Annotated in this window: 48 protein-coding genes, 1 tRNA gene, 1 rRNA gene and 1 pseudogene (1 of these 51 cut by a window edge); 20 read left to right on the top strand and 31 right to left on the bottom strand. The window is 58.0% G+C overall.

Going from position 1 to position 57,343, the window contains the following annotated elements:
- Both QPL96_RS12220 and QPL96_RS12215 read left to right on the top strand, forming a co-directional pair.
- A protein-coding gene (locus tag QPL96_RS12220; RefSeq protein ID WP_303287648.1) for a bifunctional (p)ppGpp synthetase/guanosine-3',5'-bis(diphosphate) 3'-pyrophosphohydrolase crosses the window boundary here: on the top strand, nt 1–1,142 show its 3' portion. 1,000 nt of this gene lie to the left of the window's left edge; 1,142 of the gene's 2,142 nt are visible here — the last part of the coding sequence; its start codon lies beyond the left edge, outside the window; it ends in the stop codon at nt 1,140–1,142.
- A 78-nt stretch (nt 1,143–1,220) separates the two neighbouring features.
- Nucleotides 1,221–1,607 carry a RidA family protein gene (locus QPL96_RS12215; protein ID WP_303287647.1) on the top strand — a complete coding sequence of 129 codons (387 nt, stop codon included), beginning with the start codon at nt 1,221–1,223 and terminating at the stop codon, nt 1,605–1,607.
- Nucleotides 1,608–1,672: 65 nt separating this feature from the next.
- Here the strand turns inward: QPL96_RS12215 and QPL96_RS12210 are convergent, their stop codons facing one another.
- Nucleotides 1,673–2,539 (bottom strand): NAD-dependent epimerase/dehydratase family protein, encoded by an 867-nt coding sequence (locus tag QPL96_RS12210; protein ID WP_303287646.1) that lies wholly within the window; start codon nt 2,537–2,539, stop codon nt 1,673–1,675.
- Nucleotides 2,540–2,615: 76 nt separating this feature from the next.
- On the opposite strand from QPL96_RS12210, the gene QPL96_RS12205 reads away from it, so the two are divergent.
- The 3 genes from QPL96_RS12205 to QPL96_RS12195 all read left to right on the top strand — a co-directional run bounded on the left by QPL96_RS12205 (nt 2,616) and on the right by QPL96_RS12195 (nt 7,175).
- Nucleotides 2,616–3,575 carry a hydrogen peroxide-inducible genes activator gene (locus QPL96_RS12205; protein ID WP_303287645.1) on the top strand — a complete coding sequence of 320 codons (960 nt, stop codon included), beginning with the start codon at nt 2,616–2,618 and terminating at the stop codon, nt 3,573–3,575.
- 8 nt (nt 3,576–3,583) lie between these two features.
- Nucleotides 3,584–5,659: an ATP-dependent DNA helicase RecG gene (gene recG, locus QPL96_RS12200; RefSeq protein ID WP_303287644.1), complete on the top strand. Its 2,076-nt coding sequence runs from the start codon at nt 3,584–3,586 to the stop codon at nt 5,657–5,659.
- 151 nt (nt 5,660–5,810) lie between these two features.
- The gene (locus QPL96_RS12195) at nt 5,811–7,175 is read left to right on the top strand and encodes an aminoacyl-tRNA deacylase and HDOD domain-containing protein (protein WP_303287643.1); all 1,365 of its coding nucleotides are present in this window, start codon (nt 5,811–5,813) and stop codon (nt 7,173–7,175) included.
- A 114-nt stretch (nt 7,176–7,289) separates the two neighbouring features.
- Here the strand turns inward: QPL96_RS12195 and QPL96_RS12190 are convergent, their stop codons facing one another.
- The 9 genes from QPL96_RS12190 to rpsU all read right to left on the bottom strand — a co-directional run bounded on the left by QPL96_RS12190 (nt 7,290) and on the right by rpsU (nt 20,071).
- Nucleotides 7,290–7,760, bottom strand: a complete 471-nt coding sequence (locus QPL96_RS12190; protein WP_303287642.1) for a DUF2489 domain-containing protein — start codon at nt 7,758–7,760, stop codon at nt 7,290–7,292.
- A 202-nt stretch (nt 7,761–7,962) separates the two neighbouring features.
- On the bottom strand, nt 7,963–11,193 hold the full coding sequence (locus tag QPL96_RS12185; RefSeq protein ID WP_303287641.1) for an Ig-like domain-containing protein: 3,231 nt from the start codon (nt 11,191–11,193) through the stop codon (nt 7,963–7,965).
- A 12-nt stretch (nt 11,194–11,205) separates the two neighbouring features.
- Nucleotides 11,206–12,543: an alkane uptake protein AupA gene (gene aupA / locus QPL96_RS12180; protein ID WP_303287640.1), complete on the bottom strand. Its 1,338-nt coding sequence runs from the start codon at nt 12,541–12,543 to the stop codon at nt 11,206–11,208.
- Between the two features lie 303 nt (nt 12,544–12,846).
- A complete protein-coding gene (locus QPL96_RS12175; RefSeq protein ID WP_303287639.1) occupies nt 12,847–13,716 on the bottom strand; it encodes a PEP-CTERM sorting domain-containing protein in 870 nt (289 codons plus the stop codon).
- A gap of 336 nt (nt 13,717–14,052) precedes the next feature.
- Complete coding sequence (locus QPL96_RS12170) at nt 14,053–15,240, bottom strand: Fic family protein (RefSeq protein WP_303287638.1); 1,188 nt, start codon at nt 15,238–15,240, stop codon at nt 14,053–14,055.
- Nucleotides 15,241–15,837: 597 nt separating this feature from the next.
- Nucleotides 15,838–15,914 (bottom strand) — tRNA-Ile (locus QPL96_RS12165).
- A 97-nt stretch (nt 15,915–16,011) separates the two neighbouring features.
- On the bottom strand, nt 16,012–17,859 hold the full coding sequence (gene rpoD, locus QPL96_RS12160; protein WP_303287637.1) for an RNA polymerase sigma factor RpoD: 1,848 nt from the start codon (nt 17,857–17,859) through the stop codon (nt 16,012–16,014).
- A gap of 119 nt (nt 17,860–17,978) precedes the next feature.
- Nucleotides 17,979–19,706, bottom strand: a complete 1,728-nt coding sequence (gene dnaG / locus QPL96_RS12155; RefSeq protein ID WP_303287636.1) for a DNA primase — start codon at nt 19,704–19,706, stop codon at nt 17,979–17,981.
- 149 nt (nt 19,707–19,855) lie between these two features.
- A complete protein-coding gene (rpsU, locus tag QPL96_RS12150) occupies nt 19,856–20,071 on the bottom strand; it encodes a 30S ribosomal protein S21 (protein ID WP_007153483.1) in 216 nt (71 codons plus the stop codon).
- Nucleotides 20,072–20,323: 252 nt separating this feature from the next.
- On the opposite strand from rpsU, the gene tsaD reads away from it, so the two are divergent.
- Nucleotides 20,324–21,379: a tRNA (adenosine(37)-N6)-threonylcarbamoyltransferase complex transferase subunit TsaD gene (gene tsaD / locus QPL96_RS12145; RefSeq protein WP_303287635.1), complete on the top strand. Its 1,056-nt coding sequence runs from the start codon at nt 20,324–20,326 to the stop codon at nt 21,377–21,379.
- A 27-nt stretch (nt 21,380–21,406) separates the two neighbouring features.
- Here tsaD and plsY read toward each other — a convergent pair.
- Nucleotides 21,407–21,985: pseudogene (plsY, locus tag QPL96_RS12140) on the bottom strand (glycerol-3-phosphate 1-O-acyltransferase PlsY); the annotation flags it as partial.
- A gap of 155 nt (nt 21,986–22,140) precedes the next feature.
- Between plsY and QPL96_RS12135 the strand changes: the two are divergent.
- On the top strand, nt 22,141–22,497 hold the full coding sequence (locus QPL96_RS12135; protein WP_303287634.1) for a dihydroneopterin aldolase: 357 nt from the start codon (nt 22,141–22,143) through the stop codon (nt 22,495–22,497).
- Complete coding sequence (gene folK, locus QPL96_RS12130) at nt 22,497–23,024, top strand: 2-amino-4-hydroxy-6-hydroxymethyldihydropteridine diphosphokinase (RefSeq protein WP_303287633.1); 528 nt, start codon at nt 22,497–22,499, stop codon at nt 23,022–23,024. The genes QPL96_RS12135 and folK (QPL96_RS12130) overlap by 1 nt, the downstream gene beginning before the upstream one ends.
- Here the strand turns inward: folK (QPL96_RS12130) and pgi are convergent.
- From pgi to dksA, 10 genes are all read right to left on the bottom strand, one after another.
- A complete protein-coding gene (pgi, locus tag QPL96_RS12125) occupies nt 23,004–24,668 on the bottom strand; it encodes a glucose-6-phosphate isomerase (protein ID WP_303287632.1) in 1,665 nt (554 codons plus the stop codon). The genes folK (QPL96_RS12130) and pgi overlap by 21 nt on opposite strands.
- 22 nt (nt 24,669–24,690) lie before the next feature.
- Nucleotides 24,691–25,539 carry a pantoate--beta-alanine ligase gene (gene panC / locus QPL96_RS12120; protein WP_303287631.1) on the bottom strand — a complete coding sequence of 283 codons (849 nt, stop codon included), beginning with the start codon at nt 25,537–25,539 and terminating at the stop codon, nt 24,691–24,693.
- Nucleotides 25,536–26,330, bottom strand: a complete 795-nt coding sequence (gene panB, locus QPL96_RS12115) for a 3-methyl-2-oxobutanoate hydroxymethyltransferase (RefSeq protein WP_303287630.1) — start codon at nt 26,328–26,330, stop codon at nt 25,536–25,538. Before panB ends, panC begins: the two co-directional genes overlap by 4 nt.
- Nucleotides 26,331–26,390: 60 nt before the next feature.
- Nucleotides 26,391–26,888 carry a 2-amino-4-hydroxy-6-hydroxymethyldihydropteridine diphosphokinase gene (folK, locus tag QPL96_RS12110; RefSeq protein WP_303287629.1) on the bottom strand — a complete coding sequence of 166 codons (498 nt, stop codon included), beginning with the start codon at nt 26,886–26,888 and terminating at the stop codon, nt 26,391–26,393.
- Nucleotides 26,882–28,213 (bottom strand): polynucleotide adenylyltransferase PcnB, encoded by a 1,332-nt coding sequence (pcnB, locus tag QPL96_RS12105; protein WP_303287735.1) that lies wholly within the window; start codon nt 28,211–28,213, stop codon nt 26,882–26,884. Before pcnB ends, folK (QPL96_RS12110) begins: the two co-directional genes overlap by 7 nt.
- A gap of 735 nt (nt 28,214–28,948) precedes the next feature.
- Nucleotides 28,949–30,352 (bottom strand): sigma-54 dependent transcriptional regulator, encoded by a 1,404-nt coding sequence (locus QPL96_RS12100; RefSeq protein ID WP_303287628.1) that lies wholly within the window; start codon nt 30,350–30,352, stop codon nt 28,949–28,951.
- A gap of 7 nt (nt 30,353–30,359) precedes the next feature.
- A complete protein-coding gene (locus QPL96_RS12095; RefSeq protein ID WP_303287627.1) occupies nt 30,360–33,326 on the bottom strand; it encodes an ATP-binding protein in 2,967 nt (988 codons plus the stop codon).
- On the bottom strand, nt 33,316–33,492 hold the full coding sequence (locus QPL96_RS12090; RefSeq protein ID WP_007153470.1) for a hypothetical protein: 177 nt from the start codon (nt 33,490–33,492) through the stop codon (nt 33,316–33,318). Before QPL96_RS12090 ends, QPL96_RS12095 begins: the two co-directional genes overlap by 11 nt.
- Before the next feature lie 50 nt (nt 33,493–33,542).
- The gene (gene gluQRS / locus QPL96_RS12085) at nt 33,543–34,415 is read right to left on the bottom strand and encodes a tRNA glutamyl-Q(34) synthetase GluQRS (protein ID WP_303287626.1); all 873 of its coding nucleotides are present in this window, start codon (nt 34,413–34,415) and stop codon (nt 33,543–33,545) included.
- A gap of 66 nt (nt 34,416–34,481) precedes the next feature.
- Entirely contained in the window at nt 34,482–34,922 is a 441-nt protein-coding gene (gene dksA / locus QPL96_RS12080) for an RNA polymerase-binding protein DksA (protein ID WP_303287625.1), read from the bottom strand.
- Between the two features lie 179 nt (nt 34,923–35,101).
- On the opposite strand from dksA, the gene sfsA reads away from it, so the two are divergent.
- On the top strand, nt 35,102–35,833 hold the full coding sequence (gene sfsA, locus QPL96_RS12075; RefSeq protein ID WP_303287624.1) for a DNA/RNA nuclease SfsA: 732 nt from the start codon (nt 35,102–35,104) through the stop codon (nt 35,831–35,833).
- A 66-nt stretch (nt 35,834–35,899) separates the two neighbouring features.
- Here sfsA and QPL96_RS12070 read toward each other — a convergent pair whose 3' ends face one another.
- Both QPL96_RS12070 and QPL96_RS12065 read right to left on the bottom strand, forming a co-directional pair.
- The gene (locus tag QPL96_RS12070; RefSeq protein ID WP_303287623.1) at nt 35,900–36,316 is read right to left on the bottom strand and encodes a pentapeptide repeat-containing protein; all 417 of its coding nucleotides are present in this window, start codon (nt 36,314–36,316) and stop codon (nt 35,900–35,902) included.
- 36 nt (nt 36,317–36,352) lie between these two features.
- Nucleotides 36,353–37,942: a bifunctional aminoglycoside phosphotransferase/ATP-binding protein gene (locus QPL96_RS12065; RefSeq protein WP_303287622.1), complete on the bottom strand. Its 1,590-nt coding sequence runs from the start codon at nt 37,940–37,942 to the stop codon at nt 36,353–36,355.
- A gap of 211 nt (nt 37,943–38,153) precedes the next feature.
- Between QPL96_RS12065 and mrcB the strand changes: the two genes are divergently transcribed.
- The 5 genes from mrcB to QPL96_RS12040 all read left to right on the top strand — a co-directional run bounded on the left by mrcB (nt 38,154) and on the right by QPL96_RS12040 (nt 43,781).
- Nucleotides 38,154–40,394 carry a penicillin-binding protein 1B gene (gene mrcB, locus QPL96_RS12060; RefSeq protein WP_303287621.1) on the top strand — a complete coding sequence of 747 codons (2,241 nt, stop codon included), beginning with the start codon at nt 38,154–38,156 and terminating at the stop codon, nt 40,392–40,394.
- Entirely contained in the window at nt 40,391–40,966 is a 576-nt protein-coding gene (locus QPL96_RS12055) for a tetratricopeptide repeat protein (RefSeq protein WP_303287620.1), read from the top strand. Before mrcB ends, QPL96_RS12055 begins: the two co-directional genes overlap by 4 nt.
- Before the next feature lie 364 nt (nt 40,967–41,330).
- The gene (locus QPL96_RS12050) at nt 41,331–42,515 is read left to right on the top strand and encodes an ATP-binding protein (protein WP_303287619.1); all 1,185 of its coding nucleotides are present in this window, start codon (nt 41,331–41,333) and stop codon (nt 42,513–42,515) included.
- Entirely contained in the window at nt 42,512–43,501 is a 990-nt protein-coding gene (locus QPL96_RS12045) for a ParA family protein (RefSeq protein WP_303287618.1), read from the top strand. The genes QPL96_RS12050 and QPL96_RS12045 overlap by 4 nt, the downstream gene beginning before the upstream one ends.
- 85 nt (nt 43,502–43,586) lie before the next feature.
- Nucleotides 43,587–43,781, top strand: coding sequence for a DUF1156 domain-containing protein (locus QPL96_RS12040; RefSeq protein ID WP_303287734.1), 195 nt, complete (start codon nt 43,587–43,589; stop codon nt 43,779–43,781).
- Here QPL96_RS12040 and QPL96_RS12035 read toward each other — a convergent pair.
- From QPL96_RS12035 to QPL96_RS12010, 6 genes are all read right to left on the bottom strand, one after another.
- Nucleotides 43,739–44,659, bottom strand: a complete 921-nt coding sequence (locus tag QPL96_RS12035) for a triacylglycerol lipase (RefSeq protein WP_303287617.1) — start codon at nt 44,657–44,659, stop codon at nt 43,739–43,741. The genes QPL96_RS12040 and QPL96_RS12035 overlap by 43 nt on opposite strands.
- A gap of 338 nt (nt 44,660–44,997) precedes the next feature.
- Nucleotides 44,998–46,278, bottom strand: a complete 1,281-nt coding sequence (gene hemL / locus QPL96_RS12030; RefSeq protein WP_303287616.1) for a glutamate-1-semialdehyde 2,1-aminomutase — start codon at nt 46,276–46,278, stop codon at nt 44,998–45,000.
- Nucleotides 46,275–46,961, bottom strand: a complete 687-nt coding sequence (thiE, locus tag QPL96_RS12025) for a thiamine phosphate synthase (RefSeq protein WP_303287615.1) — start codon at nt 46,959–46,961, stop codon at nt 46,275–46,277. Before thiE ends, hemL begins: the two co-directional genes overlap by 4 nt.
- Nucleotides 46,949–47,707: a hydroxymethylpyrimidine/phosphomethylpyrimidine kinase gene (locus QPL96_RS12020; RefSeq protein WP_303287733.1), complete on the bottom strand. Its 759-nt coding sequence runs from the start codon at nt 47,705–47,707 to the stop codon at nt 46,949–46,951. The genes thiE and QPL96_RS12020 overlap by 13 nt, the downstream gene beginning before the upstream one ends.
- A 41-nt stretch (nt 47,708–47,748) precedes the next feature.
- The gene (gene hemJ / locus QPL96_RS12015) at nt 47,749–48,171 is read right to left on the bottom strand and encodes a protoporphyrinogen oxidase HemJ (protein WP_303287614.1); all 423 of its coding nucleotides are present in this window, start codon (nt 48,169–48,171) and stop codon (nt 47,749–47,751) included.
- A 3-nt stretch (nt 48,172–48,174) separates the two neighbouring features.
- The gene (locus QPL96_RS12010; RefSeq protein WP_303287613.1) at nt 48,175–49,950 is read right to left on the bottom strand and encodes a chloride channel protein; all 1,776 of its coding nucleotides are present in this window, start codon (nt 49,948–49,950) and stop codon (nt 48,175–48,177) included.
- Nucleotides 49,951–50,128: 178 nt separating this feature from the next.
- Here QPL96_RS12010 and argC point away from each other — a divergent pair, with 178 nt between their 5' ends.
- The 4 genes from argC to erpA all read left to right on the top strand — a co-directional run bounded on the left by argC (nt 50,129) and on the right by erpA (nt 52,830).
- On the top strand, nt 50,129–51,166 hold the full coding sequence (argC, locus tag QPL96_RS12005) for an N-acetyl-gamma-glutamyl-phosphate reductase (protein ID WP_303287612.1): 1,038 nt from the start codon (nt 50,129–50,131) through the stop codon (nt 51,164–51,166).
- Nucleotides 51,167–51,182: 16 nt separating this feature from the next.
- A complete protein-coding gene (locus QPL96_RS12000) occupies nt 51,183–51,923 on the top strand; it encodes a DUF6776 family protein (protein WP_303287611.1) in 741 nt (246 codons plus the stop codon).
- 1 nt (nt 51,924) lies between these two features.
- The gene (locus QPL96_RS11995; protein WP_303287610.1) at nt 51,925–52,413 is read left to right on the top strand and encodes a polymer-forming cytoskeletal protein; all 489 of its coding nucleotides are present in this window, start codon (nt 51,925–51,927) and stop codon (nt 52,411–52,413) included.
- Between the two features lie 84 nt (nt 52,414–52,497).
- A complete protein-coding gene (erpA, locus tag QPL96_RS11990) occupies nt 52,498–52,830 on the top strand; it encodes an iron-sulfur cluster insertion protein ErpA (RefSeq protein WP_205422348.1) in 333 nt (110 codons plus the stop codon).
- 13 nt (nt 52,831–52,843) lie between these two features.
- Here the strand turns inward: erpA and QPL96_RS11985 are convergent, their stop codons facing one another.
- Together QPL96_RS11985 and QPL96_RS11980 are read right to left on the bottom strand one after the other, a co-directional pair.
- On the bottom strand, nt 52,844–53,941 hold the full coding sequence (locus QPL96_RS11985; protein ID WP_303287609.1) for an anhydro-N-acetylmuramic acid kinase: 1,098 nt from the start codon (nt 53,939–53,941) through the stop codon (nt 52,844–52,846).
- Nucleotides 53,942–53,946: 5 nt separating this feature from the next.
- Nucleotides 53,947–55,356 carry an OapA family protein gene (locus QPL96_RS11980; protein WP_303287608.1) on the bottom strand — a complete coding sequence of 470 codons (1,410 nt, stop codon included), beginning with the start codon at nt 55,354–55,356 and terminating at the stop codon, nt 53,947–53,949.
- Between the two features lie 304 nt (nt 55,357–55,660).
- Between QPL96_RS11980 and tyrS the strand changes: the two genes are divergently transcribed.
- Together tyrS and QPL96_RS11970 are read left to right on the top strand one after the other, a co-directional pair.
- Entirely contained in the window at nt 55,661–56,863 is a 1,203-nt protein-coding gene (gene tyrS, locus QPL96_RS11975) for a tyrosine--tRNA ligase (protein ID WP_303287607.1), read from the top strand.
- Nucleotides 56,864–57,232: 369 nt separating this feature from the next.
- Nucleotides 57,233–57,343 (top strand): 16S ribosomal RNA (locus QPL96_RS11970); the annotation flags it as partial.

Raw genomic sequence — 57,343 nt, 5'->3', positions numbered from 1 at the left:
ACAACGGTATTGCGGCTCACTGGATGTACAAGAACGAGCCCAGCAGCGTTACCAGCCTGAACCAGGCAAGGGTTGATCGCTGGGTGGAGGGCCTGATGGAAATGCGGGAGCGGGCCGATGATTCCATGGAATTCATCGAGCACGTGAAAGTGGATCTGTTCCCGGATGAGATCTACGTGTTCACGCCCAAGGGCCGCATCATGGAGCTGCCCAGCGGCGCAACACCGGTAGATTTTGCCTACGCCATCCACACCGATATCGGTAATGCCACCGTGGCCTGCCGGATCAACCGTAATCTCGGCTCCCTGAGTCAGCCCCTTCAAAGCGGCCAGACTGTCGAAATTATCACTGCACCCGGTGCCCGGCCCAATCCGGCCTGGCTCAGTTTCGTGGTCACCGGCAAGGCAAGAAGCAGTATTCGTCATGTTCTGAAGAGCCAGAGACGGGCGGAATCGCTGGAGCTGGGGCGGGCCTTGCTGAAGAAGTCGCTGAAAGGCTTTGGTGCCAGGCTGTCGGATATCAGCGATGCCCAGAAACAGGCGGTGGTGAATCACAACCAGGTGAACAGTTTTGACGACCTGATCAGTGACATTGGTCTTGGAAACCGGATGGCCTATCTGGTTGCCCGTCAGCTCGTAAGCGGTGCTGATGGACCGGACTCCAGTGAGGGCGCTCGCGACATCGAGGGTGGCAATCACAGCCCGGTGACCATTCGTGGTACCGAGGGGCTGCTGGTACGGTTTGCCATCTGTTGCAAGCCGATTCCCGGCGACCCGGTGGTCGGTGTTATGGATTCCGGCAAAGGCATGGTGATTCATTCCGATACCTGCTCTCGCTTGCCGGAAGATGACGAGGGCCGCGCCGGCCTGACCCATCTCAACTGGGCCAAGGACATTACCGATGAATTTTCTGTGGAGTTGCGGGTCGAGCTTGAGCGTCAGCGTGGTGTGATTGCCGAGATGGCAAACGCCGTGGCCATGGCTGACGGCAACATCGAGCGCATCAATGTGGAGGAACAGAATGCCCGCTTCGGTGTCGTCAGCCTGGTGGTGCATGTGCAAGGGCGTCGGCATCTGGCCCGGGTTATGCGGCGCATCCGCAATATTCGGGCAATTACCCACATCAGCCGCGTACGGCACTGAACCAGACCAAAGCCCGGTTGACAGGCGCGCCACAGAGGGGTGAGGATTGTTGTTTTGGAACAGAGGAAAGTAAGGGTCATGACCAACAAATCCGTAATTCAGACCGAGAATGCGCCTCAGGCCATTGGCACCTACTCCCAGGCGGTGAAAGCCGGAGACACGGTATATCTGTCGGGCCAGATTCCGCTGGTGCCGGAGACCATGGAAGTGGTGGCGGGGGATTTTGCTGCCAAGACCCGTCAGGTATTTGATAACCTCAAGGCCGTGTGTGAAGCCGCCGGCGGCGAGCTCAAGGATATTGTGAAGCTCAATATCTATATGACCGACCTGGCAAACTTCGCCACGGTAAACGAGATCATGGCTACCTATTTCCAGGAGCCGTATCCTGCCCGTGCGGCAGTTGGCGTCGCGGCGCTGCCCAAGGGCGTGCCCGTTGAAATGGAAGCCGTGATGGTGCTGAGTTAAGGCTCGGGGCAAACCTGACTCCTGCGGATAAAGGCGGCCACGGTCGCCTTTTATGATTTACAGGGTCAGTGTTTACTGATCATCGCGCTGTAGCCGGCCCGGAAGTCCGGGTACCGGAACTGAAATCCGGTGGCCAGCAGTCGTTGGTTCTTGCAGCGTTTGCTCCCGGCCCGGCCCCCTTGACGGGCGTCTGGTACGGGATCGGCGCAGGGAGTCTGTTGCCGTACCCAGTCCACCACCTCATCGAGCCGGACCGGCTCGCAATCACTGGCGATGTAGCAGGGTTCCAGTTGCGCCCCGGAGAGGGCAAGCCGGACCAGATGGGCGGCAGCTTCCGCAGCATCTTCTTCGTGGATCCGGTTACTGAACGGTGCCGGTGGCTGGGGGTTCATGCGGCCTTGCCGAACCTCTTCAAGAAAACGTGCCCTGGATGGACCATAAATACCACTGAACCGTATGATGGTTGCAGGGTGATTGCTGCCCAGCGCCGTTTGCTCCCCCGCCAGAATCTGCCCGCCGCTGAATCTGACTGGGTTGACAGGGCTGGACTCGTCTACCCAGCTGTCGTCATCCTGAGCGTAAACGCTGGTACTGCTGACAAAGAAGAGATGTTTCAGGGAATGTTCGCCCAGTTCCCGTAGCAGGTTTTCGAGGCCGGTAACGTATGCATCCTGGTAGCCCTGCTGGTCGTAACTGGAGGGTGTCAGGCAATAAATGACGATGTCCAGGTTATCTGGCAACTGGCCGGCCAGGGTTGCAGGCCGGGTCAGGTCCGCTCCGATGCCCTGTACGCCCTCCGGCACCCGGTCCGGATTCCGGCGCAGTCCGAATACCGTTGCAGAGTGCTTCAGCCGGCTGGCGATGGCGCCACCGAGTTTGCCGCAGCCGGCAACCAGGATTCCCGGCGGGTTAGTGCTTTCAGTGATTGCCATAGACAATTTCAATCCTTATGCTTTAACTCATAAATAAGTGGAACTTCGACCCGCATTCATCCGACCGGAGCTCACCATGACTCTCACCGAGTTACGATACGTCGTTACGCTGGCCCGCGAAAGGCATTTTGGCCGGGCTGCCGAGCGTTGCCATGTAAGCCAGCCGACGCTCAGTGTTGCTGTGAAAAAGCTGGAAGACGAGCTTGGCATCCCGCTGTTCGAACGCAGCAAGAGCAGTATCCGTGTCACCGAAACCGGTCAGCGTATTATTGAGCAGGCGCAACGGGTGCTTGATCAGGTGGGCGTCATCAGGGATTTGGCCCAGGGCGGCAAGAACCAGCTCAATTCGCCTTTGAAAGTCGGCGCGATTTACACGATTGGCCCCTACCTTTTCCCCCATTTGCTGCCGGAGCTGCACCGTGCGGCGCCCGAAATGCCGCTGTACATTGAAGAAAACTACACCGCAAGCCTGCGCCAGAAGCTCCGGCACTCGGAGCTGGACGCCATCATCATCGCCCTGCCTTTTGAAGAGCCGGAAGTTGTGACGCTGCCACTCTACGATGAGCCTTTTGTGGTGCTTCTGCCCGCCGGGCATCCACTGGCAAGGAAAGAGCAGCTAACCGCCGGTGAACTCGCCCGGGAACAGCTGTTGCTTCTTGGACCCGGCCATTGTTTCCGGGATCAGGTGCTGGAATCCTGTCCGCCGCTGGTCGAGGCGGTGACCCGGCGCGCAGACGCGGCCTCCCCTTCGCTGGTTACCGAGGGCAGTTCCCTGGAAACGATTCGCCACATGGTTGCGTCCGGGCTGGGTATTACGGTTTTGCCGCTCTCCGCGGCAACGGCCATGCAGTACCCCGAAGACATTCTGGCCGTACGCCCATTCACGCCGCCGGTGCCATTCCGGACCGTTGCGCTGGCCTGGCGCGTCACCTTCCCGCGGCCCAAGGCCATTGATGTACTGTCGCTGGCAGCGAGCCAGTGCCGGGTAATCGAGAAGGCTGGAACTGATGCACCCGTTGTGGCAGAAAGCGCCTGAGACCTGCCATGACGTCACTGGATGACATTTCGGTCACCCAGCTCAAGGGCGTAGGAAACGCCCTGGCAGAGAGGCTTGCCAAGCTGGGGATTGCCTCGGTGCAAGACCTGTTGTTCCACCTCCCGCACCGCTACGAGGACCGGACCCGCATTGTGCCGATGGGCAATCTGCAAATCGGCGATGTGGCGGTGGTCGAAGGGGAGGTGATGAAAGCCGACCTGGTTATGGGGCGCAGGCGCAGCCTGCAGGTGACCCTTCGGGACAACAGTGGTTTTCTGGTGATGCGTTTTTTTCATTTCAATGCCGCCCAGAAAAACCAGCTGAACGAAGGCGCCAGAGTCAGGTGCTTTGGGGAGGTCCGGCCGGGGCGGGCTGGTTATGAATTCTATCACCCGGAATATCAGGTCAATCCGCCACCCATGCCTGCGCAAAGTCAGGCAACCCTCACCCCGGTATATCCCCTGACCGAGGGCATTCAGCAACCCCGGGTGCGCTCCCTTTGCCGGCAGGCTCTGGGTTATCTGCAGCGATTCCCGATTCGGGACTGGCTGCCCAAGGAACTGTTGGCCGAGTACCAGCTGCCGGGTCTTACCGAGGCGGTCCAGATGGTGCATTCTCCTCCCGCCAATGCGCCTGTGCAGCTGCTAATGGAAGGGCGCCACCCGGCGCAGCAGAGGCTGGTGATGGAGGAATTGCTGGCGCATCAGTTGAGTCTGCTTCAGGTGCGCGAGCAGATCCGGGCCCGGGAGGCACTGCCGCTTCTGCCAACGGGAGACCTTCCGGAACGTTTCCTCGATTCCCTGCCGTTTTCACTCACCGGCGCACAGCGCCATGTGCTTGCGGATATCCGGCAGGATCTCAGTCAGCCTTTGCCGATGCTCAGGCTTGTCCAGGGTGACGTTGGTTCCGGGAAAACCGTGGTGGCGGCGCTGGCGGCCTTGCAGGCTATTGGGGCGGGCACCCAGGTCGCCCTTATGGCACCCACTGAAATCCTGGCTGAACAGCACTTGCAGAACTTCCGGGCATGGTTGGAGCCGCTGGGTATAAGGCTTGCCTGGCTGTCCGGCAAAGTCAAAGGCAGGGCGCGGCAAGAGGCGCTGGACGTTGTCCGGTCCGGTGAGGCCGGGGTGGTGATCGGAACCCATGCCCTGTTCCAGAATGAGGTTGAGTTTCACCGGCTCGCCCTGGTAATCGTGGATGAGCAACACCGGTTTGGCGTTCACCAGCGCCTGGCCCTGCGTGATAAAGGCGTAGGCGGGGCATTGGCACCCCATCAACTGATCATGACAGCAACGCCGATTCCCCGCACTTTGGCCATGAGCGCTTATGCGGACCTGGACACCTCGGTGATTGATGAGTTGCCACCAGGCCGGAAACCGATTGAAACCATTGTGATTCCTGACAGCCGGCGTGAAGACGTGATTGAGCGTGTGCGCGGTGCGTGCCGGGAAGGACGGCAGGCTTACTGGGTGTGTACACTGATCGAGGAGTCCGAAGCCTTGCAGTGCCAGGCTGCAGAAGTGACGGCTCAGGAACTGGCAGAGAGGCTGCCGGATCTCACTATGGGCCTGGTCCATGGCCGGCTCCGGGCCCAGGAGAAAGCGGCGGTTATGGAACGGTTCAAGGTGGGCGAGCTTGATTTGCTGGTGGCCACTACGGTGATCGAGGTTGGAGTTGATGTTCCCAATGCTTCGTTGATTATCATTGAAAATCCCGAGCGCCTCGGGCTGGCCCAGTTGCACCAGCTTCGCGGTCGTGTCGGCCGGGGTGAGCAGGCGAGTTTTTGCGTACTGATGTATCACCCGCCATTGTCCGCTAACGGTAAGGCCCGGCTCCAGGCGCTTCGGGGCAGCCAGGATGGCTTTTTTATTGCGCAGAAGGACCTGGAGATTCGCGGGCCTGGCGAGGTGTTGGGTACCCGCCAGACCGGCATCATGCAGTTTCGCCTTGCGGATTTCGAGCGCGATAAGAGCTGGATTGAACCGGTACGGGAGATGGCACCAGGGCTCATGGCGCACCCGGATACAGTTCAGGCCCTGGTTCGGCGTTGGCTTGGCGATAAGATTCGCTATGGCGACGTTTAGAAGAGTCCGTTTTCGGGCCGACAACGTAACCTAGCGGTCCGGAAATAGAGTTCAGTCAACATCAGGGGTATTTCCTTGCCCTATACTGAGCTTACTGTGAGACCAGATCCGGACGATCCGAGAAAAAAACAGCAATATTCGGGAGGACTTTATGGAATTACCTGTCGCGGTGCAGCAGGCTTTGGGCGATTCCGCCGCCGGCGTGTCCCTCAGGGATGCTGCCCAGGCCAGCCAGAACCAACTGCTGCGCATGGTGTTGCTCAGTGATGGCCAGGGAAACCTTCAGGTTATCTGCCGCAAGGAGGATATGATCGATCTGGAGCTGCTGAACAAGCAGCTCGGCCGCGATTTCCGGCTGATGAAGCGCCGGGAGCAGCTCCGGGTCCGGGAAAGGGCCGGACTTAAGGCCTTGCCAGCATTGCCGTCTCTAACCGGATGGCCGACCGTTGTTGACCAGCGCGTCAATGCCTTGCCTGCAGTCGCTCTTGAGTTGGGCGAGCAAAACCTGGCGATGGTTATGCCTGCGGAAGACTTCCGGGCACTGACGGCCAAGGCCGACCGTCGTTCGTTCGCCGTGGCTCCGGAGTCCGTCTCCGTCAACCTGAGCGACCGCGGCAAGGACAGGGATCAGCTCCATTCCGCCATCAAGAAATTTACCGGCCGGCGTATACAGCAACGCCTGGAAGACACGCTTGAATTGCCGCCGCTGCCTGAAACCGCCCAGAGGATTATCCACCTGCGGGTGAATCCCAATGCTGTCATGGGCGACCTGGTAGACATCGTAGAGAGTGATCCCAGCCTTGCGGCCCAGGTAGTGAGCTGGGCTTCGTCCTCGTTTTATGCGGCCGCAGGGCAGGTAAAGTCAGTGCATGATGCCGTTTCCCGGGTGCTCGGATTTGATCTGGTGATGAACCTGGCCATGGGCCTTTCCCTCGGGCGGGCCCTCAAGCAGCCCCAGGATCACCCCGACGGCTATGTGGATTACTGGCAGCAGGCCATCTGGCAGGCCCAGTCCGCAGGCATTCTGGCCAGCATGATGCCCCGGGGCGAACGCCCGGTATTTGGTCTCGCTTATTTGGCAGGCCTGCTGCACAACTTTGGTCATCTGGTCCTGGCGCAGGTGTTTCCTCCGCATTTCAAGCTGGTCTGCCGCTCACTGGAAGTGAATCCGGATATTGATTCTTCGGTAACAGAGCATTACCTGCTGGGTATTACACGGGAGCAGATTGCCGCACAATTGATGGAAAACTGGGGCATGCCAGACGAGGTGACCCTGGCGATCCGTTACCAGAAAAATCCGGCCTACGATGGCGCCCAAAGCGTCTATGCCAGTCTGCTTTGGCTCGGCCGTCAGTCGTTAACCGCCCGGGGCGTGGAACTGGGTGCCGGGGAAACGGTCAGTCAGTCGTTCTACGAAAAACTGGGCCTTAACCGTGAGCAGGTTGAGGCGCAGTTTGATGAGCTGGTCACCAGTAAGGACAGCATAATGGCCATGGCTGGCATGATGAGCCAGTAGCAGATCGGCCTTCGCGGAAATTCTCCGCAAAAAAGCCAGCGCCGAGGCCGGCAGGCTTACCCGCTTGTTGCAAAATATAACAAAAAAAGCCTGACCGGTTGTGGCTGGAAGAATTCAAAGGGTATCGGACGAAAACGAATGGTGTCGAAGGGCAGTTGCTGCCCGGCGTATCTCGTCTGCGTGCTTCTGCTCGACTTCGAACCGTTGCCTGTCCATCTTTTCGACGAATTTTGTCTCAGTGGCCTGCCGGGCCCGATGGGTAGGCATGTGCTGTATCTGATCATGCACTTCCTGAAATATCCGAAACGGGGACTGCGCCAGCAAGTCTGGTGCAAGGTGGTCCAACAGGCCCTTGAGCCGCAGGCAGGCCTCTGAATATTCGATCTGATCCTCTTCAACCGCCATCGCGATGACACGCACGCTGCGGATCATGTCTTTTCGGCGCTTTGCCTGAAACGCTTCGGACTTGGCCTGTCGTTTACGGTTTTCCGAGAGCAAAGCCATCTGCCGGCGGATAAACATCAGCATCAGAACGATGGCAATCACGCCGGTGATGATCAGACTCCACTGCAGCCACTGGGGCATTATCGGCTCCTTTCCTGAATCAGGCCCGTTTGCATTGGCGCTCCTGGCAACTTGTTGTTTCGTGGTCGAGGTTTCATTGTGCAACCAGGTTGGCGGAAAGTGAAGGGTAGGGTAGGGTAGGGGGAAATAATGATCAGCAGTCTCAGGGTAATAAAGGGTCAGCCTGGAGGCTGGCCCTTTATTGCACAGGTTTCAGAGCCTTTTATTGCTCAGCAGGGATCTCCTTCACCGGATTGGAAATGAAGTTGAGGTAGACGCCCTGTTCGGGGATCTGCAGGGGCAGATCGATCGTCACAATTTCTCCACCGGGAACTCCAAGAGCCCTGGCTCGAACGTTGATGTCGACCAGATTCGAGTTACGTTGTTCAATCTGCATCCGGCCGTCATTGAAGAAGGTGATGTTGCCCTCCAGTTCAAGCACGAATTCCCGGCCGTACAGATCGTGGCGGCCGCCCAGCGGTATTTCCATGTCCGGTGCATCCAGCATCAGTTCGGCGCGGGTCTTGAACACCGGCTGGCCATTGTCGCCTTCGGTAATTACCCCGGGGATCAGGCCCGAGCGGCTGCAGGATGGCCCGGAACAGGCCGGGTCGTCCTTAGCGTAGCGCATGCGAAGGACTTGGGTATTGGTGATGGACTCTTCCTGCAGCGGGATGAACCCGAAAACCCGAAGCTCTGTGAACACGCTGATTGATGTGGTCGCAAGCTGGGTGGGGTAGAGGTTCACCAGAATCCCCTCATCGCCTGTCGGCTCATACACACCGGGGCCGACAACTTCGGTATTCAGGGCGTAGGTCTGATAGATAAACTTGTTCTTCGGACACCGCTCACCGGTCTCGCAGCCAACCCGTGCATCGGCGGTACTGGCCACGATCACAGGAGGGGATGCTGAGGCCTGATTGTTCCGCACTCTCAGTTCGGTTGAGTTGGCTGAGGCTGCCCATCCGTCGTTGTCGCTGCCTTCATGGGCGAAAGGCTCAAGACAGTCCGGATTGGTGTTGGAGTCGCAGTCCACCAGGAAGTTGGCGTTGGTGTCCCGAACAGGCAGGTTCCGCAGAGGCGCGAACACGCTGTCCAATGGCTCGGCTCCGGTGAAGTAAATCACCATGTGGTCCGGCCCGTTGTTGTTGCCGCCGTCATTCAGCCCTTCAAGCAGGTCCGTTTTCAGGGCCAGGCCATCGGAATCACAAATCGAGGTGTAGGCCCCGTTAGTGCAGGTGTCGGCGTCTTCCGATGACTTCAGGGTGTAACGGTAGTGGGTGCCGACCTCCCAGGGTTGATCCGGGTAGAAGCGGATTCGCTGAAGGTTCTTCTCGAGCCGGCCGGGTACATCGCTTTCCAGAACCGTGATGGAACCATTTGATGCCTGGCTCACCTTTTCTACGACGAAGGTGTCGCCCGGAATAATGGATTCCAGGTCCATAGACTTTGAGAAGACCACGGTAATGGGGCGATCTGACGGCATGGTGCTGACTGGAAGTACATCACCGATACCCCCATCCGAATAACACTGTCCCAATACGCCCGCGGAGAGATCCAGCAGGCTGTGGTCGGTCTCGCAGGGGTAACCCGGATAGGTTGTCAGGGCCAGGGCCGGGCGTCGGGTCACAGATGAGCCGCCAATGTCATCCAGTGCAAACTGCAGTGGTGCTGTGGTGGCCGGATTGCCGGCCAGATCGGTCAGGCCATCAATCACGATTTGGTAGTCAACGCCATGGCTCAGACCATCTTCCGGATTGAGAATGACGGCGGTTCCGTCCAGGCGTGTCTCAAGGGCCTCTACAGGAATACCATCCGCAAACAGCGAGACCCCGGTCTCAATGGAATCCGCGGCCAGGGGCTCATCAAAGAACAGAATGATCGGGTCCCCTGGCCGCTGCATGGATTGCCGGGTGTCCGGAATGGCGTTCTCACCGCCGGGCATCCAGCTCACCAGGGTTGGCGGTGTGCTGTCAAGCTCCCTGAGCAACTCGGCATCAAGCACCGAGTCGGCATCGGTGGCGGCTTCCAGGTGAAATGCAATGGTTGAGTCAGTGTATTCCTGACCCAGGAGGTTCGGCTCCACCATGCCAATGGCATCGATAGTGAGAACGCCATCCTGCACCAGGGCGATGCCGCGCAATTCCACGCCCATCAGGTCCTGGGACAGAGCCGCGTTGGGCTGGGCATTCTCGGTGTTCATGGAGACATCCATAAACAGCGTGATGTGCCGGGGGGCATTGATATCATCGGTGTAGGGGTTGGGGCTGAGGTAGCCGGAGGCGTCTGACAACATGGTGACCTTGATATTGCCTGTAGTCTGGAGCTCACCGGTGGCTGCATCCAGAACCGGAACCTTGCCGCCGACCCGAACATCCAGGCTGGTGCTGCTCAGAACGCTTCCCCGGGCAATGCGCAACGGCAGTGCTTCATCGGCCTCGAACGCTGGCGCATAAGCCAGCTCGGCGAACAGGTCGCCGGTTTGCTGGGACGGCCCGGCGTTACCCTGAAGAACGGAGTTCAGGGTAACGCCATTGATAATCTGGCCGTTCAGTACAGACCGGGTCGCGGTTTCTCCGGTTTCTCCTGCTGCCAGGCCCGAGTCCACTGCCGATTGCTGGAGGACCACGGTCGGGCCAGTGTCCCGTGGTGTGAAGCTGAACTCACGATTGAGCCGCTCACCCTCGGGCCGGGTCTGACTGGCGAGGTTTTCGAGCCGGAGGGTGTAAGTCTGGGCTGTGTCGAGAGCATCGTTCTTGCTGCCGCACTGCTGGGGATCTTCGGCCAGGCACGGATCGACGGTTATCCGGTTGCCTTTGACCAGAACGGTTGCTGGAACAGCCTCGCCACTTTCGTCCAGCAGCTCGATTGAACCACCCAGACTCTTCCAGTCAGGGTGAACAGGGTGGGTCATTGCGAGCCGGAAGGTCGAGAAATTCATCGCTTCAAACGGCGTCCCACTGGCTGGCACCTGCCAGGCCACGTCAAACTCTTCGGCGGAGTTGGCCAGGCCGGCGATTCCGGAGAAGGCAGTACGGATATCGAACTGGATACCGGGCTCACCAACCGCGTTTGGCGTGGCTATCTGCCTGCCTCCCTCGGCCGTCAGTGGTTCGTCAAAAACAACCGTGTAGGATTGAAGTGCTTCCAGAACCGTGGCCGGCGACAACGTCAGGCTTCTGCCTTCGTCAATCCGGCTTACGGAGAAAGGTATGGACTGTCCGCCGGAGGAGGCCAGGCGAATTTTGGTCTGCAAGTTCGTATCTTCGTCGGTAATTCTGTGATTAAAACGGAGCACGATATCTGTTTTCGGGCTGACGTTCATCTGACCATCTGCCGGGTAGGAGTACACCACCAGGCCCGGAGTGGTTTTCTCGTTCATGGTCTGTTCATCCCCGCCGCAGGCTGCGAGCAGCAACGCGGGGATCAGTGCCAGTGTCTGGTTGTAATTCATGGCAAACCCTCCTTAAAACTTCAGGGTGACAGAGCCGCTGACAACATGAACGTCGCCGTCCGCCGTTACGGAAGTTTCGTTTCCGTCAAAATCCACCAGCGTAAAATCCCGCTCCTGCAATTGCTGGTACTGGTAGCCGATGTCCAGACGCACCGGATAGGCCAGCAGGCGGGTGCGGTCATAGGTGGCGCTCAGACCGAGGCCAACGACAATTTTGTCGGTGTCGAGATAGTTGATCTCCGGGTTGCGGGTGGATTTGAGCGGTGACTCCTCATAGGCAAGGCCGGCGCGCAGGGAGAAGTTTTTGTTGAGTGCGTACTCGGCGCCCACTCTGGGAATCAGGATGTCATCAAACTGAATCCGGTCACCCGGTGCCACGGAGCCCTGATCCTTAATGGTGTCACCAGCGAACTGCTCCTCAAGCCCCGACCAGTTCTGCTGCTCTATACTACCGCCGACACGCCAGCTATCGCCCTTGTACTGGGCGCCAAAACCGAAGGTCTCCGGCTGGAAAGAATCAATGGTGGAAACAGCAAGACTCAGGCCCGGGTCCGGAATGGTCTGGGTCACGATAATGTTGGAGTTGACTGTGGTGGAGGCAGAGGATTTGGTCCGGTAGGTAAAAGCCGTCTCCCATCCCTGAAAGAAACAATCGCTTTGCGGGCAAAAGGTGCTGCCAAGATCAATACTGGTTCCCAGGATGGTCTTCAGGGAAGGTTCGGCATTGACTGCAAGTCGCTCGCGAGTGGTTTCGCCGCCCAGAGTGGATACCGCCTCCAGGTTCGCCGTGGCATCAAGGGTGACTCGTACCGATGCTCCGGCAGAAATGCCACGCCAGATCGGCGTTGCGCCACCGATATTCAGGAACAAAGGCTCCCTGCCATATTGCAGGAATTGACCGCTTTCGGTGGTCTGCGAATCGAACGCCAGCATCTCCTTGCCGTACTTCTCGACACCGGCGATGAAGCCCAGGTAAATCGGATGTTTGAAGCGGGTCAGCGAGCCAAGGTTGGTCTTCATGCCAATCAGCACATGCTGGCTCGGTGAGTTGGAAAGCACATCGCCATTGGCGTTTGGGTTGGCGGAACGCAGCTCCTGCTCCGCGTGCAGGACACCGACCGTCAGCTCGCCGCGCTCGTCTTTGGTCAGGTAGGCCGGGTTGTAGTAGGTGGCGGATACCTGATCGTTGAACATGGACAGCGACTGGGCGGTTGCCACATCCACCGGCATGACCCCGTAGGTGGTGCCGAGGTTGCCCATGCTGGCACTGGCCGGCAGAGAGAGACCTGCTGACAGAGAGGCGATGGCGACGGACAGGGCCCGTAGTGATAGCCGGGAGGAAATAGCCATTGATACACTCCATTACTTCGTTGTTTTTATGCTCGGGCCGTGAGGTTGGTGAGAACACGGCTGGTATTTTTGTTCAGGAGGTAGTGTATTCGGCTTACCTTTTGGGCACGTTGGCTTTTTTGACAAGAATCGATGTCGTTACAACCACGTTCGCGGTAAGGCTTGGGCAAGGGAAGTGGGTAAACTGGAGGATCACGATGGAGTTTGCGTAAGTTATCGGAAAGCGCTTTTCAGGCTCGAATTGAGAGAGGCCCCTAAAAAGGAGTCTCTCGAAAGTGTGTAATGTTTTTTGACATTCCGTTGTTAGCTGGGCTGCGTTCTTCTCCTGAAAGCAACCAATCCGGTAAGCCCAAAGCCAAGCATGGCAAGTGTGCCCGGTTCAGGAACAGTTACGCTCCTTGCAAGATAATTCCATTCCTCGAATCCGCTGCCGACGTTGTCGTACTCGGTATAAAAGACAAAGTAATCTTCCGGCGCTCCTTGGATAAGACTCTCTAAGATGAACAGTTTTAGATCACCTTTCCCGCTGCCACACTGGCCTGCCGTGTCGCAGATGCTGGCTTGCAGATTGACAGTAACATCGCCGTTGGTGTCGTTGTCGAGACTCCAGACCGGTGTGTACCCGGCTAGCAAGTTACCGGCAGCGCTGCCGTCAAACTGTGTGCCCGTATATCCGCCAAAGCTTTCAGGAGTTTTTAACTTTTCGTCCCCCAGAAAGATTTGTATAGCTGTCAAATCGAGTTTATTGGCATCGCTTCCCGCACTTCCATTTTCATTGGCATCAAGGGAAAACTGGTAATAGGAAAGGCCACCAATGTCGATAGTGCCTAGGTCTCCAAATAAAACAGAGTGAGTCCACAGGCCTGCCTTGGTATCGAAGTTTATAGCTGGGTTGCCAGTGTCAGTATTATAACCACTTTGTGTGCCAGAGCTGTTCTGGATCCGAACAAAGGGTTTGAATACACCGGTGCCGGTGGCGGGGTTCGTGGGGTTTGCCTCCGCTTCAAATATAGTTCCGTCCTGCGTTGTCCCCGATGATTCGCCACAGGGTTCTGTAGCTGTACACCAAATCCTGATTAGCTGAGCCTGAGCACTGCCAACACCAAACGCTCCGCCAGCAATAATCCCTGTGAGTAAAGCTGCTTTTAAGACGCCGACCGTATTTTCCAACATCACAAATCTCCCTGCTTTCAGTGAGGCAGTAAACTCCTCTTCCGTACAGGCATTCAGGCAATAATTGGGCCACAATATATGACTCTATTTTTAATAGCATTTCTAAACGGGCTAGTGAGGGAATGTAAAAAAAACCGGCAAGATAAAGGTGGGCCCGGCAGGACTAGAAACTGCGACCAAGAAATTATTGAGTCTGCGTAAAACATATAATTGCTCTTGCGCGCTCAAGCAGCAAATTTTTGCTTAAACTTAAAATGCTGATGTGATTCAATCAGGCTTCCGCCACAGTCTGAGAGGACCTCAACGTTCCAGCCAATCGGGGGGCTTCATTGAACCTCAAATCACCCAAAGGCGCGGGAAAAGAATCTCGATCGAGCTCGGAGACAAATCCAGTTTTAGAGGCTTGCGGGGAGGTGCTTGGATCAACGCTGCTTCTTTCATTTGTTTGACAATAGTGTGCATGGTTCTCTCCTCTACACCCAATCTAGCTTTCGCATCGCTGCGAGTTAGTTCCCCGCCTCGAATCAGCTCCTTATATAAAAGACGCGTTCCAGGATGGAGCTTGGGTAGGCGCACTCCTCGTTCAATGATCATTTCTTGCTTGCACCTAAGATCGAAAAATACGTCGATTCTTTGATCAAGAGCTTGAGGATCCAGCAAACTACTGAAGTATTTCAACTGATCAACTGCCGTATCGATAAAATACTCAGTAAACGCCATCAGCCCACGATCAGAGAGAACACCTCTCCCGTCGCTGCTGCCTTGGCGCGGCATATCAGCCTGCGAGAGCGCCTTATAATAAGCATTGGTATCACGACCAAAACCACGACTCATAGACCACAATCCTATGCCTCCAAGCCCTGCTTGCCGCAGATAAAGGTCGGTGAACAGGCGCGCGACACGCCCATTTCCATCGAGAAATGGGTGGATGTAAAGCAGCCGATGATGTGATGCAGCCGCCGCAAGCATCGCCTGAGACGCTCTTACCTTGTCGAGGCGATAGTACTCATGAAATCGATTGAGCATGCTTGGCACCTCTTCGTAAGGTGGCGCAAGATGTTGCCCAACCGTCACAGCATTTTGGCGCAGCTGGCCTGGCACTAAATCGTATTCTTTCCCACTTTTCTCATCCTTTATCTTCAGTAGCTCTTCAGGTGCCCCTGAGTAAAAATCATGATGAAGCTGCTTGATTGTCTCCGGATGACACGCATCCCTTCCGTTCATGTCACCTTGGCCCAGCCTTGCTTCGACCTCCAACAGGCGCTTAACCTCTTTGAGATCTTCATCCTCTTCGATATCCGGCATTTCCTGGGCCCGTATAAGCTCAGCAGGCTCCGTTGAGTTACCCTCAATCTTGCACGAATAATAGGCATTTACATTTCGGAGGAGTGCCTCAATTGGCTCCCGGAGCGAATGCGGAATGGACGAATTGAGGGCCGCGTCCATCTGCATCATGCTAACCACTTTGGCATCAAGTTCGCTCGAAATCTTATCGAGGTCTATGTATCGAGTAACGTCTATCATTTACAGGTTCTTTTATTAAATTTGTCCATTTTTAACAGCCATTTAAAAATTTACTGCGTGTATAATTGCAAGTATACAGTGCGGTTAATTCTTAAGCGTAACTATTCAGCTCGCTTTTTCTCAAAAAGTGCTTGACAGGGTTTTTTCTCAAATCCCGGGAGTTTCGGCCACGCCCGAGGCATTGCGGTAAAGGGGCACTCAAGGTGTAAGCGGCTACCAGAACCTGCGCATATTCGGTGAATAACGCATCATAGTGCCAGCGAGCCAGTGAAGGATTCCGTTTGATTGCGTACTGAGAGGGGGCGTCGGGTCAGAGCGACCAGAGGTCGCTTTTCAGCGTTCGATCAGATACAAAATGGGGGCCGTTGAGAGAAGCGCAACACCGGTCAAGATGTGAGAGTCAGCCAGTGTAGCGCCCCTAAAGCATGCTTGCACATGTCTCGTGAAGTATCCCTCTTCATGGGGAGATAATCCAGTACTCATCGGCCAAGGAAGCCGGTGCCCTCAAGTGCTAGTGCTAGTGCTCGTCTGTTCAGCTGTGCCCGCTGTCGCCAATTTATGCTCTCAATACCAAAAGTGACGTAACCTGTTGAATAATGGTGGGCCCACCTGGACTCGAACCAGGGACCAAAGGATTATGAGTCCTCTGCTCTAACCAACTGAGCTATAGGCCCGTTAAGCGAACGCTGTTTGGCAAAGGTGTTTCCGGAGAGGAAACCGAGCGGGCGCCATTATACCGGTGAGGTGTGGCGCCCGCTACTGTTTGGGAAATTATCCCTGATTGCCCTGATCGTCAATGAAGCCACGCAGGTGATCGGAGCGTGACGGGTGGCGCAGCTTGCGCAGCGCCTTGGCTTCGATCTGGCGGATCCGCTCCCGGGTAACGTCGAACTGTTTGCCGACTTCTTCCAGGGTGTGATCGGTGTTCATCTCGATACCGAAGCGCATCCGCAATACCTTGGACTCGCGGGCTGTGAGCCCGGCCAGTACGGAGCGGGTGGCCTCGCGCAGGCCTTCGGCGGTAGCGGAATCCACCGGGGAGAGGGCCTGGATATCTTCGATGAAGTCGCCCAGGTGGCTGTCTTCGTCATCGCCGATCGGAGTTTCCATGGAGATTGGCTCTTTGGCAATCTTCAGGACCTTGCGAATCTTGTCCTCGGGCATTTCCATGCGTTCGCCAAGCTCTTCCGGCGTGGGCTCCCGGCCCATCTCCTGCAGCATCTGGCGGGAGATGCGGTTGAGCTTGTTGATGGTCTCGATCATGTGCACCGGAATACGAATGGTGCGGGCCTGGTCCGCGATGGAGCGGGTGATGGCCTGGCGAATCCACCAGGTGGCGTAGGTGGAGAACTTGTAGCCGCGGCGATACTCAAACTTGTCTACCGCCTTCATCAGGCCGATATTGCCTTCCTGAATCAGATCCAGGAACTGCAGGCCACGGTTGGTGTACTTCTTGGCGATGGAAATAACCAGTCGCAGGTTGGCCTCGACCATTTCCTTCTTGGCACGGCGGGCCTTGGCTTCACCAATGGAGACGCGGCGGTTGATTTCCTTGATGTCGGCGACGTCCAGATCCACTTCGTTCTGCACGTTCTGGATCCGTTTCTGGAGGCGAACAATCTCGTCAATGCGTTCCGAAATCGGCGCGGCGTAAGGCTTCTTGCTTTTGGCAATCTTGTCGGCCCAGTTCAGGTTGACCTCGTTGCCAGGGAAGGACTTGATGAAGTCCTTGCGTGGCATTTTGCAGTCACGCACGCAGATCTGCATGATCGCGCGCTCGTTCTCGCGCACGATATCATTGGTGGAGCGGACCACGTTGACCAGTTCATCGAATGCCTTGTTGGCCAGCTTGAATGGTGCGAACACCTGGCCCAGCTCGTTCAGGGCCTGCTGGGTTTTTTTGTCGGAACGGCCGTGCTTGGCCAGGGCCTTGTTGGCGGCATCCAGCTTTTCGTTGAGCAGTTCGAACCGGAGACGGGTTTCTTCCGGATCGGGTCCGTTATCGGTTTCTTCCTCGTTTGAGGAATCGTCGTCATCGTCGGAGGATGAGCCGGAATCATCCGAGCTGGCGGTGGTGTCCTCGCCCATGAACGGCTCGGCGTCGTCCGGGTCCAGAAAACCGGTTACCACATCGCTGATGCGGCCTTCGTTCTCGATAATGCGGTCGTAGGCCTGGCTAACGGTGCCGGTGATACCGGGGAAGTGGGCGACGGCAGCCATGACATCCCGAATGCCTTCCTCTATGCGCTTGGCGATGACGATTTCGCCTTCACGGGTCAGCAGTTCCACAGTGCCCATTTCCCGCATGTACATGCGGACCGGGTCTGTGGTGCGGCCAGCATCGGATTCCACAGCAGCGAGCGCGGCAGCGGCCTCGGCGGCAGCGGCTTCGTCGGCGGTGGAATCGCCATCGGTCATCAGAAGCGTGTCTGCGTCCGGTGCAACTTCAGACACCTGAATGCCCATGTCGTTGATCATGCGAATGATGTCTTCGACCTGATCCGGATCGGCGATGTCTTCCGGGAGGTGGTCGTTTACCTCGGCGTAAGTCAGGTAACCTTGTTCCTTGCCTCGGGCAATGAGGTCTTTCAAACGTGATTTTTGCGAATTGCCTGACATAGACACCCTGTGAACTCGCTTTTAGAAGGAAAAAAGTTAAACAGCCATTATAGCCGTCGCTCGGTTGCTCTGCCACCGAATGGTTAGATGGTGATCAGCGCATCAAGTTTCAAGTACTGTTAGTCCCCGGTGCCACCACTCAGGGCTCTCAGTTCCTGCCGTTCCTCGGCTGTGAGGTTAGACAGGTTTCGTAACAGCGTGGCAAGCCGCTGCTGGCGGGATGCCTCCTCGTTCGGGCTCAGCAGTTCCCGGGCGGCGGCCAGTGTGCTCTCCCGCGCCGGAATATGCTCAATCCCGTCAAACAGGTGGTAAAACCGCTCATGGGCCGATGTATCCAGTGCCAGTGCCCGAACCAGCGCTTTCCGGTTCTGGATGGCGTTCGCCAGAATCCAGTCGGCAAATTTCCGGGCCTGGTTGAACTGCCTGGAACTGCCGGCCAGTTCGGTTACCTCGGTCGCCAGGTCTGGTGCTTCCAGCAGGGCAAGGCAGAGAATGCTGTCCTTGCTGAGCTTCACATCAATGCGCTCTTCTGAGACCCGGTCCCTTCGCTCGCCGTTCCACCGTCCTTTCTGCCCCTGCTGGCGGTTCTGCCACGGGTTGCGACTGCCGCAAAGGCGGAGCATTTCGTGCCACATGGCATCCCGGAGGGTGCTTCTCGGCATCTTGTTGAGCAGAGGTTCAGCTCTGGCTCTCAGTTCGCCCCGGTGCTCCGGCAGTTGCAGGTCCAGCCCCTCGCTCTGCCGGTCAAACAGATACCGGGACAAAGGTGTGGCGCCATCGATGCGCTTCTGGAAGGCCTCGGGGCCCTCCTTGCGTACCAGGGTGTCCGGGTCCTCGCCCTGCGGCAGCATCAGAAACTGCAGGTGCAGGCCGTCGGCCATCAGTCCCAGAGCATTTTCCATGGCCCGGTCAGCGGCCCGGAAGCCAGCCTGGTCTCCGTCGAAACAGAACACAATGTGTCTGACCTGCCTCAGCAGGGCTGTCAGGCTGTCCTGATTCGTCGCCGTGCCCAGGGTTGCAACGGCGTAGTGAATGCCGTGCTGGGCGAGGGCGATAACGTCCATATAGCCTTCAACCACGAGTAATTTGTCGAGCTGCCGGATTGCCTGCCTGGCCTCAAACAGTCCGTATATCTCGCGGCTCTTATGAAAGACATCCGACTCCGGGGAGTTGATGTATTTCGCCTTGTCGTCACCCAGTGTACGACCGCCAAAGGCGACTGTTTTGCCCCGGCTGTTGCGAATCGGGAACATGACCCGGTTCCGGAACAGGTCCCTGGGCCGGCCGTATTTCTCGGACACCGTGCCGGTCTCGATCAGCGGGCCCTGGAGGTCTCTGTTCGCCGCATCGTACAGGGCGGTACCGGTTGAGGGTGCGTAACCCATCTGGTATTGCTCTACGATGGTGCTGTCCAGGCCTCGCTGCTTCAGGTAGTCCCGGGCATAGGCGCCCTGCTGGCCCTGCAGCGCTGAGTGATAGAAGCGGCTGGCAAAATCCAGAGCGTCTGTCAGTGTTCGGGCCTGTCGGATTTCCTGTTTCGCAGCCCGGTCATAGGGCACTTCCAGTCCGACCCGTTTGGCCAGTTCTTCAACTGCTTCGGTAAAACCCAGTCCGTCGAACTCCCTGACAAAGCTGATGGCATCGCCATGGGCACCGCAGCCGAAGCAGTGATAAAAGCCCTTGTCCGGCCGGACGTTGAACGAGGGTGTTTTCTCGTCGTGGAACGGACAGCAGGCCTTGTAATTGGCGCCGGCTTTCTTGAGCGTAATGCGTGAACCGATCAGTTCCGCCAGATCTATGCGATCCAGCAGGTTTTCAACAAACTGTTGAGGGATCAGTCCGCTCATGGAGGCTCCATACCAGGCCGTCATCGGAGTTGGCCAATAGCCAAAAATGCCGCCGAAGCCAGGCCTCGGCGGCATTTTTGAGTCGCTCTGTGCAGCCTGCGGCTGTACAGGCAATCAGTACTTTGCAGTCAAGCGGCGTCGGTAAAAACTTAGTACAGACGCTCGAATTTGCGCTGTTCCCGCTGAAGCTTCTTGAGATGACGCTTAACGGCAGCGGCTGCTTTGCGCTTACGAACAGCGGTCGGCTTCTCGTAGTGCTCGCGACGGCGTACTTCAGAAAGTACACCTGCTTTTTCGCAGGAACGCTTGAAGCGACGCAGTGCTACGTCAAACGGTTCATTCTCTTTCACTTTAACAGCTGGCATTCGAAAATCACCTACCTGATAGATTCGGTTTCAATTTTGTCCGCCTGGCATGGCCAGATCGGTTCTCGATCCCTGGTCAGATTGGCTAAGACTCGACCAGTGCATAATTTAGGGCGGCAATGATAGCGCCTGGCTTATGGCGAGGTCAATGTTTGTTCGATGAATCTGACAGAGGGTTTCGGGTTTCTGCTAAAATGCGCCTCGTTTTTAATGCTGCCAATCCATTTCTGCCAACCAATGTGGCCGGACACTATGCTGATACTGGGTATTGAGACCTCCTGTGATGAAACCGGCGTTGCACTGTATGACACCGGGCAGGGCCTGCTGGGCCACGCACTGTTCAGCCAGATAGCCATGCATGCGGATTACGGCGGTGTGGTGCCCGAGCTGGCTTCCCGGGACCACGTCCGCAAGCTCCTGCCACTGTGTGATCAGGTGCTGGCGGATGCCGGTCGAAGCCGCACCGATATAGAGGGCATTGCCTACACCGCGGGCCCCGGGCTGGTGGGCGCGCTTATGGTGGGTGGCGCTGTGGCTCATGCGCTGGGCTTTGCCCTGGGCATTCCCGTGCTGGGTGTGCATCACATGGAGGGGCATCTGCTGGCGCCCATGTTAGAGGACAATCCGCCCGCATTTCCTTTTGTGGCCTTGCTGGTTTCCGGCGGGCACACGCAGTTGGTGCGGGTTGATGGTATAGGTGCGTATGAAATGCTGGGTGAGTCGGTGGACGATGCCGCCGGTGAAGCCTTCGATAAAACCGCCAAGATGCTCGGCCTGGATTATCCAGGCGGCCCCCGGGTGGCGGCACTCGCGGAGAGAGGCGCTGAAGGGCGCTACCGGTTTCCGAGGCCAATGACCGACCGGCCCGGGCTGGATTTCAGTTTCAGTGGTCTGAAAACCTTTACCCTCAATACCGTGAATGCTGCCCGGGATTCCGGTGGGCTGGATGACCAGACCCGGGCGGATATTGCCCTGGCTTTTGAGGCGGCTGTCGTGGACACCCTGACCATCAAATGTCGCCGGGCCCTGGAGCAGACCGGCTGCAAGCGCCTCGTCATTGCCGGGGGCGTCAGCGCCAATAAACGGTTGCGGGCTGGGCTGGAAAAAATGACCGGGAAGCTGAAAGCCAAGGTGTTTTATGCCCGTCCGGAATTCTGTACCGATAATGGTGCCATGATTGCCTACGCCGGCGCCCAACGCATGAAAGCGGGCCAGCAGGATGGCGAGCGGATTGTGGCGGTGCCCCGTTGGCCGATGAGTACGTTACCGCCGATCAGTGAGCCTAGGTCTGCAGGGTTGATTGACTGATCTCTCGACCGAGTTATAGAGATCAGCCTCCCGCCCCTGTGCGAGCCGGATCAGGTTGTTGCGGTGGCGAACCACGATCAGGATGGCCAGCAGGCCAAACAGGGGCAGGGTTTCCGGCTCGATAACCGCGCTGATGAGCGGCCCGCTGATGATGGCCAGCAGCGAGGCGAGGGCTGAAATTCGCCAGCGCCAGATCACCAGCGTCCAGATGGCAGCCATCACCAGCGTGGTTAGCGGCGCCAGGGCAAGACCGGCACCGAGCGCGGTTGCCACGCCTTTGCCGCCCTGAAACCGGTAGAACACCGGGATCATGTGGCCGGTCACTGCGCACAGCGCCACGACAGCCTGAACCATCACCGAGAGGCCGGCAGCGTGAGCCAGCCAGACCGGGAGCCAACCCTTGGCGGCGTCGAGTGCGAGCGTCATCAGGGCTGGCGGCCAGCCTCCGGTGCGGTAAACGTTGGTTGCGCCCGGATTGCCGGAGCCCTGGGTCCTGGGATCCGGTAGCTTCCAGAGCCGGGAAACTGGCAGTGCGAACAGCACTGAGCCGACCATATAAGCGGCGGCATAGAGCAGAACGGTTAATACCGGGTCACTGGGAATCATGCTGTGGGCTCGGAAGCGAAGACGTATCTGGTCATTGTGTGCGAAAATGCCGGCCCTGAAAACGCCGGCCAGCTTGCTCACAATATCCCCTGGTTGTGCGTTATTCAATCACCTGTTGTTCAACCACCAACGAGCGGAAGAGTCCGGGAGTCCCCTTGGCAGACAGCGTGTTTATCGAAGGCCTGGTTGTGGAGACAGTGGTCGGTGTCTACGACTGGGAACGGGAAGTCACCCAGAGCCTGGTCATCGACCTGGAGATGGCCTGGGATAACCGGTTGCCTGGCCGTTCCGATGATGTTGCCGACGCTCTGGATTACGCCACAGTCAGTCGCAGGGTCGAGACCTGCCTGAAAGCGCTCAGGCCAAAACTGCTTGAACACGGCGCCGAGGTCCTGGCGGGGGTTCTGCAGGCGGAATTTGGCGTAACCTGGCTCAGGCTGGCGATACGTAAACCGGGTGCCGTGCCCGGCGCGAAGGCCGTGGGCGTGTGCATTGAAAGGGGGGTGCGGTAATGTCGGGTACTGTCCGGGTCTACCTCAGTATTGGCAGCAACGTAGACCGGAAGCGATACGTTATCGCCGCTCTTGATGCCCTGCACGAATGGTTTGGTGAGCAGATTATCTCACCGGTGTATGACAGCGAGGCCGTGGGGTTTGAAGGCTCACCGTTCCTGAATCTGGTCGTGGGTGTCGACACGGCACTTCCGGTTGCCGAGCTGTCCCGGCGCTTCAAGCAACTTGAGGCGGACAATGGCCGGCGCAGGGATGCCCCGAAGTTCAGTGCCCGAACCCTGGATCTGGACATTCTGACCTACGGCGACGTTGTTGGCCGGGTTGATGGGGTCGAGCTGCCTCGGGGCGAAATCCTCAAGAATGCCTTTGTTCTTAGGCCCCTGGCAGATATTGCCCCGGAAGCCGTGCATCCGGTGTGCGGTAAGTCCTATGGCCAGCTGTGGCGCCGATACAACACCGGCCAGAAACTCCGGCCGGTGGATTTCAGCTGGCAGGGGCGGCAGATATCAAGAGCGGTCGCTGACTGAGCGAAACAGTTTAATGAGGTGGTCGGTGGAGCTGTCGCTGTCCTGGTCGCCGGCGTCCTGGCCAAGCAGGCGGGGCAGAATGCCTTTGCCGAGCTGTTTGCCCAGTTCCACCCCCCACTGATCAAACGAATCCACATCCCAGATCACGCCTTGCACGAAGGTCCGGTGTTCGTAGAGCGCGATGAGTGCGCCGACGGTTTCCGGCGTTGCCTTCTCCATCGTCAGGGTGTTGCTCGGCTTGTTGCCCGCAATCACTTTGTGGGGAGCAAGCCGCTCAATCTCAGCGTCGGAGCGCCCTTCCGCCGCCAGTTCTGCCCTGGCTTCTTCCAGGGATTTGCCGGCCATCATGGCTCTGGACTGGCTCAGGCAATTGGCAAACAGGTCCGCATGATGGGTGGCAACCGGATTGTGAGTGGTCAGGGGGATGATGAAGTCTGCCGGAATCAGGCGGGTGCCCTGGTGAATCAACTGGTGGTAGGCGTGCTGCCCGTTGGCACCAACCCCACCCCAGATGACCGGCCCGGACTGCCAGGCCAGGGCCTCGCCGCCCTGGGTCACGCTCTTGCCGTTGCTCTCCATGTCCAGTTGCTGGAGATGGTCCGGCAGGCTGCGCAGGTAGTGATCGTAGGGCAGGATGGCGTGGGTCTCGGCGCCCCAGAAATTGTTGTACCAGACCCCGAGCATCGCCATGACGACCGGCAGGTTCTGGTGCAGTGGCGCCTCCCGGAAGTGCTGGTCCATGGCATGGGCGCCGGCCAATAGAGCCCGGAAGTTGGCCATACCGACGGTAAAAGCGATGGGCAACCCGATGGCGGACCAGAGGGAGTAACGGCCTCCGACCCAGTCCCACATGGGAAAGACATTGTCCGGATCGATTCCGAAATTCTGTGCCGCCGGCACATTGGCCGTAACGGCCATGAAATGCCGGGAAATCGCCTGTTCGTCGCCGCAGTGGTCAAGGAACCACTGGCGCGCCACCTTACTGTTTTCCAGGGTCTCCTGGGTCCGGAAGGATTTGGACTGGATCAGAAACAGGGTGGTTTCCGGGTTCACCTGCCGGAGTGTTTCACAGATCTCGGTGCCGTCGATGTTGGCCACGTAATGGCACGGTACGCCAGACTGTCCGTACGGCTGGAGTGCCTCGCCCACCAATTTGGGCCCGAGGTAGGAGCCGCCGATACCGATGCTCACGACGTCAGTAAAGGGTTTGCCGGTGTATCCGGTGCGGCTGCCGCTCAGCACGCCGTTCACCAGCGTTTCCATCCGTGCCAGGGTGCGCTGTACCTCGGCAACGACGTCCTGGCCGTTCACCATGATGGTCTCCGTGCCCGGATTGCGAAGGGCCGTATGCAGGGCGGGGCGGTCCTCGGTGACGTTCACGCGGTCACCCCGCAGCAGTGCCTCGCGCCGGGCTTCCAGGTTGCAACTGCTTGCCAGTGCCAGCAGCGCCTCAAGCACCTCGTCGGTGAGCCGGTTCTTGGAGAAATCCAGTGACAGTCCCGCCGCCTCGATAAAGTAGCGCCTTGCCCGCTCGGGATCCCGCCCGAAGAGATCCGTCATGGGAATGCCGTCGAGGCGTTCCCTGTGTTCCTTCAGTGCCTGCCATTCGGGTTTTGAGGTCAGTACTGCCGGATTTTTGGACATCAGAGTTTCCTTTTCTGTGGGCTTATCGGATTACCGACAGGTTATCAATCAAACGGGTTGTGCCGAGGAAGGCCGCCGCCAGGAGAGTGATCTCCTGATCATCCGGGCTGGCCGGCTTGAGGGTCCGGCTATTCACGATGTTGAAATAATCCGGACGCAGCCCGGCCTTGCCCAGGCTTTGCTCAGCTTCGCTTTCCAGAGCCTGGAAGTCTGTACGACCATCGGCGATTTTTCCGGCCGTGGCCTGCAGGGTCTGGTACACAACCGGAGCGATTTTCCGTTCATCAGCTGTGAGGTAGCCATTTCGGGAGCTTTTCGCCAGACCATCGTCCTCCCGAACGGTGGGCGCCCCAACGACATCGACAGGCATCATCAGATCGCGGACCATTTTCCGGATGACGGCGAGTTGCTGGAAGTCCTTCTCGCCAAACACCGCAAGGTCCGGCTGAACCATGTTGAACAGCATGGTCACCACCGTTGCAACGCCTTCAAAGTGACCGGGCCGGCTGGCGCCGCAGTGGCCATCACTCACATCCGGTACAACGACCTGGGTCTGTTTTGCCAGCCCTTCCGGATACACTTCGTCCAGGGTAGGGGCGAATACCAGGGTGTTGCCGGCCGAAGCGAGCTTATCCTGATCTTCAGCCAGGGTTCTCGGGTACTTGTCCAGGTCTTCACCGGCTCCGAACTGCATTGGATTGACAAAGATGCTGGTAACCACAACATCCGCCATCTCGGCCGCTTTTCGGACCAGGGAGACGTGGCCCTCGTGCAGATTTCCCATGGTTGGCACCAGGCCGATGGTTTTGCCCTGGCCGCGGTAGCCGCGAAGGATGGTCCTCAGTTCTTTCAGGGAATGTATGGTTCTCATGCCTTGAACGTATGCTCCTCAGCGGGGAATGTGCGCTCGCCGACGGCGTTCACATAGGCTTCAATCGCCTCCTGTACCGAATGCGTCTCGGCCAGGAAGTTTTTCACGAACCTCGGTTTGCGGCCGGTGGTGATGCCGAGCATGTCATGCAGTACCAGGACCTGGCCGTCGGTATCCGAGCCCGCACCAATGCCAATTACCGGAGCCCTGACGGCCTGGGAGATTCGTGCGGCCAGCGGCGCTGGAACACATTCCAGCAGAATGAGGTCGGCGCCGGCTGACTCCAGTTCGCAGGCATGTTCGATCATCATCTCCGCTGCCTTTTCGTCACGGCCCTGTACCTTGTAGCCGCCAAACTTGTTGACGAACTGCGGTGTCAGGCCCAGGTGTGCACACACGGGCACGCCGCGTTCGCTCAGGGCGGCGATGGTGTCTTTCATCCAGTCGGTGCCTTCGAGTTTCACCATGTGGGCGCCGGCGCGCATCAGTTCCGCAGCGTTCTCCAGGGCGGCCTCAACGGTTCCGTAACTCATGAACGGCATGTCCGCCATGATCAGGGAGCCGCGGTTACCCTTGGCGACACAGCTGACGTGGTACACCATCTGGTCCATGGTCACCGGCAGAGTGCTGTCGTGGCCCTGTAGCACCATGCCAAGGGAATCGCCAATCAGAATAACGTGAACGCCCGCTTCGCTGACGACCTGGGAGAAGGTGGCGTCGTAGGCGGTAAGAGCGGCGAAGGCTTCGCCCTTTTGCTTGAATTCACGCAGGGTATTGATGGTAACAGCCATAGAATCCTTGCCTTTTGGTTGGGTGGGCCTGGACCGGGCCGGGCTTCCGGCACTGAAGTGTTAAGGGTAATCCGCGGGTGGAAGCTTGCGCAAGCGGTTGTCCGGGCATTGGCGGCGCAGAGTGGCAACCGGCGTTCCGTCCGGCAATGTCAGGCCTGGGTTCAGGTCCAGTAGGGGCTGGAGGGCAAAGTCGCGATTTGGCAGTTCCCTGTGGGGTACGGTAAGCCGTTCATCATCCAGTGCCCGGTCCCCAAACAGCAGCAGGTCCAGGTCGAGGGTTCGGGGGCCCCAGCGCCGGAGCCGTTCCCGGCCGTGAGCCTGCTCGATTGACAGCAGTTGGTCGAGCAATTGATGGGGTTCCAGCGATGTTTTCAGCCACACGGCGCCGTTGACAAAGTCTGGCTGGTCCTGGGGGCCCACGGGCCGGCTCGCATAAAAGGCTGATTGGGCCACGAGACTGGTGTCCGGCAGGGCAGCCAGTTCGGAAACAGCCCGGGCGAGCTGGGCAGCAGGCGCTTCGAGATTGCTGCCCAGCCCGATGAACGCATCGGTCAGCATTGCTGTGGTGGTCTTTGAGCCGGTTTGCGGCGGCGCTTTCGCTTTTTCGGCGCGTCGCTGGCCAGTTCGGAGAGCATCCGTTCCTGGCGCCGCTCATCCGCTTGCTGGAACTCGGTCCACCATTGGCCCAGGCCTGGCTCAATCTCGCCAGAATTCTCCCGGACCAGCAGGAAATCGTAGGCAGCCCGGAACCGGGGGTGCGTCATGGTAACAAAGGCCCGTTTGCCCTGGCGGCGAGGCAGACGCATCTGGAGTTCCCAGATTTCCTTCATCGGCCCCGAGAAGCGTTTGGGAATTGAGGTTGCCTGCACCTGTCGGCCTATTACCTTGCCGATGGCGCCGTGCAGTGCGGGTTGAACCGGATCGCCATTGTCCTGTCTGCGATGCCATTCCGCCTGGAGTGCAGGCCAGAGCATGGCGGCAAACAGGAAGTAGGGGGTGACCGATTTGCCCTGGGCAATACGGGCGTCGGTGTTCCGGAGCGCCTGGCGGATCAGTTCATCCGGCTCGCCGGCCTCTATGGCCCTGACGGTTTCAGGAAACAGTGGCTCGAGCAGGTTGTAACGGGTTAACAGATCGTAGGTGGCCTCGCCGTGGCCAGCGGAAAACAGCTTGAGCACTTCATCAAACAGCCGGGCGGAAGGGATATGGCTCAGTAACGGGGCCAGCTCTTTTATCGGGGCTTCGGTTTCCGGTTCGATATCAAACCCGAGCTTGGCGGCAAACCGGATGGCCCGGAGCATACGAACCGGGTCTTCCCGGTAACGGGTTTCCGGGTCGCCAATCAGGCGCAGTTGCCGGTTACGCAAATCTTCTATGCCGTTGGCGAAATCGATGATGGTGAAGTCGCGAATGCAGTAGTACAGGGCGTTTACCGTAAAGTCCCGGCGCAGGGCGTCTTCTTCGTGATTGCCGTAGACATTATCCCGGAGCAGTAGTCCATGTTCGCTGGTTCTGCGATCATCATCGGCGTCGGTATCGGCTTCTGTGGTGTTGCCCCGGAAGGTGGTTACTTCGATGACTTCCCGGCCAAACACCACATGAACAATTCGGAACCTGCGGCCGATCAGCCGGGAGTTGCGGAACAGGTCGTGTACTTCCTCCGGCGTGGCGTTGGTGGCTATGTCAAAATCCTTGGGTATCCCACCCAGCAGGATGTCTCTGACGCCGCCACCGACCAGGTAGGCTTCATAGCCTGACTTGTTCAGGCGATGCAGCACCTTCTTGGCGGGCTCGCTGATGACCGAACGGGAGACGTTGTGTTGATCCCGTGGAATTTCCCGCCGCTGGTAGATGAGGGCTTTCTTTTTCCCGTTACCGGACATGAACGAACGGAATTTACCGACCGATTGCTCGACGAGTGTGAAAATTGATTTAGGCATTGAAATCCGTGGCCGCGATGAGCAAAAACCGAGAGTTTAACGGTTTGAGCAGGATTTGCACACGTCTGCCGTGGATTACAGTTCCGGTGCCCAGAAAATCAAAAGGCGGATCCGTTTACACGAATCCGCCCTCAAAGCGTTGACGATCTGCATTATTTTTGTTTTTGCCGGGATTTTTCTTCGTTTTTGTACCCCACTGTCTATCCCCAAATCTGGGGCATATCAACAGTGCAAACGGAAAGCTTTGAATACATAGAGCAGCCAGAGACACCGGGCGGGTTTGGAGTAGCTGCAGCGTTACCTGTAAGGTGATTCTTCTCTGCACCTACAACTCGCACGTGCCGTGGGACCACTAAAAAGCAAAGTACCCAAAACACTCAGTTCGCTCACGTTCTGTTTTTGTTTTTGTTGCCGAACGTTTTCCCGCAGCTTTTTGTTTTTGTTGTGGCGCTGCTTTGTCACTCTTGTTTTTGTTGTTGTGCGCTTAATTGTCTGCAGTCCGTGTGCCAGTTTTTTAATTTTATTGATTAACAATACCTTACGATTTTGTAGGCCATAAGTGTTACCCCGTATCCGACCTAAGTGTTACTGAGATTACGTTACTTCAGGAGGAAGTGTTACCGAGAGGAACAAAAGGTAACAACTGAGTTCCCGTTCACACTATTCCGGATTCCGGCTTCAGTTTCCTGAGGGTTTTTTTCGCGGGATCCCGAGGCGCTGGCGACGTTCCCACAGGGACTTCCGGCTGATACCCAGTTTCTGGGCCAGCTCGGTTTCGCTCATGCGGTCCTGATTCTCGAGAACGAAGTGCTGGAAGTAGTCTTCCAGGGAAAGGTCGTTGGCTGAATCTGCTTCCCGGGTCCGGGTCTGCTCATGGTTGCCTGCTACCAGCGTTTCCGGGATGTACTCGTCGCCGCCTTCACTGTCGAGGTCCAGTAGCGCCGGGCTAATAACATCGCCATCACTGAGGATGGTGGCCCGCTCAATGGCGTTTTCCAGCTCCCGCACGTTACCGGGCCAGCGGTGGCGTTCGAGGGCCCGCATGGCTTCCGGGCTGAGATTGAGGTTGGGTTTACCCATCTTCTCACCCTGGCGCTTCAGGAAACGGCGGGCCAGGCCGAGAATGTCGCTGTGACGCTCCCGTAACGGCGGGATCCGGATCTGCATGACATTCAGCCGGTAGTAAAGGTCTTCCCGGAACTCGCCCGTGCGTGTCATGGCTTTGAGGTTTCGGTGGGTAGCCGCAATCATCCGCACGTTCACCTTGCGGCTCTGAGTGGAGCCAACCTTGCGGATTTCGCTCTCCTGCAGAACCCGCAGCAGGCGGGCCTGGGCCTCTGCGGGCAATTCACCGATTTCATCCAGGAACAGGCTGCCGCCATCGGCGGCTTCGATCAGGCCCGTCCTCGCTGAGACCGCGCCGGTAAAGGCACCCTTCTCATGGCCGAACAGTTCCGATTCAATCAGGCTTTCGGGGATCGCTGCACAATTCACCGAAATTAACGGCTTGGTCGCGCGCGGGCTCATCAGGTGAAGGGCGCGGGCGGCCAGCTCCTTCCCGGTACCGGACTCCCCCTGGATCAGCACGGTGGTTTCCGTGGGCGCAACCTTTCGAATCAGGATAAACACGCGCTGCATGGGTTCGCAATCGCCGAACATGATGTTGGCGGGATCGCTGCTTTCGGGTATTTCAGCGGTGGCGGCGGGTTCACCGCCGGTGTTCTGGCCAGACGGTTTTCGAGCCAGGATATTCTCTACGGCAGCCAGCATTTCATCGTGGTCGAACGGTTTGGCGATGTATTCAACGGCACCCATCTTCATGGAATCCACGGCCGAGCGCAGGCTGGCGTAGCTGGTCATGATCAGCACCGGGGTGTTCGGCGCCCGGTTGATCAGCTCGGTGCCGGCAGCACCGGGCAGGCGAAGATCGGAGATGATCAGGTCAAACTGGTCCGGTTCGTGGTTCTGTTCGGCTTCCTCGACGGATGAGGCATCGGCGACTTCATAGCCGGCGTGCTGCAGCAGCTTGCGTACCGCTGAGCGAATAATGTCTTCGTCTTCCACGATCAGAATTCGAGGCATAACAGTCTCAAGACCCTTGGTTCTGGCTGATGGTAGTGTTGCCGGTTTCGGTTTCGGATTCATAGGCTGGCAATCTCAGCCGTACGCAGGTACCCCTGCCTGTTCCTGCATTAGCGGGGCTTTCAACCTGAATGTTGCCGTAGTGCTCTTCAATAATGCTGTACACCAGCGACAAGCCAAGGCCGGTCCCTTTATTGGGTGCCTTGGTGGTGTAAAACGGCTCAAAGATATGATCAAGCTGGTCTTCGGGGATGCCCGGGCCCTCATCGGCGACCTCGATAATAGCGGAGTAGCCGTCGCCCTTTCCACTGATCAGGACGGTGCCACCTTCAGGGGATGCATCCCGGGCGTTGGCCAACAGGTTGACGAACACCTGAACCAGGCGTTGTTCATCCCCAAGGATCTGTAGTGACGGTGGGCAGTCATTGATGTAATGAATGCCCAGCCCCTTGTCGCTGAGTGACAGCAGATTGATCGATTCCTCGACACACCGGTGTATTGTCACAGGCTCGTACTGGTTCGCCTGGGCATGATTGCCGGTCCGGGCGAAGTTCATCAGCGATTGCAGGATGGCAGAAATGCGCCGGGTCTGTTGCTGGATCTGTTCAGCCGTGTCCAGAATATCCGGGTTGTCCGTTTCCAGCTTCAGGTTCTGGGCCAGCGAGGAAATACCAGTAACCGGATTTCCGATCTCATGGGCAACGCCTGCTGCGAGCCTGCCCACCGAGGCCAGCCGCTCACTGTGCATGAGTTCGTCCTCAAGCAGGCGGGTCTCAGTCTGGTCTTCCACCAGGATGATACTGCCACCTTCGGTGTGATCCGGCCCACTCAGGGCAGCCTTGTGCAGGTTCAGCCAGTGTGGCCTGCCACGGAGATCCAGCCGGTGTTTGTAGCGGTGCAGATCTTCACCCCGGTTGAAACCCTCCAGCAACAGGCGCCAATGTTCGGGCAGTGCCATCAGCCGGGCACCGACCACCTCGTCGGCCGTGATGCCGGTGAGCTCCTCCATGGTGCGGTTCCACATCAGGATCTCGTCGTCTTCGCCTACCGAGCAGGCGGGAATGGGCAGGTTCTGCAAGGTTTGCCGGTAATGCCGGCGCAGGTTGTCGAGCTCTCCTGCCAGTCCTGTCAGACGGTTCTGATAATCGCCCAGGGCACGTTCGACATACCGGATGTCCTGGGCGGTGCCGCCCTGGGCCATGGGCTTGAAGCCGAGGTGGCGTTTGACCATATCGCGGGCAACGGAAGGTCCGAGCAGGCCAGAAAGATTGATTTCCACCTGGTCCCGTAGCCGCCTGAGCTGGTAGGGCCGGTACTCCACATTGGGCAGTTTCAGTTGACCGAGTGCCCGCTCCACTTCCCGCCGGGCAACGCCATCGCCCAGGGGGGCGGCCAGCTGGCGGACAAAATCACTGGAAGAGGTGGCCAGCAGTTCCCGTCGTTGGGGGCGGGAGAGGGCGCCCAACGAGCATGCCTGGGCTGCACTGGCTTCCTCGCTGGTGCTGGTGCTGAGTACCGAGATGAGGGCAAAGACGGTGATATTGGCCGTCAGACTCACGAAGGTGAAGATGTGCCAGTTGCTGTAATCCGGAATCAGCGGGGCGTCGAGCCAGGCCAGCAAATTGGCAGTATGAGAGAAGGGTAGGACCAGGGTGACGACCCAGATGACCAGCCCGACAAGCAGGCCGGCGATGACGCCGCGTCGGTTGCCCTCGGGCCAGTAGATCACGCCAAGGGCGCCGGGCAGCAATTGGAGGGTGCCGGACAGTGAAATAGCGCCGAGAATGGAGAGGTCAAGATTCTTGCCGATGGCCTCGTGAAACAGCAATGCCAGGAAAATAATCACGGCGATGAGCAGCCGTTTGATCCACTGGAGCCAGCGATAGATGTCGCCCTGGTCTTTCGGGGTTTTCAGTGGCAGCACCACGTGGTTCAGGGCCATGCCCGCCAGTGCCAGTGTGCTGACAATCATCAGGCCGCTGGCCGCTGACAGGCCGGCAATGTACATCAGCAGTGTGAGTGCGGGGCTGTCCAGGGTCTGAGCGGTGCCAATGGCGAAGAAGCCTGGGTCTGTTGTCACCGCCAGTTCCTGACCACCCCACAGAATAAGGGGGACTGGCAGGCCAAGCAGCAACAGGTAAAGTGGCAGGCCCCAACTGGCCTTTGCCAGGGCCTTGGGAGAGGGATTTTCACTGAAGGTCATGTGGTACATGTGCGGAAGTACCAACGCTCCGGCAAACGACATGAGCATCAGTGCCCGCCAGCTACCGTCATTAATGTTGAGCGTCATGGTGGCGGCGGAGGATCTGTTGCCGAGCCAGTGTTCCAGGCCGCCCATACCACCGAAGACCCCGAACAGAATGACGCCGCCGAGCACCAGTAACGCCACCAGTTTGACCAGCGAATCGAAAGCGATGGCAAGAACCAGGCCTTGATGATTCTCGGAGTTCTGGTCCCGGCGAGCCCCGAACAGCATGGCGAACAACACCACGATAAGGCTGAACATTACACTGATCAGCTTGGGTGAGGTATCCGGTGCCAGGATGCTGGCCGATGTGGCCACGGCCTGAATCTGCATGCTCAGCAGGGCCAGAATGGCACCGCCGGAGCACAGGGTTACCAGGGTGCCCGCCCACTGGCTGCGGTACCGGTAGGCAAACAGGTCTGCGAGGGAAGTAAGCTGGTAGGCGCGACCGATCCGCATGACAGGGTTCAGGAGTACGGGCGCCAGCAGGAAGGCGCCACTGATACCCAGATAATAGGCCAGGAAGCCGTAGCCGGATTCCGCCGCCATGCCAACGGCCCCATAAACCGCCCAGATGCCCGCGTAAACGCCCAGGCTGAGAATGTAGACCAGGGGATGGCGGACCCATTGGCGCGGCAGCATGCCACGCTCGGTCACCCAGGCAATACCAAATAGCAGGACCAGGTAGAGCAGGCTGGCGAGCAGCAGGCCGGAGGCGCTAAAACTCATTGGGATCCCGCCGCCACTCCAGCCAGAAACCGATGGCAATCAGCCCCGCCCAGATAACATACGGGCTGTACCAGGCGTTTCCCGGCGAAGTCCACCAGTCGAGGATGTTGGGCGAAAAAATATAGATGGCCAGTACCAAGAGGAAAACCAGACGGTAGATATACATCAGGCATGCTATCCGCGCTGAGGTGTTAGAAGGGCTTTATACCATGTCCCTCACCGGGATGTCAGGTGGATGGCGCCCCGTTGCCAGTTCGCCTGGCCCCAGTCCAGCAGGGTTTCCGGTGGTCCTTTTGCCAGTGCTTGCGGTGGGTTCTGTCCGAGGGCGACCAGTGCCCTGAACAGGTTCTGTCCGGGGATGTTGTCGTCCAGGGCCGGCGCATGGGTCTGCTTGCTGAGTTTCTGGCCCGCTTCGTTGAGAACGACCGGGATGTGCAGCCAGTGCGGTGGCCTGGCACCAAGTGCCCGGTAAATCTGTTGTTGCTGGGCGGTCATTTCCAGCAGGTCCGAGCCGCGGACCACATCTGAAATGCCCTGGTCAATGTCATCAACCACCACCGCAAGCTGGTAGGCGTAGAATCCTTCCTTGCGGAGTATGACCGGGTCATCCAGCTCTGCTCTTACAATCTGCTGCTGTGGGCCCAGCAGCAGATCCTGCCAGTGGCAGTCCTCGTCTGTCAGGGCAAAGCGAATGGCAAAAGGGCGGTCGCCGGTTACGGCCTTGCCGCTGCGGCATTGATTGGGGTGGCGCCCCTCATTGGCCTGGAGTTCCTTTCGCGAGCAGGGGCAGCGGTAGGCGCTGCCCTGTTCCATCAGCCGGGCAATGGTGGCCTGGTAGGTGCTGTGCCGCCGGGACTGAAACCGGACTGGTTCATCGGGGAGCAGGCCGTGGGCTTCGAGACTGGAGAGGATCTGCCCGGTAGCTTCCGGAGGTTCCCGCAGGGGGTCGAGGTCTTCCAAGCGGATAAGCCATTGGCCACCCTGGTTGCGGGCTTCCAGGAAGCTGGCGAGGGCGGCTACCAGCGAGCCGAAATGCAGTGGGCCGGTCGGAGAAGGTGCGAACCGGCCGCGGTACCGGGGATTGGTCATGACAGTCAGTCAGCCGGCCGGCCTTGCAGTGAGGGGCGCAAAGCCGGCGGCTGTCGAATGGCCGGTTCAGATGCCGGTCTGGCGCTCGCGAATCTCGGCCAGGGTTTTGCAGTCGATGCACAAGGTGGCCGTCGGACGAGCCTCCAGGCGGCGGATGCCAATTTCCACACCACACTGGTCGCAGAAGCCGTAGTCGTCCTTGTCGATACGGTCGATGGTCTGGTCAATTTTCTTGATCAGTTTCCGTTCACGGTCACGGGTACGCAGTTCCAGGCTGAATTCCTCTTCCTGGGTTGCGCGATCACTGGGATCCGCGTAATTTGCCGCGTCTTCCTGCATGTGGTGCATGGTGCGGTCAACTTCTTCCATCAGTTCCTGCTTCCACTGCAGCAGCAGGTCCTTGAAGTGCTGAAGCATCTCGGCACTCATGTATTCTTCACCCTTCGCCATTTCGTAGGGGGTGAAGTTGGTAAAACGTTCGCGTGGTTGTTGTGCAGTATTTGCCATTGAACCCGGCCTCTTGTTTGTACTTCACAAGAACGCTTTGCTCCACTCCGCGTGAGCCCCCGTGGCTGCGCGGTTATACCCTGGGTGAAGCACTCGTCCTGAAACGGGAATTTGCGGAAAATAGCAGATTAGTCACGGGGGTGCCAGCCTTGTGACATTGACTTTTGTACGGAGATCACATGAAGTTTCCGGAACCGTTGGTTGAAGGCCGCCTAATCCGTCGTTACAAACGCTTCCTGGCGGATGTGCGGCTCCCGGACGGCACCGAGGTCATCGCCCACTGCCCGAACACCGGTTCCATGCTGGGTTGCCAGCCTGACAACGCCCGGGTCTGGCTCAGTCGCAGCGACAACCCCAAGCGCAAACTCCAATACACCTGGGAGTTGGTGGAAACCTCGCCCGGGCAACTGGCCTGCGTGAACACCGCCAGGCCCAACAGCCAGGCCCGCGAAGCCATTCAGGACGGCGTGGTGGTGGAGTTGGCCGGTTACCCGGACTGCCGCGCCGAGGTGAAATACGGAGCGGAAAAAAGCCGGATCGACCTGCTGCTGTCTGGTCATGAATCGGCAGCAGATGCCTGGGTTGAAGTAAAAAATGTCACGCTGGCCAAAAACGGCCAGGGTTTTTTCCCGGATGCGGTCACCGAGCGGGGCCAGAAACACCTGCGCGAGCTGATGGCGCAGGTTCAGCAGGGGCATCGCGCAGCACTGTTCTTTGTGGTTAATCACACTGGTATTGAAACCGTTCGTCCGGCGGACCACATTGACCGGAAATACGGCGAGCTGCTGCGCGAGGCCTGCGATGCGGGCGTGGAAGTGATCGCCTATCGTGCCAGCCTGAGTGGAAGCGAAGGAGTCCCCACAGGCATGCTGACCCTCACCGACCCGGTACCGGTTATTCTGGAAGTCTGATTTCGAAATGACCGTCACACTCCCGGGCCTTTCCCCGGAGCCGGAACCCGATAGATTTGCCCGGCCTCAGCTCGGACACGGGGCAGACGGGTTGCCAACCCCGCCTGTCGCTGGCCATTTTGGCAGTATGGCGTAGCGCATACGGGTTCCGTGATTCAGGGACATGACAATCTCATCGGCTTCCAGTCGGTGCGGGAAATAGCAGCCGGAAATCTTGGCGCTGGCAATGCTTGAGCCTTCCATTCTGGACTTCGAGAAATCCACGCCCCGCAGGTCTGCACCGCGAAAGTATGCGTGGCGGAAATCCAGCCCCCTGGCATCCATGCCCCGCAGGTCCAGGCCCCGGAAATCGCCGCGGGCGAAACTGGGCAGCTCTGTGGTCTTTGCCTTCTCGGCATTGAAGGCCTGCATGTCCTCACTGCGAAGGAGGTCATACAGGGGGTGGCTGATCTGATGTACTTCTTGTTCGCGGTTGTCGTCCATCTCATGCCTCATGCTGGCCAGTGGGAACCCGTTGTTTTAATAGCCCGTTTTAGCGAAGGAAATGCCCAGATGCTGCCGGATGCGGTCAGCCACCGCCTCTGCCACCTGTTTCTGGTCCGTGTGCAGATGGATGGTGTGGGTCTTTTCTTCGGCCGTCAGCGGTTCGAACCAGGTTTGCTGGGTGTCCAGGAGTTCCTCGGTTGCCTCCGAGGCGTCTCCCTTGCGGTTGCGTATCCATTCCCGGCGCAATGTCTCCGGCGCCTCGCAGTGTATCAGCGCAAACGGCACGCCCTGGGCTTCGGCCACGGAGGCCAGCAGCGACCGTTCGTTTTCTCTCAGGCTGGCGGCATCGACGATAACCGGCAAGCCGGCTGCCAGAACCTGTCCGGCGAGCTCTGCCAGCCGTTGGTAGGTTTTCGCTGTTGCTTCGGCGGTGTAGAGATTGCCGCCGGTGGAGGAGCGCGAGCTTTCCAGTGGCGCAAGCCCGTGCAGACGCTTGCGCTCAACATCTGAGCGCAGGCGGATCAGGCCCAGTTCGCCGGCCATGGCGGCGCTGACGCAGGTTTTTCCGCTGGCGGACAGGCCGGTGGTTGCCAGCAGATAGTGATTCGGGATGGTGCTGTAATCTTCGGCCAGCTGGGCGTAATCACGATAGCGCTGCATCAGGTCGGCTTTTTCGCCCTCGGTGAGGGACGGATTGGCCATGGTGAGCAGTGCAATCTTGGCCCGGACCATGGCCCGGTACGCCTTGTAGAGCGGCAACAGGGGCAGGGCTTCGAAGTCGCCCCGGTATTCCAGGTAGGTGTTGAGCACCAGATTGGCCAGCGAACCTTCCCGCCGGGATTCCAGGTCCATCAGCAGGAATGCCAGATCGTTAATCACATCAATCCAGCGGAAAGGCTCGCTGAATTCGATGCAATCGAAAACCGTAACTTCACCTTCAAAGCGGGTGATGTTGGCCAGGTGCAGGTCGCCGTGGCACTCACGGACCATGCCGTTGGCCCGGCGACTGGCAATCAGCTCCCGATGGCGTTTGAAGGTGGACTCGGTCCAGGCCTGGAGGTTATCCAGTTGCCGGAGCAGGTCGGCGTCGTCTATCAGCGGGCGTATCTGGTCAAAATTCTCCTGCATCGCCGCAAAGACCGCTTCGGGGGTTCCAAGCGGCTTTTCGTCAGGGACCGGTGACAATCGCTCGTGGAAGGCGGCGACCTGCCGGGCAAGGCTGGTCATAAGTTCCGGCGCCAGCTCACCGTTTTCCTGAAGGCGGTCGAACAGCTGGTCCTGATCGAACTGGCGCATTTTGATGGCGTATTCGAAGGCCTCGCCGTCACCGCCGAGAATGGGCTGATCCGGGGTCCCGGAAATCGGAAGGACCTCAAGGTACAGCGCTTCGGCCAGTCTTCGATTGAGCCGGAGCTCTTCCGCGCAGAAATGCTTTCTGCGTTCCAGGGTGGAGAAGTTCAGAAAGCCGAAATCCATCGGTTTCTTGATCTTGTAGGCATAATCGCCGGTCAGGATAACCTGGGAGATGTGGGTTTCAATGACCTGGAAGTCTTTGACCGGGTGGTCGTACAGCTCTGGATTCTGCAGTGCCAGAATCAGATTGCCTGGGGATGTCTCACTCACGGTGCTCTCCTCGCGTTCCCTGAACCCATTGATTTTTATTGCCCTATCATAACGGGCAGATTACAGAAATAACACACAGTTGGCCTGCCTTCCTGGCCGGTCCCTTCGTTATAATCCGGCCATGAAAAAATCCAGCTCATCTTCCCGGTCCAGACGAAAGCCCTCCCGAAAGTCCTCGAATAATGGTCGCCGGCCATGGTTCTGGCGTTTCATGTTCCGGTTTTGCGCCATTGGCCTTGTGTTGCTCGCAGGCTGGACGGTCTATCTCGATGCGGTTGTAACGTCCCGCTTCGAAGGGCGCCGGTTTGAAGTGCCGTCGCGGGTGTATGCCCGCCCCCTTGAGCTCTTTGAGGGCGCCAGTATCAGCGCCGATGCCCTTGAGCGGGAGCTCCGGCTATCCGGTTTTCACAAGGGCGCAGGCGATAAGCCCGGCAGTTACCAGCGCAATGGCAGCCGGTTCGTCATCAGTACCCGCGGGTTTTCCTTTCCGGACGGCGACGAGCCCAGGCGCAGGGTGTCTTTGACGATCTCGGGTGATCGGGTTCAGGATTTTTCGGTGATTCGGGGCGACGGTGCCTCAATCGTTCGTCTGGAACCGGCCCAGATTGGTGGTATTTACCCGGCGCACAAGGAGGATCGGGTACTGGTTCAACTGGACGAGGTGCCCGCGTTGCTAACCACCACCCTGATGGCGGTGGAGGATCGCAATTTTTACAACCATTTCGGCATTGCGCCGTTGTCCATTGGCCGGGCCATGCTGGCCAATATACAGGCCGGGAGGATTGTTCAGGGCGGCAGCACACTGACCCAGCAACTGGTTAAGAACTTTTTCCTGACCCGGGAACAGACACTGGTAAGAAAGGCCAACGAAGCCCTGATGTCAGTCTTGCTGGAATTGCATTACGAAAAGGATGACATCCTCGAAACCTACCTGAACGAAGTCTATCTGGGGCAGGCCGGCACCCGCAGCATCCATGGTTTTGGCCTGGCCAGCCAGTTTTATTTCGGGGAATCCCTCAAGTATCTGGATGTTCATCAGATTGCGCTGCTGGTCGGCATGGTCAAAGGGCCAAGCTACTACAACCCCCGGCGACACCCCGGGCGGGCAACGGAGCGTCGTAATCTCGTGATTTCCGAAATGGAGCAGGCCGGCCTGATCGAGCCGGAGAGAGCCGCTCGGGCCAGGGGGCTTCCGCTGGGAGTGAGTGAGCGCCCTTCGTATTCGGAGAATCGCTATCCCGCCTACATTGGTCTTGTGCGAAGGCACCTGGCCCGTGACTACAAGGAGGAAGATCTTCGCAGTGAAGGTTTGCGGATTTTTACTACTCTGGACCCGGCTATCCAGTACGCCGCAGAATTCGCCGTGACTGATACCTTGCCAAGACTCGGTGGTGCGAGGCTGGCGGAATCGCTGGAGGCGACCCTGGTGGTAACCGCCAAGGATTCCGGCGAAGTCCTGGCTCTTGTGGGTGGCAAGGACCCGCAGTTTGCAGGATTCAACCGGGCTCTGGACGCCAATCGCCCGATTGGTTCGTTGATTAAACCGTTCATTTATTTGTCGGCGTTGAGGGAGCCGGAGCGGTACACTTTGATGACTCCGGTGCTCGATAAATCCTTCACCCTGGAATTTGATGACGGTCGGCGCTGGCAACCGAAAAATTACGATGGCGAAGAGCGGGGGGAGGTGCCGCTGCACAAGGCGCTTTCCCGCTCCTACAACTTGCCTGCGGTGCGGGTTGGGCTGGATATCGGCGTGGATGTGGTCAGTGACACGCTGACGGCTTTTGGTGTCGATACGCCGATCTCGCAGTACCCGTCCATGTTGCTGGGCTCGGTTTCCATGAGCCCGGTAACGGTTGCCCAGATCTATCAGGGGCTGGCGACTTCCGGCTTCAATACCCCGTTAAGAACGATTCGGGAAGTCACCGATGCCAGCGGTGAGGCGCTTTCCCGGTACAGTCTTGAGGTGGAGCAGGTTGCCGATCCCGCGGCCGCGCATCTGGTACAGTACGCGATGCAGGAAACCATGCAGGAAGGCACCGGGCGTTCCGCCTACAACATTCTGCCACGGCAATTGACTCTGGCCGGCAAGACGGGGACCACGGACGATGGCCGGGATTCCTGGTTTGCCGGGTTCAGCGGGGATTTACTGGCAGTAGCCTGGGTCGGTCGTGATGATAACGGAGCAACAGCGTTGACAGGTGCCAGTGGGGCACTGCCGGTATGGTCCCGTTTTATGGCGCAGGTGCCGCAGCATGGCTTTTCGCCGGTGGTGCCTGATGGGGTCAACTACCACTGGGTCAATACGGAGCATCAGGCGCTGACAGATGAGTACTGCGACAATGCCCGTTTGCTGCCGTTCATAGCGGGCAGCGAGCCGACACAGACAATTTCATGTTCCGGAACCCTCGAACGGCGTATCCGGGGCTGGTTTGAAGGGTTGTTCCAATGAAGATCAAAGCGACGTTCAGAACAGGGCTCATCATGGCACTGCTCATCCTGGCGGGCTGCGCCTCCGGCCCGGGTGGCGGAATTTATGTGCCGGTGGGTGGTGAACCCGCCAAGGCGTCAGAGCCCCCACGAACCAGTGCCGGTGAGGATGAGGCGCCGGTCTGGCGAAAAAGCGAGCAGCCTGCGGCGGCGCCGCCAGAGCAGGAGCCGCCTCGCAGCAGTTCTCCGAGCTACCGTGAAACAGGGGATGGGCTCTCGCCGGCTGCGCTCAGCCTGGTGCGTGAAGCTGATGGATTACTAAAACAGGGTGACCCCTCCGGGGCAATCGCCCGGCTCGAACGGGCCCAGCGAATTGCGCCCCGTTCTGCCGAAGTGTATTTCAAGCTGTCGGAAGCCTACGTAGCCAGCAACCGCTTGGGCTCCGCTGAGCAGTTCACCCTTAAGGGGCTGTCTCTGGCTGGAAGCGACACCAGGCTGCAGAGAGCCGGTTGGCTGTTGCTGGCTGATATCCGTCGGGCAAGAGGTAATGTGGCAGGGGCGGATCAGGCGGAGGCGCGGGCAGCGGCCCTCTAGCCCTAAAGCCTCAAATTTCTCATTGTTTTCTTGATCAGAAATCCCGTGCGGAAAACTATGATTAGAAAAGGCGCGTTTAATGATCACAGGTTATGAACATGTCGGCACCCGGGCTCAAAATCCAGGGTCTCAGCCGGTCTGACGAAGTCAACCTGCTGATGACCGTCGCGCCGCACAACGGCAAACGGCAAACGGAAAGTGGGAAGTGGGAAGAACTCTCCCGCTTGTTGCACACTAACAGTCAGGATCAAACTGGTGCAGACTGTCCTCAATGCCTCCTGACTGAACCTGATTTCGGTGCCCCATCCGTGAACTATGAACTAAAGCACCTCCTTTCCAAGGCGGTCACAGGAGATAAGCTTCAATGATTACCCAAGAAGAACTCACTGCCCTGATGGCGGATCTTGAAAGTGATCGTATCGAGCGCACGGAATCCACCAACAAAACCGACAAGTTCTGTCAGGCGGTATGCGCGTTTGCCAACGACTTACCGAATCACAAGCAGCCAGGCTACCTGATCATTGGCGTCGATAAGGATGGCAAGCCTACGGGCATTGAGATCACCGAGCAGTTATTGGAGAAACTCGGTGCATTGCGCTCAGATGGGAATATTCAGCCGTTGCCTGTTATCCACGTTGCAAAAATGTCGCTCAATGGTGGTGATGTAGCTGTGGTTGAGGTTCAGCCGTCAGATTTGCCGCCACTGCGATACAAAGGCCAGGTGTGGGTCAGAGTGGGTCCCCGCAAATCAACGGCAAGTGAGCAGGAAGAACGCATACTGACGGAAAAGCGAATATCAAAAGCTCGAAGCTATGATGCCAGCCCCGTTGGCGAGGCTGCAATAGGTGACCTATCGACATCACAGTTTCAGGCCTACCGACAGGAAGTCGTAGATCCGGAAGTTATTGCTGCCAACCATCGATCACTGGAGGATCAGCTCGCGTCTCTGCGCTTCTTCGACAACCAGCACCATATGCCCACAGTCGCGGGCCTGCTGTTGTTTGGCAAAAACCCGCGGTTCTATTTGCCCGGTGCCTATATCCAATTTCTGCGCCTTCCAGGAACGACTCTGACGGATCGGCCTGACGATGAGGCAGAAATTTCAGGTGACTTGCTAAGTGTCTTGCGAGAGGTGGAGGCGCGGATTAAAGCCAATAACCAGAAGCGTCCCAAGCAAACCTCTACTTTGCGAGAAACCAGTGTCTCTGACTACCCGGACGTGGCCATTCGAGAAATTCTGCTCAATGCCATCATGCACAGGGACTATCAGTCCAATACCCCGGTCAAGCTTTACTGGTTTTCGGACCGAATCGAAATTCACAGTCCTGGCGGTCTCTATGGTGAAGTGACTCCCGAAACCCTGGAAAAGCGCAGCAGCTACCGTAACCCCGTGCTGGCCGAGGCCATGAAGGCCCTGGGCTACGTCAACCGATACGGTTATGGCATTCAGCGCGCAAAAGCGGCTATGGAGAAAAGCGGAAATCCGCCCATCAAATTTGAACCGGATGACCGAACCTTTTTGGCAACTTTGCCGGGGAGAGCGGCATGAAGACTATAGCCTTTTTCAACAACAAGGGCGGAGTCGGCAAAACCTCATTGGTTTACCATTTGGCATGGATGTACGCTGATCGAGGGCTCCGTACCTTAGCCGTTGACTTGGATCCGCAAGCCAACCTCAGCGCGATGTTTCTGGATGAGGAGCGTCTGGCAGGGCTCTGGGAGGATAACGGCCAGGCCACGGTCTACGAAAGTCTGTTGCCTTTGATGAATCGTACCGGCGATATTGCGCCACCCCACGTTGAACAGGTGGCAGAACGACTGGGGCTGGTGTGTGGAAACTTGGCGCTCTCGCGGTTTGAGGACCTCTTATCCGAAAACTGGCCTAAGTGCCTTGACGGTCAGGAAGCCGCCTTCCGGGTGATTACCGCGTTTCACCGAATCATTGAACAGGCCGCGCGTGCGCATTCCGCAGATCTCGTGCTGATTGACGTAGGGCCCAACCTGGGTGCCATCAACCGTTCGGCATTGATCGCCTCGGAACAGGTTGTGCTGCCCTTGGCCCCAGACCTGTTCTCACTGCAGGGTTTGAAAAACCTTGGTCCCACGCTGCGTGATTGGCGCAAAGGCTGGGAGAAGCGCTTGGGCGAGCTACCCAGCTCTGCAAGCATTTCTGTGCCCTCAGGCAAGATGATGCCGACGGGTTACGTAGTGATGCAGCACGGCATAAGGGACAGTCGTCCCGTAAAGGCCTACATGCGATGGATGGACCGCATCCCCTTTGTTTACCGGGAGGCTGTGCTGGATGGACAGCCCGGTGAGGTGCCATCGGTTGCGAATGACCCATATAGCCTGGCCCAACTCAAGCACTATCGCAGCTTGATGCCGCTGGCTATGGAGGCCAACAAACCGATGTTCTTCCTCAAAGCGGCAGATGGTGCGATCGGCGCGCATGTTGAGGCGGTCAAATCCTGTTACCAGGATTTCTTTAACCTGGCTCAGCGTGTAGCCAGTCATGCCGGAATTCCGGTATCTTGATGCAATTGATCAAATCTCCAGAAAATTCAACAAAGTCGCCCTGCCGCTGGATGATATCAACGCCACCGCTGCGTGTTAGAAATCCATCCGCCATGGTCACCCCGGCACTCTGCACTTCGGGTGGGCCCGGCGCCCCCTTGGCGGCGGCGCGGGCGGTATTGTTTTCCAGTTGGTGAATGTCCCAGGCTACCAGTACGATCAGCCCCTTTCATGCGAAGCCAGCCGGTGGGTTGCGGATTACAGACCGGCATTCCTCAGCCGGTTGGCGTGCTGCTTGTAAACGGATTTCGGGTCAGTTTCGAACAGGCTGTGCAGTCCGAGCGCCTGGTTAATCTCATCAAGATGGTTCATGAAGTAATTGTCCCGGATAACCTTGCCAAAGCGGCTGCTGCAGCGCCCGACCAGACCATCGTTCTGGCTGAAACCGAAGGTCAGGCTGGTGGTGCCGAGCAGGGCGTCGGACGGGTCCAGCACGTTGGTGAGAACGCCGGTGCCTCCCCAGGAATAGAAGCGAACGCCATTTTCCGAGTAAGCCCCCTCTCCGCACGCCGTCGCCGGAACACCGGCAGGGGCGAAGCTGTTGAACTCGGCGCTTCCCTGAGTCGTCAGGGAGTAAAGGCTGGAACGCATGTCCTGGTTGTAGCCGCCGCCTGAAAGCAGGTCGATAAGGCCGCCAAGGGCATTGCCCAGGCTCGCTGCCAGACTTTCAGCGGGCGATCCGTAGATCAGGTCAGCGACCGGAGAGCCCGTGTGAGGGGAGCCCACCGAGGTTACCGAAGCCACCAGATCAGGCCGGACCCGGGCGATGTAGCGGGCAGTTGGCCCGCCATGGCTGTGGCCAATCAGGTTCACCTTGCCATGCACAGCGGCAATCGCCTGAACCTGAGGCAGCAGCGCTTCACCGCGTGCAATAGTGCTATCAAGAGCGGGAACCTGAGTGGTGTAAACATCGGCACCGTATTTACGGAGATCTTCCGCCACGCCGTACCAGTAATCCACGCCGGCAATGGAATCAAAACCGAACATGCCGTGCACCAGCACAACTGGGTAACGGGTATCGGTGTAATTTGAAGGGGTAGAGTCCCACCACCAGGCGGCGGAGGGCGCAGACCAGACCACGGTCAGGGCCAGGGCCATTGCTTTAATCCAGGCTTTCATTGTCGTTCCTACAGTTTGATGTTGTGTTTGTTATTCAAACTGCGGCTCAACCTAACGGTTTTCCCAGGGACTTCTTTCTCATACTGCATCCGCCTCAAGGCAGATCGAGTGCTTCCGTGCGCTGACTTGGTTCCTGGGTTGGTTAGGTTGATGCCGTCAGAGCATCTCGGCAGAGATGTGTCCATAATTTGATCAGCAACATGGATAAGTCAACGGCAGAAGAGGCAACCCGGGTGCGTTCACTCTGGAAGTGTGAGACACATCACGTGGATGGCCCCGCAGGATAAGCCTCGGGCTGCCCTGCGGGCTGCCCGAGTGGCGAGCGCCCGTCTCAGGGGTCAGAGCGTGGCCATAACCTTTTTGGCGGCTGCGGTGGTATGGGCAATATCTTGTTCTGACAACGCAGCGCTGGTGAAGCCAGCCTCGAAGGCGGAGGGGGCCAGATAGACGCCCTCCTTCAGCATGCCCTGGAAGAACTTCCTGAATCGCTCGACATCGCAGGCCATCACCTGGTCGAAGCGGGTAACCGAAGGCTCTTCAGTGAAGAAGAAACCAAACATGGCGCCGGAACCCTGGACGGTCAGGGGAATGCCGGTGGCATCGGCGGCCTCCTTGAGGCCTCGGCAAACGGCGTTGGTTTTCTCGGTCAGGCGGTCGTGAAAACCGGGCTCGGAAATTGCGTTCAGAGTCGTCAGGCCTGCACACATGGCGAGCGGGTTTCCGCTCAGGGTGCCGGCCTGGTAGACCGGGCCCAGCGGGGAGATATGCCCCATGATTTCACGCTTACCGCCAAAGGCGCCAACCGGAAGACCGCCGCCAATCACCTTGCCCAGAGCCGTGAGATCAGGCATCACGCCATAGAACCCCTGGGCACCGCCAAGGGACACGCGGAAGCCGGTCATTACCTCGTCAAAAATCAGCACCGAGCCATGCTCGTCGCATACCTCACGCAGCCCTTCGAGGAATCCGGGTACTGGCGGGATGCAATTCATGTTGCCGGCAACCGGCTCCACGATGATTGCCGCGATCTGGTCGCCCATCGTGCTGAAGGTCTCCCTGACACTATCGATGTCGTTGTAGGTCAGCGTCAGGGTAAGTTCGGCCAGGCTGGCCGGGATGCCCGGTGAATTCGGCACGCCGAGGGTCAGTGCGCCGGAGCCCGCCTTTACCAGAAGGGAATCCACATGTCCGTGGTAGCAGCCTTCAAACTTCACAATCTTGTCCCGGCCGGTGTAACCCCGGGCCAGTCGGATCGCGCTCATCGTTGCCTCAGTACCGGAGTTCACCATGCGGACCAGATCGATTGAGGGCATCAGTTCGCAGACCTTTTTGGCCATCTCCGTCTCGAGCGCCGTTGGAGCGCCATAGCCGATGCCGAGATCAACCTGGGCGTGGAGGGCATCCTTGATGCGCGTGTCGGAGTGGCCAAGGATCATTGGCCCCCAGGAGCCGATATAGTCGATATAGCGTTGGCCGTCCTCGTCATACAGGTAGGCGCCCTGGGCGTGGTTGAAGAAAATGGGTGTTCCCCCGACACCGCGAAAGGCCCGGACCGGGGAATTTACGCCACCGGGAATGTATTTCTGAGCCTGCTCGAAAAGGGTTTCGGAGTGCGTCATGTGTCTGGGCTCCTGTTATCTTGGAAGTGAAAAAGTGAATGATGGTTTGCGAACAGTCGTTCAAATGCCCTTGCCCGTTGCTCAATGTCAATAGGGCTGCCCCCGAACAGGCCGCCAACCACGGCAAGCATGTCGGCACCGGCACGAATCAGAGGTTCGCCGTTTTCAGTGGTTACTCCGCCAATGGCGGCCAGGGGGCGACGGAAACGTTTCGCCTCGGTGAGCACCTCCTGCGATGCCGCCGGGGCCCCCGGTTTGGTCGAGGACGTGAAAAAGCGCCCGAATGCAAGATAGTCAGCACCTTCCTCCAGTCCGGCCTGTGCCAGTGCAAGGTCGGCATGGCAGGTCACTCCAATGATCGCCTGTTCCCCGAGCAACCGGCGGGCGGCGGCCAGTGAACCGTCTGTTTGCCCAAGGTGAGTTCCGGCAGCTCCAACCCGTTTTGCCAGTTCCGGATCGTCATTGATCAGCAGCGGTACGCCGGCGTTGCGGCAAACGGACTGAAGGTTTCTGGCCTGAGCGACTCTCTCGGCCAGGGGCGCGGATTTTTCCCGGTATTGTACCATTACCGCACCACCCCGCAGTGCCGCTTCAACGGATTCAATGAGAATGGCACGCGGGGTGAGCTGGCTGTCAGTAATGGCATAGAGTCCCGGGCGAAGCCCCTTGGTCATCGTTCCCACGGAATGCCTCGGTCCGGCACCGGCTGGCCTTTGCCAACCTCAAGCGCATGCAATATGGCGTGGTTTACGTAGTTCTGGGCCTGGGAAATGGCGGCGCGGGGCGACAGGCCTGACGCCCGACCTGCTGCAATAGCTGCCGCCAGCGTGCAGCCGGTACCGTGGTACTCTCCGCCAATACGCTCAATCTCCCAGTGCATGGGTTCCAGGTCATGGTTGTAAAGCGTGTTGGTGATGTGGATGCCGGTGCCATGGCCCCCGGTTGCAAAAACCGATTCACATCCGCCTTGCAGCAGGTGTTCGGCTGCCTCGCCCGGATTGTCGCTGCCTCCCAACAACGCCAGTTCGACCCCATTCGGGGTAATCATCTCGGCCAGCGGAAACAACCGCTCCTTCATGGCAGCAATCAGTTCGTCGTCGGCCAGGTCGCCGCCACCCGCGGCCTTGATCACCGGGTCGGTGATGAGCGGCAGGCCCGGGCGTTCGGCCATAAACTCCACCAGTACGTCCACCACCGCGGCGTTACCCAGTGCACCGGTTTTCACCGCGTGAATCGGGGCATCGTCTGCAATGCACTGAAGCTGCCTGCGAATCAACTCAGCAGAGACGGCTTCAGCGCCGTACACGTTCCGGGTGTCCTGAACGGTCAGGCAGGTCAGTACCGGCAGAGGGTGGCAACCCAGTGATGTAATCGCCTGGATGTCAGCCTGAATACCCGCGCCGCCAGAAGGGTCCAGACCGGAGAGTATCAATACCTGGGGACGGTTATAGCGTTTGATGAGCCACCTCCTTAGAACGGTTTGACGACAGCCAGGATAACAACGGCCAGAAGGATAAAGACCGGCAGTTCATTGAACCAGCGATAGAATACGTGGCTGCGGGTGTTCCGGTCGTTCCGGAAGACTTTGACAAGATGTCCGCAGTAGAAATGGTAAACGATCAGCACAGCGACCAAAAGCAGCTTCACATGCAGCCAGCCCTGACTGAAGTAGCCCGAGACATTGTAACTGATCAGCCATACACCGAAGACAATCGTGGCAATCATCGAGGGCGTAGTGATGCCCCGGTAGAGCTTGCGCTCCATGATCTTGAATCGTTCGCGCCCCGGCTCATCCTCGCAGGCGGCATGGTAGACGAACAGCCTGGGCAGATAGAAGATGCCGGCAAACCAGCACACCAGTGAAATAATATGAAAGGCTTTGACCCACAGCATTCGTCAGCTCCGTCGGTATTGGTAATAACTTTCGATATCGGATTTGAGCACCACACCGTAAACCCGCTGGATCATGGGCGCTACGTGACGTTGTACGTACAGGGCCTCGGCATTGGTTGACTCGAATTCGTCCAGGGCCTCCTCAAGGGTGGCTTGGTATTGTACCGGAGCGATATCACGACGATTGGCGGGAATATCCATCAGATCGATGGGCTCTGGCGGCTCGATTTCTTCTTCGGATACCGGCTTTTCAGTGTCTTCGAGATAGCGGGCGAGGTCGACCGCTGGCAGCAGGGCGGTCGGCCCGTTACTGCCCTCAACAACCAGCCACTTGGGTTCGGATTTCAGAATCTTCCGGGCGTGCTCGGCAGTAAGGTGCCGCTCTGTGCGCAGAATACTGCGGTCCATAATGGCGCCTACCGATACCCGGCGCAGGGCCTGGATAACCGGAGAATTCTGGTAGCTCAGGCCCTGGTTCTTGAGGATGGTAAGGAACAGTGATTTCTTGCCGAACGCTTCACTGGTCACCAGGCTTGAGGTGGTGATGATGAGCATCCCCGGAAGGATGATGTTGGCGTTATGGGTCAGTTCCATCAGCGCCATCAGGGCCGCCAGCGGCGCCTGAAGCACTGCCCCCATCATGGCTCCCATGCCCAGCATGGCGTAGACTCCCACGGAGGAAGCATGCTCCGGCATGATCTGGGCCCCGATCAGCCCCATTGCTCCCCCCAGCGTTGCACCCATGAACAGGGTCGGGCCGATGACGCCACTTGGCATGCCCAGCCCGATGGACAACGATGTAATGATCAGTTTGGCAGCGCCTGCGCCCAATAGCAGCCAGAAACCCAGCTGACCATTAATGGTTTCGTTAACAGTGTCGTACCCGATGCCCATGGTTTCCGGAACCAGAATGGCGAAAGGCACCATCAGCAAACCTGCGGTGACAATCCGCAGCAGGACTGGCCGGTGGTGATGTTTGCCCATGGTGTCCACCAACTGAATAAACAACGCAGCGGCAATGCCGATCATGACGGCAATGGCCAGAATCCAGGGAATCTCGAGCAGGGAATTCATCGTCAGGGCGGGCACGCTGAAGGCTGGCTCTGAGCCATACACCGCCTGGGTGACAACGGCGGCAGTGACCGCCGCCAGGATGATAGGGGTGAAGCCGGCAATGGTGTATTCCATCATCACGACTTCCATGGCGAAAATGACACCGGATATCGGCGTATTGAACGAGGCTGAAATCGCCGCTGCGCAGCCGCAGGCAACCAGGGTCCGGATGCTGTTGTTCGGCAATCGCATCCACTGCCCCATCAGGCTGGAGAACGCGGCCCCCAGATGCACGGCCGGCCCCTCCCGGCCTGCGGACTGGCCACTGACAACCGTGGCGACGCCCGAGATGAACTGCACGATGGCGCTGCGGATGGAGATGTAGCCCTGGTGGTAGTTCAGGCGCTCCATAACATGGACAACCCCCACCTTGCGGTCATGGATGGCCAGCCGATGGAACAGAAAACCGAGACTCAGAGCCCCTGCAAGAGGAAGCAGACCGCGGGTCAACAGGTCGAGGTTCTCAAACGACTCAGGGTCCTCTCCCGGAAGAAAACGCTCCAGGGGCCACTCGATGGCCAGGCGGAAAACCAGGATGACGCCGCCAGTGATAAGCCCCGATAACAGGCCAAGAACGGCCAGTTGCGGCAGCGCGTCGACACCGGAAAGCCTGCGCCGGAAAACAGGGATCAGGTGCGCGTTAATCTGGTGCCAGATCTTTTGCATGAGGCCAGTGTTCCGGTGAATTCGGGCGGACCGCCAGTAAGGTTTCTGATAACGTTTCTGACAACATTGTAACGGTCGCCCTGAGGGCTGCAATAAGTCATTGGTTTATCATGGTAGACTACGTCGATAAACCTCAAAACCCTGTTACGACGTCATTGGGACGTCGTTGGAGAGAAAGGTGATTAAAGTAGGCATCGTTGGTGGCACCGGGTATACCGGTGTGGAGCTGCTGAGAATCCTTGCGGTTCACCCTGAAGTTTCGGTCAGTTGCATCACATCCCGCTCGGAAGCCGGCCTGCCTGTGGCGGATATGTATCCGAATTTGCGCGGGCACTATGACCTCGCGTTTTCCGAGCCGGATGCAAGCGTACTGGCAGCATGCGATCTGGTTTTCTTTGCCACGCCCCACGGTGTCGCCATGAGGATGGTGCCGGAACTGATGGCGGCCGGCGTGCGAGTGGTTGATCTCTCAGCAGACTTCCGGCTGAAAGATCTGGGCGTATGGGCAAGCTGGTACGGCATGCGCCACGAAAGTCCGGAATGGGCTGAGAAGGCAGTCTACGGGCTGCCCGAGGTGGTCCGGGGTGACATCCGCGCAGCGCAACTGGTGGCGAACCCGGGCTGTTACCCGACGGCCGTCCAGCTCGGCTTTCTGCCTCTGCTTGAGCAGGGCCTGGTCGATCCCGCCCGCCTGATCGCAGATGCGAAATCGGGCGCCAGCGGTGCCGGCCGGCAGGGTAAGATCGGCATGTTGCACGGGGAGGTTGGCGAGAGCTTCAAGGCCTACGGCGCTTCCGGCCATCGCCATCTGCCCGAAATTCGGCAGGGGCTGTCCGGCGCGGCTGGTGGTAACGTAGGGGTGACGTTTGTTCCGCATCTGATCCCGATGATTCGCGGTATCGAGGCGACCCTCTATGCTGAGCTGAAAGATCCTGCGGATTTCGACCGGCTTCAGGCGCTGTTTGAAGAGCGGTACAAGGCGGAACCGTTTGTCGATGTCATGCCTTTTGGCAGTCATCCGGAAACCCGGAGCGTGCGGGGCGCAAACCAGTGCCGTATGGCGCTGCATCGGCAGGAGCAAAGCAACATTGTTATTGTGTCTTCGGTCATCGATAACCTGGTGAAGGGCGCCGCCGGGCAGGCGGTTCAGAACATGAACATCATGTTCGGGCTGAAAGAAACCATGGGGCTTGAGGCTCCGGCGCTTCTGCCGTAATGCCTAAGGGAAAACTGTGAGCGTGCAGAGAAAGCCGGCCGAAGAGTATGTTGTAGTCCGGCATCGCCCGGGTTACCGCCTGCGCAGAACCGCAATCCTGCTGGTGTTTACCATCATCGCTGCGCTCACCGGGTATGCAGCTGGCCTGGCGCAGGGCGGGTTCCGGTTCTCCAGCGCGGAAGAGTCGAGCCAGGTGCTGGAGAGCGAAGTCGAAAAGCTTCGGGAGGATTTCCGGGAAGCCCGGCAGCAGTTGATTAACCTGGAGCGCGGGCGGGTCATTGATGAGCAGGCCCTGAATCGGGCCCGGAAAACCATAGTCGATCTTGAAACCCGGATTGCGTCACTGCAATCGGACCTGATTTTCTATAAAAACATCATGGCACCCTCGGAAGCCAGCAAAGGGTTACAGGTCGACAGCGTCACGCTGACACCCAGCCGCACTCAGGGCGCCTATGATTTCAAGTTGGTACTGACCCAGGTCGGTAATAACAAAAGCTACATCTCCGGCGTGGTGGCGGTGAACGTCATCGGGCTGCGTGACCGGGAAAAAGAGGTGATTGCCCTGCGTGACCTTTCTGAGGATATCGAGGATCTCGGGGTGAAGTTCCGTTTCCGGTATTTCCAGGATGTTGAAGGGACTCTGGCGTTGCCGGAAGACTTTGAGCCAATCGAGATTCAGGTGGTAGCCCAGGCGGAGGGGCGGAAGTCCTCGCAGGCCGAGCGTACCTTTAACTGGGATGATTTAACGGAGAACTGACATGCTTGGCAAGAAAAAGCAGAAGCCGCGCCGGCCTGCCGGCCAATTTGACACCCTGGTTTCCTCCCGCACAACCATCGAAGGGGATGTTCACTTCTCGGGTGGGCTGCATGTGGATGGGCGTATTCGCGGCAAGGTGGTTGCTGATGAAGGGACGGATGCAGTGCTCAGGGTTTCGGAGGTCGGAGAGGTCACCGGCGACATCAACGCCCCTCATGTGATCATCAATGGTACGGTGAATGGTGATGTCTACGCCTCGGCCCATCTTGAACTGGCGGAAAAGGCATCCATCAATGGGAGTGTTTTTTATAACCTTATCGAAATGGCGATGGGAGCTTCGGTTAACGGTAATCTGGTCCATCAGCGGGAACCGATCGGGTTACTTGCACAGGCTGGCCCCGCCGCCTGGCAGCAGCAGAAACAGGCTCACGGCGCTGACCAGCCGGACGAGTCTGCTGAAGCATCCGTCGATGGTGGAAAGTCCGAATAGTTGATTGTTTTAGTCAGGAATACCATAATCGCCTGAGTTGTTAGCGATAATCCGGAGGCGAACTTGAGTGCAGTCCAGCAACAAATGGCCACACCGCTGTTCTTCAGTGACAGCGCCGTTGCCAAGGTGCGTGAGTTAATCGAGGAAGAGGGTAACGCCGAACTCAAACTCCGCGTCTTCGTAACGGGCGGCGGCTGTTCCGGGTTCCAGTATGGTTTCTCCTTCGACGAAAGCCAGGATGAAGAAGATACCGTTATCGAGCGTGACGGCGTTTATCTGTTGGTTGATCCGATGAGCTACCAGTATCTTGTCGGCGCCACCATCGATTACCAGGAGGGTCTTCAGGGCTCCCAGTTCGTCGTCCAGAACCCGAATGCCAGCTCAACCTGCGGGTGTGGCAGTTCCTTCTCTATCTGAATCCAGAAAGACCTCAGGCCGGGTAGATGGCCCCCAGGATTCGCGGGCCTGACGCTCCGGTCACCTCAGGTAAGTTGCCTGGCAATCCCTCCAAAGCCTGTTTTGCCAGCCAGGCAAATGCCACCGGTTCCACCATTTGCGGGTCCAGCCCCAGATCTGATGTCAGCGTGAGTCGGCTTTCAGGTAAAGCTTTCTCAAGCTCTGTCATCAGCAGCGAATTCCGCGCACCGCCGCCGCAGACATAAATCCGGAGATCGCGGGCTTCGGGCAATTGATTTGCCACACTTTCCACGGTCAGCTGCAGCAGGGTTCGCTGAATATTTTCGGCCGGGATGTCCGGGTGGCGACTTACCTGCGTTTTTACCCAGTCGAGATTGAACCTCTCCTTACCCGTGCTTTTCGGGGGAGGGCGCGAAAAATAGGCATCCGAGAGCATATCGCTGAGCAGTTCCTGATTCACTTCGCCTTCATTGGCCCAATGGCCATCGCTGTCAAAAGGAAGTCCGGTCTGAGCCAGGCACCAGGCATCCATCAGCGCGTTGGCTGGGCCGGTGTCGAAACCGGTTACCGGACTGCCTCTGTCGGCCGGGATCCAGGTTATGTTCGCAATGCCGCCCAGATTAAGGATACAGCGATCCTCTGTGTCTGAGCTGAAAAAGGCCTTGTGAAACGCAGGGACCAAAGGCGCTCCCTGTCCTCCGGCAGCCATGTCCCTTCTGCGGAAGTCGGCGACGGTGGTAATGCCGGTGGCTTCAGAAATAACAGACGGATTGCCAATCTGGATGGTAAAGGGCGACACACCTAAAGGTTGATGGCGAAGTGTCTGACCGTGGCTGCCAATGGCGCGAATAGCGGATGCACAGAGACCGGAGTGCCGTATCACCTCTGCCGCGGCCTGCGCAAACAGCGTGCCGGCGAGAGTGTCCAGTTCGCCGATTTCATCCGGAGTTGCCTGATTCTGGCTGGCGGCCAGGAGTCTGTGCCGGATCTGATCGGGGTAGGGTACGGTGTGAGACGCGTGGATTCGTGCGGGCTGTCCCTGGAACGACACCAGCACGGCATCAATGCCATCCATGCTGGTACCGGACATCAAACCGATCCAGGCCTCCATGGCGCTCAGTCGTCTGAAGCCAGCGCGAGTTGCCGGTAACTCTCGCGGAAAACATCAAACTGTGCGATTCGTTGTTCGGTGACTTGCTTGAAGCGCGCCATCTCTGAAGACGGAACAGGTTTGGCATCCGGCAGTTTCACGGTGCGTGAGTTGCGCGGAGCGCCGTTCAGCCGGAACTCATAGTGCAGATGTGGCCCGGTTACCATGCCGGAAGAGCCGACATAGCCGATGGTTTCGCCCTGCTTTACCCGGGTGCCATTCTTAATGCCCTTTTTAAGGCGACTCATATGGGCGTAAAGCGTGGTGATGTTGTCGCCATGCTTGAGGATAACCGTGCGGCCGTAACCGCCTTTCCATCCCGCAAACTTCACACGACCTGCGCCGGCCGCCTTGATGGGGGTTCCTGGGGGGGCGCCATAGTCGGTGCCCTCGTGAGGACGAACCACATCCAGAACAGGGTGGCGCCTTTGAAGATTGAACGGCGAGGATACCCGCGCGTTGATCGGCGTGCGCAGGAATGCCTTACGCATGCTCTTGCCGTTGGAGTTGTAATAATCGCTGTCGCCATTACTGTCGGTGTAGAGTAGGGCAGTGTTCTCCTCGCCACGGTTCACAAATCTGGCAGACAGGATGCGCCCGGTATCGAACTTCTCGCCATCGAGGTAAAGTTCTTCATAGACCACTTCAAACTGGTCGCCCTTGCGAACGTCGTACACAAAGTCGATTTCCCATCCGAAGATGCCGGCCAACTCCATTGTGAGTTGGTCACTAAGGCCGGCTTCGCGAGCAGCAAGATAAAGTGAGCCGTCGATTGTTCCGGAAGCGAACGCCGGCCGTGCTTCAGGTTTGCGAACTTCCGTCTGACCGGTGAAGTTTTCGCCTTCCCTGGTGATTTTCAGGGTTTCCAGGAGGTTGCGCTGCAGCTCAACCGAAGCCAGAGCGCCGTCACCCGTTGTGGCGAAACGGATTGTTTCACCTGCGTAGAGGCGCTGCAGCTTTTCGGCTTCTCCTTCGCCATGGATCACCGAGAGCATAATGCCGTCACCGAATCCAGCTTTCTTGAAGAGCGAGGACAGGGTGTCGCCCGACTTGATGGCGAAGGTTTGCCACTCCAGTTCCGGTTGCTCCGGCGCGGCCGGGACTGCAGGCTCGGTGAGGCTGACTTGCAGGGAAGGCAGCTCTGTGGAATCTGTCGCAGGCGATGAGGGCTGTTTGTCCACCGAGGGCGAAACCGGTTGTGCAGAGGGTTCCGGTTCAGCGTTCGTCTTTGCGACGATTCCCTGCTCCAGATCCAGTGAATAGGACATCCGCTTGGCTTCGACATTGCTGCTGGGGCTCATCAGAACAGTGGCGGTAACAATCACAGTCGCCGCTGCAGCAATGGTAATGTGTGTTTTTGGAAACATTGTCAGCACGTGTCACACCCGTTTTAATCGGTATTCCGGCAGCTTGTACTATCTAATTAAAGCTGATGTTCAAGTATAGTCCAACAGGTTACCGTATAAAATGCAGACGGGACAGCGTGAAACATTACGGTTACTGTCCCATCCTCCGGATTTCTTTTGGCAGCGTTGTTATAATGCGCCGCCCTTTTGTTTTGGCGTTGATCAAAATCTGGTCAAGCCACTCTAGCAGGAGAGCGGGTAACTCACAGATTTCTTTTGTTGAAGTCTGTAACCGATGGAATCTTTCAGGACCAAAACTGGGGACGTGTTGTTCATGGCATGCACTGATGAAGCGTTGGCGATTATCAAGCGCGGAGTAGATGAACTCATTCCGGAAGATGAGTTGGTAGAAAAACTAAAGGAAGGTCGCCCCCTCAGGATCAAGGCTGGCTTCGATCCCACCGCGCCCGATCTTCATCTTGGGCACACCGTCCTTATTAACAAGCTTCGCCAGTTTCAGGATCTGGGTCACGAGGTCATCTTCCTGATCGGTGACTTTACAGGGATGATAGGCGATCCGACCGGGAAGAGTGCCACCCGGCCCCCTCTGACAGAGCAGCAGGTAGCCGATAACGCGGTCAGCTACAAAGAGCAGGTGTTCAAGATTCTCGATCCATCGAAAACCCGTGTGGTTTTCAACTCCGAGTGGATGAGCAAAATGACCGCGGCCGATATGATCAAGCTGGCGGGGCAGTATACCGTTGCCCGTATGCTTGAGCGCGATGATTTCACCAAGCGCTACCGGGCGGAGCGGGCCATCGCGATCCATGAGTTTCTCTATCCCCTGGTGCAGGGGTACGATTCGGTCGCCCTTGAGGCAGACGTTGAGCTTGGTGGGACCGACCAGAAGTTCAACTTGCTGATGGGGCGGATTCTCCAGAAGCATTATGGTCAGTCTCCCCAGGCGATTCTGACCATGCCTATTCTTGAGGGGCTTGATGGCGTTCAGAAGATGTCCAAATCCCTTGGTAATTACGTGGGTGTTAATGATTCTCCGGGTGAGATGTACGCCAAGCTGTTGTCGATGCCGGATGACCTTCTCTGGCGTTACTTTGAGTTGCTGAGCTTCCGTCCGCTTGCAGAGGTGGAGGCGTTCCGGAAGGAAGTGCTCGCGGGGGGTAACCCTCAGGATTATAAAAAATTGCTGGCGGAAGAGGTTATTACCCGTTTCCATGATAAAGAAGCTGCAAAAACGGCGCATAAGTCAGCTGGGAACCGTATTTCTCTTGGGAAGATTCCCGAGAACTTACCGACCATTGAGGTGTCACTTGAAGGGCAGTCCGGGATGCCAATGGCTTCGGTGTTGCGTTTGGCGGGCCTGGTGAAGAACGGTGCTGCCGCCCGCGATGTACTGGGGCGTGGTGCGGTTTTTGTCGATGGCCGGAAATTTGAGGGTGATCGGATGTTCGTGAAAGGTGACGACTGCATCATACAGGCGGGAAAGAAGAAGATAGCCCGCATTTTGATCACTGCATAACCGCATTTTGGTGATTTTGAAATTTTTCCCGGATCGCCGTTGACACCTCGGCGCAGGTCTGTAGAATGCGCATCTCTTTCGAGGGGCAGGCCAGTTGGGAGGCTCCGGATTCAAAAGACAACTGTTTGAAAGCGTTGAAGAAAACAAGTTTTAAAATTCTTCAGATAAACGGTTGACAGGGCAGCGGAACGATGTAGAATACGCGGCCTTGATTGAGCAACGGCTCAACCGCTCTTTAAAAAGTTAACCAAGTAATTCGTGTGGGCGCTGGCCGGGGTATTTCGGAGATGAAATATCAGGACAGTGACTCGTCGAAATTGAGTTTTGTCTTGAGCAAGAATAGAGGATCTTCGGATTCTTGTATGATTTAAACTGAAGAGTTTGATCATGGCTCAGATTGAACGCTGGCGGCAGGCTTAACACATGCAAGTCGAGCGGTAGCAGGTCCTTCGGGATGCTGACGAGCGGCGGACGGGTGAG

It is taken from the genome of Marinobacter sp. SS8-8 (genome assembly GCF_030540945.1).
Taxonomy (GTDB): Bacteria; Pseudomonadota; Gammaproteobacteria; order Pseudomonadales; family Oleiphilaceae; genus Marinobacter.
The sequence above is the reverse complement of the archived record's forward strand: the minus strand, read 5'-3'. Positions and strand labels throughout refer to the sequence as shown.

Bases quoted from the DNA above. Each gene is read 5' to 3' on its own strand.
- QPL96_RS12190 (WP_303287642.1), bottom strand. From the start codon at position 7,760: ATGCCCCAGTGGCTGCAGTGGAGTCTGATCATCACCGGCGTGATTGCC.
- folK (WP_303287633.1), top strand. From the start codon at position 22,497: ATGTCGGGTACTGTCCGGGTCTACCTCAGTATTGGCAGCAACGTAGAC.
- dksA (WP_303287625.1), bottom strand. From the start codon at position 34,922: ATGGCAAATACTGCACAACAACCACGCGAACGTTTTACCAACTTCACC.
- QPL96_RS12090 (WP_007153470.1), bottom strand. From the start codon at position 33,492: ATGTATATCTACCGTCTGGTTTTCCTCTTGGTACTGGCCATCTATATT.
- dnaG (WP_303287636.1), bottom strand. From the start codon at position 19,706: ATGAGCGGACTGATCCCTCAACAGTTTGTTGAAAACCTGCTGGATCGC.
- pgi (WP_303287632.1), bottom strand. From the start codon at position 24,668: ATGTCCAAAAATCCGGCAGTACTGACCTCAAAACCCGAATGGCAGGCA.
- mrcB (WP_303287621.1), top strand. From the start codon at position 38,154: ATGTTCCGGTTTTGCGCCATTGGCCTTGTGTTGCTCGCAGGCTGGACG.
- QPL96_RS12215 (WP_303287647.1), top strand. From the start codon at position 1,221: ATGACCAACAAATCCGTAATTCAGACCGAGAATGCGCCTCAGGCCATT.
- gluQRS (WP_303287626.1), bottom strand. From the start codon at position 34,415: ATGACCAATCCCCGGTACCGCGGCCGGTTCGCACCTTCTCCGACCGGC.
- rpsU (WP_007153483.1), bottom strand. From the start codon at position 20,071: ATGCCAGCTGTTAAAGTGAAAGAGAATGAACCGTTTGACGTAGCACTG.
- QPL96_RS12170 (WP_303287638.1), bottom strand. From the start codon at position 15,240: ATGATAGACGTTACTCGATACATAGACCTCGATAAGATTTCGAGCGAA.
- erpA (WP_205422348.1), top strand. From the start codon at position 52,498: ATGGCCACACCGCTGTTCTTCAGTGACAGCGCCGTTGCCAAGGTGCGT.
- QPL96_RS12055 (WP_303287620.1), top strand. From the start codon at position 40,391: ATGAAGATCAAAGCGACGTTCAGAACAGGGCTCATCATGGCACTGCTC.
- QPL96_RS12100 (WP_303287628.1), bottom strand. From the start codon at position 30,352: ATGCCTCGAATTCTGATCGTGGAAGACGAAGACATTATTCGCTCAGCG.
- pcnB (WP_303287735.1), bottom strand. From the start codon at position 28,213: ATGTCCGGTAACGGGAAAAAGAAAGCCCTCATCTACCAGCGGCGGGAA.
- rpoD (WP_303287637.1), bottom strand. From the start codon at position 17,859: ATGTCAGGCAATTCGCAAAAATCACGTTTGAAAGACCTCATTGCCCGA.
- hemJ (WP_303287614.1), bottom strand. From the start codon at position 48,171: ATGCTGTGGGTCAAAGCCTTTCATATTATTTCACTGGTGTGCTGGTTT.
- QPL96_RS11985 (WP_303287609.1), bottom strand. From the start codon at position 53,941: ATGGAGGCCTGGATCGGTTTGATGTCCGGTACCAGCATGGATGGCATT.
- panC (WP_303287631.1), bottom strand. From the start codon at position 25,539: ATGAGAACCATACATTCCCTGAAAGAACTGAGGACCATCCTTCGCGGC.
- QPL96_RS12175 (WP_303287639.1), bottom strand. From the start codon at position 13,716: ATGTTGGAAAATACGGTCGGCGTCTTAAAAGCAGCTTTACTCACAGGG.
- aupA (WP_303287640.1), bottom strand. From the start codon at position 12,543: ATGGCTATTTCCTCCCGGCTATCACTACGGGCCCTGTCCGTCGCCATC.
- QPL96_RS12045 (WP_303287618.1), top strand. From the start codon at position 42,512: ATGAAGACTATAGCCTTTTTCAACAACAAGGGCGGAGTCGGCAAAACC.
- recG (WP_303287644.1), top strand. From the start codon at position 3,584: ATGACGTCACTGGATGACATTTCGGTCACCCAGCTCAAGGGCGTAGGA.
- QPL96_RS11995 (WP_303287610.1), top strand. From the start codon at position 51,925: ATGCTTGGCAAGAAAAAGCAGAAGCCGCGCCGGCCTGCCGGCCAATTT.
- QPL96_RS12185 (WP_303287641.1), bottom strand. From the start codon at position 11,193: ATGAATTACAACCAGACACTGGCACTGATCCCCGCGTTGCTGCTCGCA.
- QPL96_RS12050 (WP_303287619.1), top strand. From the start codon at position 41,331: ATGATTACCCAAGAAGAACTCACTGCCCTGATGGCGGATCTTGAAAGT.
- hemL (WP_303287616.1), bottom strand. From the start codon at position 46,278: ATGACGCACTCCGAAACCCTTTTCGAGCAGGCTCAGAAATACATTCCC.
- QPL96_RS12195 (WP_303287643.1), top strand. From the start codon at position 5,811: ATGGAATTACCTGTCGCGGTGCAGCAGGCTTTGGGCGATTCCGCCGCC.
- QPL96_RS12070 (WP_303287623.1), bottom strand. From the start codon at position 36,316: ATGGACGACAACCGCGAACAAGAAGTACATCAGATCAGCCACCCCCTG.
- tsaD (WP_303287635.1), top strand. From the start codon at position 20,324: ATGCTGATACTGGGTATTGAGACCTCCTGTGATGAAACCGGCGTTGCA.
- folK (WP_303287629.1), bottom strand. From the start codon at position 26,888: ATGCTGACCGATGCGTTCATCGGGCTGGGCAGCAATCTCGAAGCGCCT.
- QPL96_RS12210 (WP_303287646.1), bottom strand. From the start codon at position 2,539: ATGGCAATCACTGAAAGCACTAACCCGCCGGGAATCCTGGTTGCCGGC.
- tyrS (WP_303287607.1), top strand. From the start codon at position 55,661: ATGGCATGCACTGATGAAGCGTTGGCGATTATCAAGCGCGGAGTAGAT.
- panB (WP_303287630.1), bottom strand. From the start codon at position 26,330: ATGGCTGTTACCATCAATACCCTGCGTGAATTCAAGCAAAAGGGCGAA.
- QPL96_RS12010 (WP_303287613.1), bottom strand. From the start codon at position 49,950: ATGCAAAAGATCTGGCACCAGATTAACGCGCACCTGATCCCTGTTTTC.
- QPL96_RS12035 (WP_303287617.1), bottom strand. From the start codon at position 44,659: ATGAAAGCCTGGATTAAAGCAATGGCCCTGGCCCTGACCGTGGTCTGG.
- sfsA (WP_303287624.1), top strand. From the start codon at position 35,102: ATGAAGTTTCCGGAACCGTTGGTTGAAGGCCGCCTAATCCGTCGTTAC.
- QPL96_RS12205 (WP_303287645.1), top strand. From the start codon at position 2,616: ATGACTCTCACCGAGTTACGATACGTCGTTACGCTGGCCCGCGAAAGG.
- QPL96_RS12095 (WP_303287627.1), bottom strand. From the start codon at position 33,326: ATGAGTTTTAGCGCCTCCGGCCTGCTGCTCGCCAGCCTGCTCTACCTG.